The sequence below is a fragment of the Chryseobacterium sp. VAUSW3 genome, from assembly GCF_002205795.1.
Lineage (GTDB): Bacteria > Bacteroidota > Bacteroidia > Flavobacteriales > Weeksellaceae > Kaistella > Kaistella yananensis.
Genome location: NZ_NIUY01000001.1, coordinates 1 through 57671, shown reverse-complemented (window position 1 = coordinate 57671; position 57671 = coordinate 1). Strand labels below are relative to the sequence as shown.

The following is a 57671-nucleotide window of genomic DNA, read 5'->3' as shown; positions in this document are numbered from 1 at the left end:
TTAAGTAAAGAGTTCTGCGAGTGTTTTTCAGGAAAAATTATCAATATTCATCCGGCATTGCTGCCTAAATTTGGCGGAAAGGGAATGTGGGGGCATCATGTTCACGAAGCAGTTTTAAAAACCGGAGAAAAAGAAAGCGGAGCCACCGTACATTATGTGACATCAGGAATTGATGAAGGAAAAATTATCCTTCAAAAATCATTTGAAATTTCACCTGATGAAACGGTTGAAAGTTTGGCAGAAAAAGTTCATCAAATTGAATATAATATTTTCCCCGAAGCTATAAATCTGGCTTTGCAGAATACAGAAAAGTAAAAGAAAAGATCTAATAAAAAGTAAAAAAGAAAGAAAAATGTCAAAAAAAAGAGCACTGATCTCTGTTTCCGATAAATCCGGACTCATCGGTTTTGCAAAATTTTTAGAAGAAAAAAATTACGAACTGATTTCCACCGGCGGAACATTCAAACATCTGAAAGACGCCGGGTTGAACCCGATTCAGATTGATGAGGTTACACAATTTCCGGAAATGCTTGACGGAAGAGTAAAAACACTTCACCCAAAAGTTCACGGTGGCCTACTTGCGGTCCGCAACAGCGAAGAGCACATGAAAACCGTTAACGAACACGGTATTGGGCTTATCGATATGGTAATTGTTAATCTTTATCCATTTTTCGAAAATGCAAACGCCGATATTTCTCTCGATGAAAAAGTTGAGTTTATTGATATTGGCGGGCCTTCCATGTTGAGATCCGGCGCTAAGAATTTCAATGCTGTAACGGTGATTACCGATGTTGAAGATTATGAAAAAGTTCAGCAGGAAATTGCCGAAACCGGCGATACGACTTTAGAAACGCGTAAAAAACTGGCCGGGAAAGTGTTCAATCTTACTTCCGCATACGATGGAGCGATTTCTAAAATGCTGCTCGATGAAGATTATCCGCAATATCTCAATGCTTCCTATAAAAAAGTTTCAGACCTCAGATACGGTGAAAACCCGCACCAGTCTGCAGCATATTATGCCTCAACAACCGAGAACGGCGCGATGAAAGATTTTGAAATTCTCGGCGGCAAAGAACTATCTTTCAACAACCTTCGCGATATGGATTTATGTTGGAAGGTGGTGAATGAATTCAAAGAAGAAATGGCCTGTTGTGCGGTGAAACATTCCACACCATGTGGCGTTGCCGTGGGAAGTTCGGCACTCGAAACGTACACAAAAACATTCGAATGCGATCCGGTTTCCATCTTTGGCGGAATTATCGGGATGAATTTCAAGGTGGATGCTGCCACAGCAGAAGAACTCAACAGAACATTCCTTGAAATTGTGATGGCTCCGGATTTTGATGCTGATGCACTCGAAATTTTAAGAAAGAAAAAGAACCTGAGAATCATTAAAATTAAAAATCCGGTTTCCGATCAACAAACCTGGGTGAAAATTGATGGTGGAATTTTGGTTCAGGATAATGATAACCAGTTTTCTGATAAAATAGAAACGGTAACGGTTTTTAAACCTTCTGCAGAGCAGGAAAAAGCACTATTATTTGCCCAGCGCGTGGTAAAATATGTGAAATCTAACGCGATTGTAGTTTCCAACGGAATTCAGGCTCTGGGAATTGGTGGCGGACAGGTCAACAGAATCTGGGCAACGCAACATGCTGTAGAACGGGCAAAAGAGAAATTTTCCGGTGATCTGGTTTTAGCTTCTGATGCATTTTTTCCCTTCAGAGACGTGGTAGATTTCTGCGCGAAAGAAGGTATCAAAGCAATCATTCAGCCAGGCGGAAGTATGAGAGATGAAGAAAGCATTGAAGCTGCCAACGAACATGGCATTCCGATGATGTTTACAGGATTGCGCCACTTTTTGCATTAAGTAAAAAACAGGGTGCTTCCGCTCACTTAAAACCGCGGTTTTAACTGTTAATTAAGAAATTTTTCGCTCCGGTAAATTTGAAATTCATATTCAAATTAGTAATTTTGGAGAACACAAACATTAAGTAAACTCACATGAAAATATTAATCGTAGGAAATGGAGCCCGCGAATCGGCCCTCGCACTTAAGCTGAAAGACGACAGCAGAATATCTAAATTATACTTTGCCAAAGGCACGGTAACCACAGGCCAGCTCGGCCAGAATGTATATGACGAAAGTGTGGAAGGGTTAAGAGATTTTGCAATTAAAGAAAGAATTGATCTTACGATTGTTGGTCCCGAAGCTCCACTGGTAGAAGGAATTGTAGATGAATTCAAAAAACATGGCCTTAAAATTTTCGGTCCGGAAAAAAGAGCTGCCGAACTGGAAGGAAGTAAAGCTTTTTCTAAGAAATTCATGCAGACCAATAACATCAAAACGGCCAAAGCGGTTGTTTTTGATGCGTACCACGATGCGGTTGAATATGTAAGAAATCAGAAATTTCCGATTGTTATTAAAGCCAGCGGACTTGCAGGCGGAAAAGGAGTTGTGATCGCTGATAATTTAGCCGAAGCCGAGTCCACCATTCATAAATTTATGATCGAAAGAATTTATGGCGATGCCGGAATTCAGTTGGTGATCGAAGAATATCTGAAAGGTTTCGAAGCTTCGATTATTGCATTTTCAAACGGAAAAAAACTCTTTCCGTGTATCCCGGTGAAAGATTATAAGAAAGCAGGAAACGGAGATACCGGTCCCAACACTGGCGGAATGGGAAGTGTAGCCCCAAGCCCGGAATTTACTTCCGAACACTACAAAGATTTCGAAAAAAATATTCTTGAACCAACTTTGGCGGGTTTCAGCAGCGCAAATATTCATTTCAAAGGATTTATTTTCTTTGGTTTGATGGTTACTGCAGACGGAACGTTCCTTCTGGAATATAATATGAGAATGGGCGATCCGGAAACGCAGGTGATCCTGCCACTCATGGAAAACAAGCTGTTCGATGTGATTAATGACTGTCTTGAAGGAAAGGATATAGAACTGAAATTCAAAGACGAAAAAGCAGTGTGCCTCGTGATGTGTTCTGGCGGTTATCCAAGAAAAATTGAAACGGGTTTTGAAATAAGAAACCTGGATAAAGTTAAGAACAGCCAGGTTCTTTTCGCAGGCGCTAAAAAGGCAGGCGACAGAATTCTTACTTCCGGTGGACGTGTACTGAGTCTGGTGGCAACAGCAGATTCTTACGAAGAGGCTAGAAAATTGGTTTACGAAGATGCCAAAACCGTAAGCTTCGATTACGAAACCTACAGAGACGATATCGGTAAATTTTAATACAGAAAAAGGCGTGAAGAATCACGCTTTTTTTCTACCATTTCCTGGGGGTTTTTAAATAAATATCTGTTTGTCAGGATTTTCTGGAAAAATAATAAATCAAGTCATAAAAACGTTTTCTTTCCTTATACACGAAAAGGAAAACATAAAAAGTAAAAATCATACATGAATAACGGTATCATTATCCTCGACTTCGGGTCACAATATAACCAACTCATCGCCAGACGAATCCGCGAGCTTGGCGTTTATTCTGAAGTTCTTCCGTTCGACACTCCTTTATACGAAATTTTGTCGCGCAATCCCTCTGGAATTATTTTGTCTGGCGGACCAAGTTCGGTGAACGCTGAAAACGCACATTTGGTTGATAAAGCGCTGTTTGAAAAAGGAATTCCTGTGTTGGGAATCTGTTACGGAATGCAGCTTACCACCCATTTGTTAGGCGGTAAAGTAAAAAAAGGCGAGAAAGGCGAATACGGAAAAGCAAAACTTCAGATCCAAAAATCCAATGCGCTTCTTTCGGGAATTAGCAGGTTTTCAACCGTGTGGATGAGCCATTTCGACGAAGTGGAAACAGTTCCCGACGGTTTTAATATTAATGGAATGACCGATGTTATTTCCGCCATTTCAGATGAATCACGGAAAATATACTGCGTTCAGTTTCACCCGGAAGTATCCCACACGGAAGAAGGAGCAAGAATGATCGATAATTTCGTATTCAATATCTGTAAAGCTCCCAAAAACTGGAAACTCACCAATTATATCGATAAAACGGTTGCCGAAATCAAAGAAAAAGTTGGTGACCAAAAAGTGATTCTTGGACTTTCCGGTGGAGTAGATTCCTCTGTTGCTGCAGTTTTAATTAATAAAGCCATCGGCGATCAGTTGCAGTGTATTTTTGTGGATACCGGTCTTTTAAGAAAAGATGAAGCTGAAAAAGTGATGAAAAATTATGGGGAACATTTTCACTTGAACATCAAATTGATCGATGCGAAAGATCGGTTTATGGCCAAATTGAAAGGTGTTTCGGATCCGGAAGCAAAGCGAAAAATTATCGGGAACGAGTTCGTTAATGTTTTTGATGAAGAATCTCACAAAATAGAAGGTGCAAAATTTCTCGCTCAAGGTACCATCTATCCTGATGTTATTGAAAGCCAGTCGGTGAAAGGTCCTTCAGCAGTAATTAAATCGCATCACAATGTGGGCGGACTTCCCGAAGAAATGGATTTTGAATTGCTTGAACCTTTGAGAGAATTATTTAAAGATGAAGTAAGAAAAGTAGGCGAGGAGCTTGGTATACCGCATCATTTGGTTCATCGTCATCCTTTCCCGGGACCTGGATTAGGAATCAGGATTTTGGGTGAAGTAGATGAAGAAAAAGTGAAAATCCTTCAGGAAGCCGATGATATTTTTATTGAAGAACTCTACAAGAATAATTTGTACGAAACTGTTTCTCAGGCGTTTGTGGTTTTGCTTCCCGTAAAATCTGTCGGAGTGATGGGCGACGAAAGAACTTACGAATATACTGCAGTCGTTCGGTCTGCTAATACGACGGATTTCATGACAGCAACATTCAGTAAATTCCCTTGGGAATTCTTGGAAAACGTATCCAACAGAATCATTAACGAAGTGAAAGGTATCAACAGAATTGCCTATGATATTTCGAGCAAACCACCTGCAACCATCGAATGGGAATAAGAAAATAGAAACGCATCTAACCGGTGCGTTTTTTTATTCAGTTTTAATCCCGAATTTCTGCAGTCTTACTTTGGAATAAGGAATGTCGAATTTCAAAGTATCGGGATACTGTAAATTTTCAACGGTTTTCTTTTTGAAATTGTATTTCATCATAAAAGGTACTTTTTCGTAAGAGTTACCCAGAAGAACAGCAACAGAATCGCCTTTCCAGTAAGCTTCCTCGACAGAATAGGAAGGACCAAAAAATGCGATGCGCTGCGCCTTTTTATTTTTATAATCAACTAATGCAACTTCCTGATCGGCTTCGAAGCTTGCGCGTCCGTCCACAGCAATATTCCATTGGTAACTGTCGAAATCCAGATATTGGTTTTTACTTTCACTGAAAACGAAAAACGGCTTGTAGATTTCGTTAAAACCTTCTTCATTCATTACCTTCACGTTACTTGGGTAATAAGTGATTGGGGATGTAGTAGTAACAGCGAATTTTTCAGCACTGAAATCGGGATTGGTTTCTCTGTAATAGCTTATCCATGTAGTTAGTGCAGCATTTTCAGCCTGCGGAAGCGGTTCTGTGATTTCAGTAGTGTTAGATTCCGGAGTTAAAATTTCAGTACTTTTTTCCTTTTTATCAGAACACGAAAAAAGAAAAAATGAGAGTAAGAAAATATACTTTTTCATCCATCCAAATTACAAAATAATTTAATCCTCTAAAAAACATATCTTTGCAAAATGGAAAAAATCACTTTTGCCGATTTCGAATTGCCGGAAAAAATTCTTAATGTATTAGCAGATTCAAATTTATTTGAACCGACACCGATTCAGGAAAAGTCTCTAAAACCTATACTTTCAGGCCGCGATGTGATGGGTATTGCCCAAACCGGAACCGGAAAAACGCTGGCTTATTTACTGCCCGTTTTAAAAACCTGGAAATACAACAAAAACGGAAATCCAACCATAGTAATCCTTGTTCCTACCAGAGAACTGGTGGTGCAGGTAACTGAAATTACCAAAAATCTTACGCAAAATATAACTGCCCGGGTAATTGGAATTTATGGCGGTGTAAACATCAAAACCCAAAAACTTCTGTTCGATGGAGGGTGCGATATTTTAATCGGGACACCGGGCCGCATCATGGATTTGGCGATTGATAATGCCATCTCTCTGAAGGAAGTTCAGAAGCTTATCGTTGATGAATTTGATGAGATGCTGAATCTTGGTTTTAAATCTCAGCTGGCGAATATTTTTACGATGATGAGAGAAAAAAGACAGAATATTCTTTTTTCCGCGACAATGACGGAAGCGGTAGACGAAGTATTGGATGAATATTTTGCAAATCCTGTGGAAATTTCTCTTGCAAAATCCGGAACTCCGCTTGAAAAAATAGAACAGCTGGCCTATAAAGTGGAGAATTTCAATACGAAAATTAATCTTTTAGAACATTTACTTAATACTGACAAAGATTTTTCTAAAGTGTTGATTTTCTGTAACAATAAAAAACACGCCGATTATCTTTATACGAAGATTGAAGAACTTTTCCCTGATGAGTTTGATGTAATTCACTCCAATAAATCTCAGAATTATCGTCTCAACGCGATGAGAAGCTTCGAAAATCAGGAAATCCGTGGGTTAATTACTACTGATATTATGGCGAGAGGTCTTGATATTTCGGATATTACGCATGTGATTAATTTTGAAATTCCCGAAATTCCGGAACAGTATATTCATCGAATCGGGCGTACGGGTAGAGCGGATAAAAATGGAATTTCGGTATCATTTGTGACTAAAAAAGAAGAAACTCTTCTTCTTGACATCGAATTGCTGATGGATAAATCTGTTGTGGTTAAGGAATTTCCTTCAGAAGTGAAAATTAACCCCGTGAAAATTCCTTCGGAAAAAGATGAAATCGTGATGAAAAATGCACATACCGTAAAGATTGAACCAGGCGGCGGCGCATTCCACGAGAAAAAAGACAAAAACAAAAAAGAAAACTGGGGCGGACCTACGAAAAGAAATCCTCCTAAAACAAAAGGGGTAAACCGTGGCCAGCAAAAAGCGAAAGCTAAGGCAAAAAAGAAAAAATAAATGCTGTTTTCTGCAGATTTCTAAAGCAGACGCGTTTTTAATTTATGGCTTCCTGAGATAAGGAGCCATTTCTTTTTGCCAGATTTGGTAACCTTCGGCTTTCATGTGGAGCATGTCTTCCAGAAATAAATCTTCACGTACTTTTCCGTTGGGGCCGTTCATCGCTTTAGTGATATCAATATATTCAGCGTTAGGTTTTCGGTCCATAAACTTTTTAATCATTGCGTTGGTAGCAATAAATTTTGGCCAGAGATTTTTTCTGCTGGGTGATAATTTAATCGATACATAAGCCACCGGAATATTTGGATAATATTTGCGTATTTCTGAGTAGAAATTTTTGTATCGGTTGAAGACTTCTTTAGGTTTCAGGTTTTCGTTGCCTGCGAAATCGTTTTCTCCACAGTAAATTATAATTTGCCGGGGAGCGTAAGGTGCTAAAAGTTCATCTGAATAAAAATTTAAGTCATACAAACTCGAACCTCCAAAACCCCGGTTAATTAATATATGCTCGGGAAAATAGCGATCCACATCTTTCCACATGGTGAAAGAAGAACTGCCTAACAAGAGAATTGCATTTTTTGGTGGCGGCGCTTTTACGTTGAGTGTTTTAAATTCTTGTATTTCGTTCCAGAAAGCAGGTTTGTCCTGTGCGGAAACCGAGAGAAAAACGGTAATAAGAAATATTGAAAATAATTTTTTCATTGTGAGCGAATTGAGTTGATAAATCGATTGTTTAATCGATCCATTTACATACGAACAACAAATTTAGGTCATTTAATTTATAATAAAAACTCCTCAGGTCATTAACCTGAGGAGTAATAATTCGGAGCTTAATTTTCTTTCCAGCATTTGTGTTGTTGTTCAGTTGATAACTGTGATGCTCCGTATAAAGTATTGCAAATATATAAAGGTGAGCCTTTAAAGCATAAATTATAGGGGGGACAAATAGGGGACAAATAACATAATAATGTTTAATATATTGATTATGAGTTATTTGTTGAATGTATTTTCATCCAAAATTGATTTATTCTCTCTCTTCATTTTATTGAGTTACCTGTGCTGTGACAAAAATTCTTCCCATATCATTGTTGATATTTGAACAGTTGCTGGTGTTGCCCCCATATGTTATTGAGTTATATCCAGTTGTAATTGCTGGTAGATTTCTACCGTAAATCGATACAGTATGTGTTCCAATAGGCAAGTCATTAAATACGCCGGCAAGATTAAATTTTTTCCAGTCACAAACAAAATCTCTTCCCGATGAAGTGTATTTATTGGCTAGCTTTAGCTGGCCATTTACAAATACACCAACGGCAAACTGAAATTTTTGATTGGTGTCGCTCGCATTATTAATTTGAGCCATCCCCTCAGCAATAATAAGATTGGTATTTGTTGTTTTTGTGATGGTAATGGTAGTCGTAGCATTTAAATTTGTCCATCCAGTTGTATTGCTATTCAGCGAAAATAGCGGCATGGTAGAAGGGAAATTACTGATGGTAGTACTTGCTGTTGAGTTGCCGGAAGTGTTTTCGGTTTGCTTGATAATGGCCAAGCCATCTGCAATTTCAAAGGTTTTGTTCCACTTTCCCTGATCCCAGAAATTGAGTTTGTTGGTCGTGGTGTTTTGTACGAGTAAGCCTTGTACAGGGGTAGGTACTGTAACAATATCGCTACTGCTGCTAAGGGCAACAGCGGGAAAGAGAACTCCTCTTTTATCATCTGCAATATGTAGAACCGCGCTAGGATCCGGAGCATTTACAATTGAGGTATTTGTGGCAATGAGAACCTGTGCATTTATTTTTATAAAACTCATCAGGCAATAGGTAAATATGAGGGTTAAAATTTTCATAACTAAAAAGAATAAGGTTGATTGATTGTAATGGTACTGCTCATTGCTGATTCGAAACCGGTTAATGAACTGCATGAACTATTTGGCGCACCGTAGGTCACTGTTAGTCCGCTGATGTTAGGTGCTGAAATATTCCGTATCGCAAATTTCACCGTGTGATTACCTGGACTTAAATTTTTCGCAATACTATATATCATAAACTGTCTGTATGAACATGCTGACTGAAAATCAAGATAGAGGGGTTTAACATCTATAAGTTTATCATCAACAAAAAAGCCGATAGTCGAGGAAACCCCACCGGTATTGTTAGCGGAGGTATTGCTTGCCTGATACATACCATTAATATTAAGCAATAAATCATTTTGAGTTCTGTCAATCACAATAGACTTTGTAAGACCTGGTATAACGGTCCATTGGGCTGTATTTAATGTTTCACCTGGAACATGGGCCAGATGCCCTAAGAATTGATTAGGAGAAGTTCTGGTGAATGTAAAAGCCGTTGATGAATTAGATGAATAGTATTTCATTTGATTCATCAGGCTTTCCTGATTAATGTCGGTAAACAAATATTCCCATTTTGTTTGATTCCAATAATAAAATCCTTCTTTTCCACCGATTGCATTGTTGGTATTATAGATGATGAGTGATTCTTTAGGATTGGGTATTGTCGAGACGTCATTTCTGTTTTGTAATGAAACCTGAGGAAAAGAAACACCTTTATTGCTTGAACGAATGTCTAAACTTGCAGATGGATGTGGAGTTCTGGTATTAATTCCTACCTGTGCGAAAAACGTGTATGATGCCATGATCAGCATTAGTAAATATAGATTTTTCATAGTAAATTTTTACGGTTTTTCAGAAGTTTGTACGGTCATGATCGACTTGTCCATTAATGGACTAAGGTTGTTGCATGCGGAATGTTTAGATCCAAAGGTGATGCTTTGGGTTGCCACCTCAGTTACCCTTAATGTTTCTCTCAACTCAATCAGATGATTCCCAACGCCCAGATTGTTAATGTTAAAATAAACATTGAAATCATTGTACAAACAGTTTTCATTACCGTTAATAATAAAGTTTCGCACACCGGCTAACTGAGAATCCACAAAAAGTGCAATTGAATACGACATAAAGGTGTTCTCTGAGGCCGCCGAATTTACCTGTACAATACCACTTCCGGAAACCGAAATTGTATTTTGAGGAGAGTAAATCGAAATCGCCTTTGATAAACCAGGAATAAGTTGAAAATCATGAACAGAGGGTGCCTCACCCATAGTGTAGGATACGCCAGTTATCGGTGTACCGTCATTAACTCCACCTGTAGAAACTGCCGACTCGGAACGGACTATTCCTAAATATTTATAAATGTTTGCCGTATCCAAAGATGGGTTCCATTTATTGTCTTTCCAAAAGTAAAATCCTTTTCCCGTACTGGCGTTCGTATTGTACACCACAAGCGAATTAGCGGGATTCACTACGGGTGCGGCGCTGTTGAGATCAGGGATAAAGACATTTGGGAGAAGGACACCTTTATTGGCAGAAACAATTTTCAGAACTTCCGAATCATCGAAAGTGGTGACGTTCGAGCCGATGCCAATCTGCGCATAGCAGAATGCACAAGCGACCAGGAACCCTGGCACTAAATTTAATTTCATCATGTTGTGTTTTTGTGTTATTGCAAATATATTTATACTTTTTAATACTTATATGGTTAAAACACCCTAATTTTATTATGTAAAACGTAATAAGCGATTGAATTGTGACTTTTTTTTAATAGATTTATACGTTTATAAATCCTCAACCCTTACCAGTTGCTTATTTAGACTAACCTTTAACGATCACCGATATCCGCTGAATGAAAAACTTTTATCTCCTTTTTTTTCTTTTTTTTCTGAATAAGTTTTATTTTTTGGCGCAGCCGGTGGATCCCCGGTCTTTCGAAAATGACATAAAGCTGTGGCAAAGTAAAACTTCAGAAGCAATTTCACAGCGGGACACTGCAGCTTTTAGTAAGATACTTCAACCATTAAAGACAAGTAAATTCATGAAAGATCAAGTGCTTTACCAAGCATTGATGGGAAAAGCATATGCAGAGCTTTTTGATGGATTTACCCCTACGGCTGAAAAGCATTTTGAGAGTTCTATTAAAAAAGCAAATAAACTGAAAGATCCTGCATTGCTTATTTGGACTCAACTGTGTTATGCCGAATGTCTTTATAATTACCGTGAAATGACCAAAGCGCTGCCTGTTTATTTGAATGCAATAAGGCATATTGAGAGTATTTCGCCCGGCGAGATGATTTTTCCCGCCAGTTCTTTTAAGAGAATCGGTTATTATATGGGAACAATCGGTGATAACGCTGAGGCGATTATTTATCTCCGGAGAGCTTTGCAACATACAATAGGTAACACTTCAGAATTTGCCGAAATTTTAGACAACATCGGGCAATATTATTTTGCATCTAATGATTATAAAAATGCTGAAAAATATTTTGTACAGGCATCAGTTACTGCAAAAATTATTAAAGATGACATCCGCTACGCCAAAACACTCGGTAATATTGGCCGTATCCGGGAGACACAGGGAAATTTTAAAGAGGCGGTTCAGCTCTTGGAAAAAGACATTGCCATATCCGAAAAATTAGGAACTGACCAGAATACGATGTTTGCTTACACGGTGCTAGCAAAAGTTTTCTTAAAAGATCAACAATGGAAAAAAGCAGAGTCGGCTGCGGATAAGGCAGAAGCAATTGCCCAGACCAAACCGTATTATCAGAATAATGAACTTGAAATCATTAAGCTTAAACTTGATATTTACAGCAAGCAGAACAGAACTGGAGAAGAGCTTGCAGCCAGAAGAAAAATGAAAGTTCTGGAAGATTCACTTAAACTTACCGATGGTGCTTTGCCGCTTATTCACGCAAATCTTATGGCGCAAAAAGCAAAGTATCAGCTGCAGATGCAGAAAGTGGATGAAGACTTACAGAAGGAATCTCTCATTGCAAAAACAGCAGTACTTATAGCAGTTCTTGTCGCATTTCTACTGACTTTCAATTTTTTTCATTCGAAAAGAAAAGAGCGTAAAAGACAGCAAATTTACGATGCAAAAATAAAGGAACATGAACTGGAAAAAAACAGGTACGAAGAAAAACTTTTACAAGCGCAAAAAACGCTGCATGCACAAATTGAGTATCTCAAAACCAAAAATTATCATATCAAACAGCTAACTGCGGAAATCGAGGAGATAAAAAATTCTGCATCCTCTCACATTGAAGAAGAGAGCGGCAGGCTGCATGAGATCTTGGATTCGCATTTAATGACTGAAGAAAACTGGCAGATGTTCCGCCGCGAATTTCAGAAAGAATATCCCAATTTTTATCAAACGCTGAAAACCGAATTTCCAGAAATTACAAACGCAAATCTCAGGATTATTCTTCTCCAGAAAATGGGTTTCAGTTCGTCGGAAATATCCGCACTGCTGGGAATTACCCAGGATGCGGTGAAAAAGTCACGGCAGCGGTTGAAGCGAAAACTTGGTGATAAATACGACCAACTTTTCAGCATTGTTTTCTCAGAATCTTAAATAAAAAAACGCTTTGGAATGTCCAAAGCGTTTCTGTTTTTGCTGATCGCTAATTATTAATATCTGTAGTACTCAGGTTTGAATGGTCCTTCAACCGTTACCCCGATGTATTTTGCCTGTTCAGGAGTTAAAGTTTCAAGTTCAACACCTAATTTCTTCAGGTGTAAAGCCGCTACTTTTTCGTCTAGATGCTTCGGTAAAGTATAAACTTCGTTTCCGTAAGCCTCAGCATTAGTCCATAATTCGATTTGTGCCAAAGTCTGGTTACTGAATGAGTTACTCATCACAAAAGATGGGTGACCAGTTGCACAGCCCAGGTTTACCAAGCGGCCTTCTGCCAAAATGATGATTTCTTTGCCGTCGATATTATACACATCAACCTGTGGTTTTACTTCGTATTTTGTAGAACCATAGTTTTCGTTCAACCATGCCATATCAATTTCGTTATCGAAGTGGCCGATGTTACAAACGATGGTTTTATCTTTCATTTTAGCGAAATGTTCCGCACGTACGATGTTGAAGTTACCTGTAGTTGTGATGATAATGTCCGCATTGTCAACCACACTATCTAGTTTTTTAACTTCAAAACCTTCCATAGAAGCCTGAAGCGCACAGATCGGGTCGATTTCAGTAACCGTAACGATAGATCCTGCACCTCGGAAAGAAGCTGCAGTTCCTTTACCTACATCTCCGTAACCACAAACAACCACTCTTTTACCTGCAAGCATAATATCAGTAGCTCTTCTGATGGCATCTACCGCAGATTCTCTACATCCGTATTTGTTATCGAATTTAGATTTGGTTACAGAATCGTTAACGTTAATAGCTGGCATTACCAGTGTACCGTTCGCCATTCTCTCGTATAATCTATGAACACCTGTAGTGGTTTCTTCAGAAAGTCCTTTAATATCTTTCGTTAATTCAGGATATTTATCGAAAACAAGATTGGTTAAATCTCCGCCGTCATCAAGGATAAGGTTCAGGGGTTTTCTGTCTTCACCGAAAAATACGGTTTGCTCAATACACCACTCGAATTCTTCCTCATTCATACCTTTCCAGGCATATACAGGGATTCCTGCAGCAGCAATTGCAGCAGCAGCGTGATCCTGGGTTGAGAATATATTACATGAAGACCATGTAACTTCAGCTCCAAGCGCAACTAAAGTTTCGATAAGAACCGCCGTTTGGATGGTCATGTGAAGACAACCCGCAATTCTGGCACCTTTTAAAGGCTGAGACGGCCCGTATTCTTCACGGATGGCCATTAACCCGGGCATTTCAGCTTCCGCTAATTTAATTTCTTTTCTACCCCATTCTGCAAGGGAAATGTCCTTTACTTTGTAAGGCACGTATTGTGTAGTTGTTTCCATTTTAATTGAAAAAATTTTTGCGAAATTACGCAATTTTCTTCTGACTGTCAAACTTGGCTTGGGTTTGAGTGCGATTGAAAATTTCTATAATTTTTAACAGATCAGGAGCAACCGGTATTCTGCAGTGTTTTCTGTAGGCGCGCGGTGAATACACGGTAAAACTTGCTGAAAAGGATGATCTACTGCCAGCCTCCAGAGATTTCCGTTTCCTAAATTAATTGGTTTGGCATTGGGTTTCGGCTGGTAATGAAGATCAAAAAAATGTTCCTGCAAAAAAGTATCAAATGATTCTTCAGTTCCATCATGTAATTTCCTGAGTTTTGCCCTGATTTCCGGATCAAGAATTTTCTGTATGGCCTCGTGGTTGGGTAAAATATCGCTTGAAGCGCCATAATAAGTGCACAAAAAGGTATCTGCAGCAACGGGAGAACGGTCGACATGAAAGGAGTAAACATCGGTCGAAATAAAACTGAATTCGTCGTCCCGCTCGTAACATTTCAGTAGGTTAAGCGAAGGTAAAGCACCGAATTCAGTAAGTAATTCCAAATCATTAAGGATCGTTTCGCGGGCCAAACTTCCTTTCTCTGATAATTGAAGTGCGAGAAGATCCCGTGCAGAAATTTCAGTAATGTCCTCCTTTAAGCTTAATTTGGTAACAATTTCGCGAAAATCTCCTTCCAGATTCCTTTGCCAGCAGAACGCATTGGTATTCCTCTGAAATCGCGAATTTACAAGTTCTTCAAAAGTTGAAAATGTTCTGATGTTATCGTGGTAGCCGTATTTGTTCATTGCAGGGATTCTCGTCAAGCAAAATTACAAATTAAAGCAGATGCTTAAGCAGCTTAAGAAAAAAAACAGCGACTATTTTAGTCGCTGCTTCTTCTTTGAATTTTTAAACGGTCTTTTTTAAAGTAAAAAAAACGGTTTTATCTGTGCCTCACGCCCCGCTGGTGGAACTGAACGTTTTTATTCGCGCTCTGATAGTTCGGCGAAAACGTATCACTGTGTTTTGTGGCAGTAATGGGATCGGTAATAAAATGATTTTGGGGTTTTACATGGTCCTTGTCTTCGTTTCCTGATGTATGATCAGAATTTGCGTTCGCTGTTGCAAGCTCCTTTTGGGATTCATTTTTTCTTATTCTATTTAGGGCATAAGCCCCGGCTGCTGTGGCTGCAATGCCTAAAGCGATTTTCAGTGTGTTCATATCTTGTAATTTTGAAAAAAGCACGCAAAGTTCTTGCCAACACCGAAGAAAAATGCGGTTTTGTGAAGTTTTTAGAAGTTCCGGATTTAAATCGGACCAATAAAGCTTACCACATGAATTGCCTAAAATTAATTACTTTTGCAGAGGTAAACAAATTTGTTCTTCTTTCTACAATATGCCTTTATACCGTGATTTTTCAGATCATAATGCCACCATTCTTCTCTGGAAGTATGATGAAAAGGAAGAACTGGATCCTAAAACCCTGTTGGAAGAAGAAAATTACGAGAAGGTGAAGGATTACCACCCGACAAAACTGAAAGAACTGCTCTTGGTAAGGAAAATACTGAAATCTATTTTACCTGAACACAAAATCCTTTACAACGGTCGTGAACCTTATCTGGAGCCCCGTGATTTCGAAATTTCGATTACCCACTCGTTTCCGTTTGCGGCGCTGGCTGTTTCTAAGAATAAAGTAGGGATAGATATTGAACCTTTTCATGATAAAATCATCAGAATCAGGCACAAATTCCTGAATGATGACGAGGCAGGTTTTATCGAAGAAAGTAAAGAAACCGCTTATCTTACCGTAATCTGGTCGCTGAAAGAGAGTTTATACAAAATTCATCATTCCAACTATTGGTCGTTGAAAAAGCATTACGAAGTAAAACCATTCAGCCTCGATTTTCCGTATAATATTGTCTGCCGGGTACACGATGACAAGGTTTCCGATCTTTACAAAGCCCGCGTAGAATTTTTCGAAAATTACTGTTTAACCATTGTAGACTAAATTACAGGCTCTAATTTCTCAGCTACTTTGCGTTGTTCTTTAGCAACATCGTAAATAAGTTCCAGGATTTCCTGTAAATTTTTAAGTTCTGTTAAATGTGTGATTCTGTTAGGATCTCGGCGGTTCATGATTTCGCTTTCGGAAATTTCTTTTTTTCTTTTTTCCAGAAGTTGGTCCACAGAATCCTCTGGTTTCAGCCTGCTTTCTTCCACAATATCGACGTCGAATTTTTTCTGTTCCAAAATCAAACCTGTACGCAGCAATTCAGCAGATATTTTTCGGTTCCAGCTGTCGAAATCGATTTCTGGGTAATCTTTCGCGTTTTTTGAATATTGCGAAAACGAGGCAATATAAGCGGTAATTAAATGTGCGGTATTCACGAACTGATGGACCTGTTCCATTTTCTTCTGCTGGTTTTTCGGATCTGAAATCATGCGCTGAAAGTTGTCGGAAAGATTGGCCAAATCAATAATTGCATCTTTTCTTTTGAGTTTATACTCCTGAATGCCGATGTTTTCATCTTTAAAAAAATCCATTGCTGCTTTAAAATATTTCGCATTGCTTTTTGATGATTTCTTCATGAAATCCAGATTTTGGGTATGTTCCCAAACCGGTAAAACAAAGTAGGAAACTGCGAAAGCCACGGCTCCGGCAATGGCCGTATCGAGAATACGGTCGCGGAATATGTTATTGATGTTCCCCGGATTCAGGAAATTGAAAGTTAGGAAAATATAAATCGTCATAAAAAAAACCGCCCATGAATACTGGGCTTTCAGAAAACTGAAACAAAGGATCATGCTGAGCAAAAGGATGGTAAACAGCGCGGTATTATTATGAACTGTATGCAAAATTCCGTAAGCCACCACCGCGCCGGCGACCGTACCGTAAAGCCGCAGTAAATTACGGTGTTTGGTGGTAGAGTAGGCCGGCCTCATAATGGCGACAATAGTAATTAAAATCCAGTAGGAGTGACCGATGCCCAAAAACTCCATTTGTGAAATAATATAGCCGGTGAGCATCGCCAGGGTAATACGCACAGAATGGCGAAAGTGTGTAGACTTTAAAGAAATATTGTTAAGAAGTACTTTGAAATTAAGTTTTTCATCGTTGGTAATAAACTCTTTTAAATCCAGACCGGTAGAAAGGCTTTTGGCCAGTTTTTGATCCTGAGTGAATACTTTATAAATGGTGTTGATTTGTTCCGTAATATCACTTATTCTTAGTAGAATAATTCGCATGATCATAAAATTCTCCAAAGTATCAGGGTTCAGTTTCTTATTGCGTAAATCGAAATATTCATCGAAAACCTGATCCAGCTCATCGTCTAAATTTCTGAGGGATTTTGCCTTGGTACCGCTTTGCAGCGCAATGCCGATATTGCTGAGTTCTTCAGCCAGTTTTGATAAATAGTCGCTGATGGATTCCAGTAAACCTGTTTCTCCAAAACTTTCCTGAATTTTTCCGTAATCACTTTCCGAGGTCATCAGTTTTTCATGTAAGTCAATTGAATTGAGAAACATGAGCATCAAAAGCCGGCTTGTTGTGGTAGATTCGTTAACGATTTTTCTTGTTTTAAAGACGGTTTCGCGGGTTTCTTCCTGTAAATTTTTAATTTTAACCTGTTGCGAAATCACCTGCAGGTAAAGCGCATCGAAATCTGGATTTTGCAGATAAAATCTGGATTTTAATTTGAGGTAATCGCCCAGCTCCAGGTAATTTTCGCCAATCATTTGGCCTGCAAGTTTGTAAGGCTGAATTTTTGAAACGACAAGAAAAACCAGTAAATAACAAACCGATCCTGCTAAGAAAATCAGGGAATTTTTCACCAGGTTTCCCTGACTTAAATGCCCGTCGACAAAAATCGCCAGCACCACAAGCGAAAGAGATCCCACTGCCGCCAGCCTCTGCCCATATACGCCGATCATCGAAAAAAACATTCCGAACAGAATGATTTCGAGATAAATGATGGGCGGAAAATCCTTCAGTAAGGTGGCAATAACGGAGACTGCAAAAAAGCAGATAATGGCAAAGATCAGTGCATTTCTTCGGCGGATAAACGGGCCGGGCTGATCGGTAAGGCCTACAAAACTGGTGGCCAGTGGGAAAAGGAAATATTCTTTCAGCAGACCAAAATAGGCTAAAATGATACTGGGAGCTACAATAGCTAAAGTAATCCGTACCGCTGAAAAAATATATTGGCTGGTGGCAAATTTCCTGAGTTCTGTTGCGTAGTTCATTCTGCTAATTTAGGATTTAATCCACAAAAAAGCCTCAATTGCTGAGGCTTTAAAAAGATATTTTTGTGAACAGGATGTTAATAATCCGAATTCGAAGACTCTTCACCAATATTCCAGGTTAGTCCGAATCTCAATGTATTATCAAGTGCTGAATTTACTTTGGAGGTGTTAATGAGGTAAGACATATCCAACCCGAAAGACTGGTACTTTAAGCCTACACCCACCGTAGCATACTGCCTTGCGCCCTGTTCTTCGCTTTCGTGGAAATAACCGCCCCGTAAAGCAAAAGCGTTGTCGTATTCATACTCCACAGCACCACTGAACATCATGCTTTTTTCGTTGCTGAATGATTTTCCGATCCCTTCAATTACCCCTACATTCGGTACGTTTCCTGTGTTATCAGGTCCCGGAACAAGAAGTTTTGAAGCTTCGAAATTTAAGCCTACACGGTTTAAATCATCAATAAAAAGATCGTAACCAGCACCTAATCTAGCCATGGTTGGCAAATAGGATCTGGATTCTTCATCGCCGGTGTAATCTAATCTTGGTCCGATATTTTGGATCGCAAAACCTGCTCTGGCGCGGCCCTCGAAATCGTTTATACTTGTATGTTTTTCCGACTGAAAGTATCCCGATACATCAACTGCAAAAGAGTTTGCCGGTTTCAGGGTATTGTCGGAGTTAAAACCGCCGGACAAATCTGAACGGATAAATCTACCGGTAACCGCCATGGAATAATAATCACTAAGTTTTAAACCGTAGGCTACATCGATAGAGAATTCGTTTGGTTTCGCAGTGCCTTCCTGTACAACTTCATTACCTACAAGTTTCGTTAAATCTACTGCGCCCATATTGAAATAATATAAACTTGCAGAAATGGTTGATCTTTCTTCATCACCTAAAAACTGATGATAAGCACCATACAGGAGGAAAACATCGTTGGTGAGCTTGCTCATATAAGGCGTATAGTTGAGCCCGATGGCAGATGTTGTTTTGCTGAAAGGATATTTTGCAGCATTCCAGAACTGTGAGAATGCATCGGTAGTTGTGGCTACCCCCTGATCACCCATACCGCCTGCTCTGGCATCCGGAGAAATTCTTAGAAAAGGGGCTCCGGTAAGAACCGGCTGAACCTGGGCATACGTAAATGCGCCCAGTCCTAAGCCTAATCCTAAAAACAGTTTTTTAGTCAATTTCATAAAGTCGTTTTTTAATCGTTTATATTTTTATTTCAATAATACCATTTTTTCAACTGCGGTTGCGCTGCCTTTGCATTTATCCTGATTCTGGCTTTTTGCAAAGATCTTAAAAATATAGGTGCCTTTTCCAACTGCGTCCCCAAAATCATCGTTCCCGTCCCATTCGATGGCAGTTTTCTGTGTGCGGAAACCCTGAAAGAACGGCTCTGCAGTCACTGTTGTACTGATGGTTTTTACCAGTTTACCCGTGATGGTGTAAATCTGCACATTAACATCCAGCATATCGTCGCAATTGTGTTCAAACTGAACGTAAGTCTTATTGGTAAAGGGATTAGGCCAGTTTAAGAGTTTGTTAACAATTAAATTTTGGTTGGATTCATCCTTAACTACAAAGTTTAACGTTTCGGTCGTTGAATTATTGTTGATGTCCCAAACTTTAAAGGTCAGCTGATGCGGTCCAGGTGCTAAATTTCGGAAAGGGTAGGTCACATTCCCTTTTTGGTAATCTGCTAAAGAAGTATTCACACAGCCGTTTCCATCGCCTGAAAAATAGAAATCATTTAGAACAACGGTATCAATAATTTTTCCATCGAGGATTACGGTAATGTCGTGTCCGATTCCCGAGCCTGTCGAGTTAATTCCTTTGTCATCTGTTACACAGGCTAAAAGTGTTGGGTTTTGATCGGTGATTCCACCATCGGCAAAGTTTGTATTGTTCATATAGACTTTTACCTTGGGAGGCTCATTATCATTAATGCCATCGGGATTTATTCCGCCAATTTTCTGCGTCTGATTATTGAAAACATCGAAAACTTTATTGTCTGCATACGCTAAGATTCTACCGTTTCCTGTTTCGTAATTAATATCTTTTGGGACATAAAATTCTACTGTGAATACGCCGTTTACCGCCTGACCTGAAGATTTTACAATCGGTCCGTTTTCTTCGGTATACGTTAATACTGGATTCATTTTGGGCTCACCGTCGTTATTCAGCGTTTTTTTACTAAGTCTTTTGTCGAAGATGTTGATGGCGACTCTGCCGTTGAAGGAAGTATCTAAGGTTCCATCGGCTTTGTTGATGTGCCCTTTTACCTTTACGAAATCCAGTGCACGCAACTGTCCGGGAACGGGAGATTCAACTTCATCGATGTTCAGCAGTCTTTTGGGGCGGCTTAATTTTGTCGCCGGATCACCTAAAAGGTTTACTTTTAAATGGTCGCTATGGGTGCCTTTTTCGATTTTAGCTTTCAGGAAGGCGTCACCAAGCGAAATGAAATCATCATTCACGAGTTCAAAGAGATGGCGGGTAAAAATGGTCGTAAATTCTTCGCCATACCCCACACCAATCGCGCGGCTGGAGGTAAGCATCATCGAAGCACCGCCCTGTTTTGATTTGATGACCTGTTCACCCGCAGAGAAGGTTGCAGGATCGTCCCACAACGTAAATTCACAGGTAATAGTAGAAACAAGCGGAAGCCGCGAATATACTGCGTTATAATTGTTAAAATTCTGAATCATATCGATCGTCAGCACACGCTCCTGCGCCCAACCGTTGATCCCGCCATGCCCAAAGTAAAAGAGATAAAGGCTGTTCCCGACATCGTTGGAAATTGCCTGATTGACCTGCGGATACCGCTGTCCGCCGGCTGAAGTCTGCGCGGTAAATGAATCCAGATATAATTTCCGGATATTGTATTCCTTCCTGAGTGTTCCGTTTTCGAAAACGTTCACCAAAGAAGCATTCATGGTGTTGTGGAACGGGAGGAGGTTGTCGGCATCATCATCCACAACAAAATCCATTTTCATGCGCCATTCACCGAAAGGGGTCGACTGGCCCGGAAGTGCATTATTATAAGCCAGCGCTTTGTCGATCAGAAGTTTAGCTTCGGATACATTGCCGGCCGGCAACCTTCCGACCGGAAAATTGGGAAGGGTTGAAGATAAACGGATGGCGGTCATACTCTGCGGCGAGGTCATGGTAAAATAATCGTCTGATACGAAAGAATCTGCATAATTCCCGCTTTCCTCACTCTGAAATGAGGGTACAATATCGGCTCCGGGATGATTGATCCCGCGGAAATCATAAGAAGTATCGCCCAGAATGAAAAGATATTTCAATTTCCCAGTAGGGGTATTGAGCTTTGTCGCAAAATCCCTGATTGCTGTAATATCTTTGTTCCCGCTGCTGAATTCGTTGTAAATCTTATTCACATCAACCACGGCAACATTGAATTTATCCTGATAATAGTTCGCCAGTCTTTGTGCGTTGCCCAACATTTCAGGTGAAGAAATCATTAAATAATCAATATTCTGTAAGCCGGAAAGGTCCTGATTTTCAATTTTACCTACAAATGCCGGTGCAAAAGCTTCACTGCTTTTAAAGGCAACAAATTCGTTCACAAATGTATTGCTGCTGGCGATGTATCCAAAACTGAACGTGCTGTTGCCGCCGGCTTTGTTTACTTTTTTAGTCACATTGGTAATGTCTGAAACCTCCCAAACCTGCTCTAATGAACCGGCATCTGATATACTGAAAGTGTAGTTTGTTCCGCTGCCCTCCGCAATGGAGTAGCTGCGGAAATTCATCTGCGTATTATTGAATTTCAAGTCTTCTTTGTACTGCACTTCAGCATAATCGAAATAAAACTTCCCGTTCGGATTGCTGGAGGTATCGGGACTGTAATTGAAAGTAAGCTGACTGCCCTGTAAATTGGTAAGTGTTCCCGTATAGACAATCGGAATGTACTCTTTTTTGTCGGCAGGAGAAATAGTATAATTGTACGGACTCTGATTATTGAGATTTACAGTAATTTTATTTCCCGAAGATAGGTAACCGATATATCTGCTGCGGTATTTAATGATATCTGTGGGCTGTATGGGTGATCTGGTGGTGAATGTGACTACTTTGTTTTCGGTAATGGCATCGCCGGTCCAGATGCGGCCGATTTTCATTAAATTGAACTTTTCCTCATTAATAAACTGGTAATCATCATAACGGGTAATGGCATCAGCAGTTACGGGCGTATCTGTTTCCAGAATTCTTTTTCCGGGTCCCAAATCGAAATTGATAAAATAAAACGCAAAATCACTGTAGATATTGATGAAGTTTGCCGAAGTGTCAGTTCGGGTTTCAATACGCCTGTTGCCACTACCATCGGTATTCCCCTGTGTTTTATATACGTTGTATCCGTGTGGACCCTGGGCGTAGAAAAGGGCATAATCTTCCTCATTCCAGGTTCCATCGTCCTGGCCTACAACCTGTATGGCGTTTTCCTGTAACGCAGAATATCTAGAGTCAAGATTGTGCTCGGGCAGCATCAAACCACCATTACCATAAATCCTGAAGTTTTTCGGATTAATATTGGAAGGGTTGATGCCGTTGTCGCGCAAAAATTTCGAGGTAATTTTAAAAACGCCTGATTTATCAACCTTTATTTTATAAAATGTTCCGGTTTTCAAAGGATTTTCGGTGGTGCCCACTTTTCCTGAAAATAAAGGGTTGGGTTCCGGTGCGCTGCTGTTCACGATACTGAAAGACGAAAGTCTGTAAAGATTTCCGTTTTCGGTTTTTAGCGCAGCGACTCTGATATTTATTGTTTTTTCGTTGGTATACGGATTGGTAAAATCACTTATTTCAGTTTCTTCCCGGGCAGGAATGTCCGATGGACTGATTTCAAAAAGTTCTTTAGGGGTGATTTTTTCCCAGACAAAATTGGTAACTTTCTGATTCACGCCAGAATATTTCATGGTAGACCGAAAATAAACTGAACTTTCCTCAAAAGCAAAACCCTCATTCTTAAAAAAAGGAACCGTAACCTGATAATTTCCAAAATCGATCACTTTATTGCCTTCCCACTGTAGTTTCACAGTTTGAGAAAAACCAATTGAAAAAAATAGTATAAATAGTAGAATAAAAATGCGTTTCATCAGGTGTTAAGTTTCAGAATTACAAATTAAACGAAAAATAATAAATAACGATATATGCAATAAAATTAATTTGTTAACGTTTTCTAAAAAAAATCAATCTATAATTTGGGTTATTAAATAATTTCATTTTTCTTTGTACTTTGAAAATATCTATATCAACTATGAATAAACTAAAGTTGTTTACATTAATAGCGTTAAGCTCTACACTTTTTATGATCAGTTGCGGAGGAGGCGGTAACAGCAAAAAAGGCGGTGGTACAAAACGTTTTACCAGTAAAACAGGATGGAAGCCAAATGATCAGAAAGGATGGTTTTTCACCGGAAAACAACAAAAACAGAAAGGATGGCCGGGAATGGTATATGTAGAAGGCGGAACTTTTACCATGGGGTTGGTGAAAGATGATGTAATGCACGACTGGAACAATACGCCCAGAAGAATGCAGGTGAGCGCATTTTTTATCGGCGAAACAGAAATTACGAACTACGAATATAGAGAATATGTAACGTGGCTGAAATATGTTTTCCCACCATCAGATCCTAGTTTTAAAGAGATTTACAAGGGAGCTCTTCCCGATACTTTAGTTTGGAATAACGAACTTTCAAGAAACGATTTTGCTGAAACCTATTTCCGCAGCCCGGAATTTGATTACTATCCGGTAGTAGGAGTTTCATGGCTACAGGCTTCAAGATACTGTGACTGGCTTACCGACAGAGCGAACGAAAAAGCTTTGATGGAGCAAGGGGTAATCTCAAAAGATTTCTATACCAATGATGCTAACAACCAGGGAGCAAATGCCTTCAACCTCGATAAATTCAAAGGAAATGATCCTGAAATGGAAGCTTATATCAATAAGGAAAGATTAAAGCAAAAATCAGGTATCAGAACTTCTAACGAAAGAATTCTTGCGGCAAACCGTAATGCTACAGCAGGTGTAGTTGAAAAATTCCGTCTTCCTACAGAAGTGGAATGGGAATTCGCAGCACTGGGAATGCAGAAAGAAAGAGAATATAACCTGTATACCAACAAGCAGCCGGAAATTCAGCAGCTGAAAGGTAAAAAAGGCAGAGACAGAGGAATGTACCTGGAAAACTTCAAGCAGGGCAGAGGTGATTATTCAGGGGTAGCAGGTTGGAAAAACGACGGATCACCAACTACAGCAGATGTAAAACAGTATCCTTCCAATAATTTAGGAATCTACGGCATGTTCGGTAACGTTGCAGAATGGACTGCCGATGTTTACAGACCGATCATTGATGACGAAGCCAGCGATTTCAACTATTACAGAGGAAACGTTGCCAAAGAAGTGGTGAAAAATCAAGACGGAACTTTCAAAAAAGTAGAGGAAGCGAAGTATGATACCTTAGCTGACGGAAGACTTGTTTACAGAGGACTTCCAGGCCAGTACGAAAGAGAAGTGGTTGCCGATAACAGAAACTTCAGAGACGGGGACTTCCAGTCTTCACTCGATGCAGGTTACGGACGAGCGGAAGACAGTACTACTGCTGGTTATAACATGTACAACTCTAAGCAGAAAAGATTTATTGTTGACGGAAGAGGAAGAGTGGTTTTACAAAAAGATCCTGTTTCTAGAACGACAAGAGTATCCAATGAAGTGCGTGTGATCAAAGGTGGATCATGGCTCGACGGAGCTTACTGGCTTGATCCGGGACAGAGAAGATTCCGTGACGAAGCGAAAGCTTACGGTTGGGTTGGTTTCCGCGTTGCACAGGATGCCAAGTCCAGCGGAAAAGGCAGAACCAAAAGATAATTAATCTAAAATATTTAAAAATCCTTCTGTATTTGCAGAAGGATTTTTTATTTTTGGCAAATGAATGCAGCTTCTTTCTACCCGCTTTTCCTGAAGTTCGGAAAAGTAACCATCGACAGCCGTAAAGTCGAAAAAAATGATATCTTTTTTGCTTTCTCAGGCGAGAATTTCAACGCCGCCGTTTCAGCGGAAGATGCCATTAACAAAGGCGCGTTGGCTGTTATTGTTGAAGATAAAAATTTCGAAAATCAGGAAAGGAATATTTTCTTTGTTCATTCGACTTTAGCGTTTTTGCAGGAGCTTGCATCGTATCACCGCAATCATATCAAAATACCCGTCATCGCACTTACAGGCAGCAACGGCAAAACCACAACCAAAGAGATTATTCATGCGGTTCTGTCTCAGAAATATAAAGTTCAGTACACTTTCGGGAATCTCAATAATCACATCGGGGTGCCGCTTACCCTACTTTCCATAAAGCCGGAACATGAACTGGCAGTAGTAGAAATGGGAGCAAACCATCAGAAAGAGATTGAACTGCTGTGTAAAATTGCAAAACCCAATTACGGTTACATCACGAATTTCGGGAAAGCCCATCTCGAAGGCTTCGGTGGTTTTGAAGGAGTTATTAAAGGTAAATCGGAACTGTACGATTATCTAAAAACTGCTGAACAAACAATTCTGGTCAACGAAAACGATCCTATCCAGACGGAAAAAACTGCAGACTATTCTCCGAAAATAACTTTCGGTAAAGAAAATTCCGATTATTACTTTGAAGAATTTTCGAAGGATCATTTCGTTGGATTAAGTTTTAAAGAAGATAAAGCGCAATCGAAACTCACCGGAAGTTATAACTTTACCAATCTGTGCGCTGCTGCGAGTTTGGGATTTCATTTCGGGCTGAATTTTAGTCAGATTAAAACTGCAATCGAAAATTATACGCCAACCAATATGCGCTCGCAAATTCTGGAACGTAACGGCAAAACCTTCGTTCTCGATACGTATAACGCCAATCCGAGCTCGATGGCAGAATCGCTGCGGAATTTCAGCAGGTTTGAAGGTTCAAAAACGATTATTATCGGTGACATGCTGGAGCTGGGCGAAGAATCGGACGTGGAACACCAAAACATTCTCGATTTGGCTGAATCACTTGGTTTTGATGAAATTATTACAGTCGGAAAATACTTCAAAAAAGTAAATGAACATTTTACATCGTATGAAAATTCTGAAGAACTATCTCAGGTTTTAAAAGACAGAAAAATCGAATCGAAAAATATACTCCTGAAAGCTTCGCGTGGCATCGCCTTAGAAAAAGTGCTGGAATTTATAGATTAAATCTGCTCCCAGTAGTCATTCAGGATAAGTTTGATGTTATTGAAGGTTTTAGGAAAAACTTCATTCATAATTTCGTCCTTATTCTTCCATGAAACTGCGGTAATTCCTTCTTCTGTTTGTGGTATTGGAGTTTCATTACCTACATAATTCATTCTGAACCAATAAGTTGTCTTTAAAATTTTCTCGCCGTTTCGTTCGGTGTAAAGGTGAAATGTATTGTTGATGAATTCTTCAAGAATCAGTTCTTTTAGTCCGGTTTCTTCTTCGATTTCGCGCAGGGCAGCCTGTTCCAGCGATTCGCCTTTTTCAATTTTTCCTTTAGGCAAATCCCATCTTCCGATTCGGTGAATAAATAAAATTTCGCCGTTTTTGTTTCTTACAACGCCACCGGCCGCTTCAATCACCCGGAACATATGGGTGAAATCTTCCCAGATTTCTTCAAGATTTTCACCGTAAACATTCAGCTCAGGGCAGGAAGTGTTTTGAAGAAGATCTACGGCAATTTCCAGGGTTGCAAATCCTTCAAACCTAAGTTTTTTATCGATCTCTTCCGGATATTTACTTAAAGTTAATTTTTTTTCATTCACGAAAACTTTATACATTTGCAACGTTTTAATCATACAAAAATATAAAAATGAATTTAGAAGGACGTAAAATTGTAGTAAATAAATCGGTTAATACACTGGTTGAAATGCTAAATAAACCTGAAGATTATAAAAACCTGATGCCCGATTCACTACAAAACTTCGAAGTTCGTGATAATGGGTTTAAGTTCGGTTTAAAAGGAATGCCGGAAATCGCGTTGAAAATTGAAGAAGTGAGCGACAAGGCTGTAGTGCTGAAATCTGCAAGCTCAAGTCTGGATTTTGAACTGAAAGGTTTGATGAATGCTTTAAACGAAAGCCAAACTGAAGTTCAGTTGCTCTTTGAAGGAAAATTTAATCCTTTTATTAAAATGATGGTCGAAAAACCGCTGCAGAATTTTATCAACACCCTTTCCGATAATCTGGAAAAACTGTAAGGAAAAATATTATGGCTAAAAATCCCGCAATTTTAAGTTGCGGGATTTTTTATTCGTGGGTATAACTGGCGAAAGCTTCTTCCAGGCTGCCATATTTGCCCCTAAATTCATCGATATTGGTGTCCTGAATTACATTTCCTTGATGGATGAGAATCACTCGCGAACAAAGCGCTTCTACTTCCTGCATGATATGGGTGGAGAGTATCACGGTTTTTTCTTTACCTATTTCTTTAATTACATTACGTATTTCGATGATTTGGTTAGGATCCAGTCCATTGGTGGGCTCATCCAGAATTAAAAGATCAGGCGAGTGTAATATGGCCTGTGCAAGGCCAACTCGCTGTTTGTAACCTTTGGAAAGCTGAGCGATTTTTTTTGATTTTTCCGGAGTAATTCCTACGAGTTCAATCACTTCATCAATTCTTTCTTTTCGAATTTTATGGAGATCAGCAACAAAATTCAGATACTCTTTTACATACATTTCCGGATAAAGCGGATTGTTTTCCGGCAGAAAACCCATGTTTTTCTTTGATTCAGTTTCGTTTTGTGTAACATCCTTGCCGTTGAAAATTATCGCTCCTTGTTCAATTTTAAGCGCGCCGACAATTGATTTCATTAACGTTGATTTACCGGCACCATTTGGGCCCAGAAGCCCGATGATTTCGCTTTTTCCGATTTCGAGATTGATTCCGTTTAATGCGGTTTGGGAGCCAAATTTTTTACTTAAGTTTATAATTTGAAGTGACATGAATAGTATTGAATTGAGTGCAAATTTAAAGAAATAAATGCAGTGGAGATTAAAAGTATGTAAACAAAAAAACCTCACACAATATGTAAGGTTGTTTTGTGAGCGCGCCAGGATTCGAATGCCGAACATCGGCACAGGCTCTGGGACCGTCCCGATTAAAATCGGGATGCGCTATCCAAGCTGGGAATTAATGAGCTGAACGATTTTCTTTTTGCTTTTCCATGATTTTATCTGGAGTTCTCTCTGGCAAGCTGAGTCTTTGTCCTCAAAACTCTGAGAATACACGATAATCCAGTCTTTAGCTCTTGCAGTAAAACCGTGGTGATTTGAGAGGTGTCTGCGGAGTCTTTCCTGCAGGTCATCGCCCGTATGCCCGATGTAGAATTGATCCAGCGATTTGGAGTATAAAATGTAGCAGAAATACATTTCAAGTATTTTAAAAGCAAAAAAGACCGAGAAAAATCTCAGTCTTTTTAAAGTGAGCGCGCCAGGATTCGAACCTGGGACCGTCTGCTTAGAAGGCAGATGCTCTATCCAGCTGAGCTACGCACCCGTTTTTGTGTTTTTCCCAAACTTTAAGACCGTTCCGATTGAATCGGAATGCTCTATCCAGCTGAGCTACGCACCCTAATAGGGTAATAAATGTAAAAATTCCCGAAGGAATTTTTTAAAAAGTCGGGGCGGCAGGATTCGAACCTGCGACCTCCTGGTCCCAAACCAGGCGCGATGACCGGACTACGCTACGCCCCGAATAATTTTTTGTGGAAGTTGCGGAGAGTAAGGGATTCGAACCCTTGGTACAGTTTCCCGTACGCTTGTTTAGCAAACAAGTCCTTTCGGCCACTCAGGCAACTCTCCAGTGCAATATTTGTAAGAGCTTCTGTTCTGTAATTGCGAGTGCAAATATAGAATAGTTTTCGATATTAACCAAAACTTTTTGCTTAAATTTTTTTGTATTTTTGAAAGATAAATTTTAAAAAATAAGATTAAAATGCGTAATTCATTATATCTCATAGGATTAACTGTAGCTCTGGCTTCATGTGCTTCACAGCAACCCGTGAAAAAAAATTCAACAAAATCTAAAACTCCAGTACCACAGGTAACTTCACAGGTAAAACCGCCCACGCCAACGCTTCCAAAAACGCAAATTCAACATGAAGGCAATTACGACTTTTTTAAGGCAAACATTGGTGATATTTCTAAAAATGACAATACCATAAGTTACGGTTCTATCGTCTCTGCCAATCCAAAAGGGTATAAGGTGGTGAAAACCTTTTTCCCTTCAGTTGCTCAGAATTTCCGTCAGAAATATATTATTTTACACTATACCGCTTTGGATGATGACAAATCGGTAACCGTGCTTACCCAGCAGTCGGTGAGTGCGCATTATCTGGTGAATAACCTTGGAGATAAGGAAATTTATCAGTTGGTAGATGAAAATAAAAGATCATACCATGCAGGTATAAGTGCGTGGAGGAATGATAAAATGCTGAACGATACTTCCATCGGGATCGAAATTGTAAATCCAGGTTATGTTGCCGATGCTTCCGGAATTCGGATTTTCCCGGATTTTGATGACGCCCAGATGAAAAAAGTAGCAGCTTTGGTAAAAGATATTGCAGACCGTTACATGATACCACCAACCAATATTTTAGCCCACTCCGATATTGCTCCCACGAGAAAATCTGATCCGGGCCCGAAATTCCCCTGGAAAAAACTCTATGATGAATACCAAATAGGCATGTGGTATGATGAAGCGACCAAACAGGAATTCTATAACCAGATTATTCCCGAAAATTATGCAGTTGAAATGAGCACCGCACCATTTATTTTTAAATATCAGGCCGCGCTTAAAACACTGGGTTATGGATTAGAGCCTTCGGGAATGGTAGATAATGCCACAAAGAAAACCATAGAGGCTTTTCAGTTTCATTTCCGTCCGGAGAAGTATGATGGCGTAATGGATGCTGAAACCTGGTCAATTCTGCAGGCCTTGAACGTGAAATATCCTAACAAATAAGCCCGTTATCAGCCAATAAAAACTGTTCTGCAGTCATTAAATTCAGTAATCAAACTGTTTACTGAATTGACATTCACTTATATAAGATCGGGCGGTTTACATTCGCCCTTTTTTAATTGGGAAAATGGCTGAAACATTCGTTAAATACGAACAAATAATCTTATCTTTTCATCAAATTTATTATATGGAAAATTTCAGAAATGAAAGCGATTTGTTGGGAACACTGCAGGTTCCGGCGAACGCATATTATGGAGTTCAAACGCAGCGTGCTATTGAAAATTTTAAAATTTCGGGACAATATCTTTCATCATATCCCCACTTTATCAAAGCGTTGGCAATGGTAAAAAAAGCGGCCGCTAAAACGAACTACGAACTTGGCTTGCTTGACGGCGATCTGTATCAAACAATTGCCGAAGTATGCGACGAACTTCTCGCAGGTAATTTGCAAGACCAGTTCCCAATCGATATGATTCAGGGCGGTGCAGGAACTTCTGTAAACATGAATGCCAACGAAGTAATCGCCAACCGTGTTCTCGAAAAATTAGGAAAAGAAAAAGGAGATTATCAATTCTGTTCGCCTAATGATCATATCAATTTATCCCAGTCCACAAACGATGCATATCCCACAGCACTCAAAATGGCGCTTTTGCAGATGAATGAGGATTTGGTAGAAAAACTAAAAAAAACAATTTCGGCATTCCGTGAGAAAGGGAAAGAGTTTCACGATGTGATTAAAATGGGCCGTACACAGCTTCAGGATGCAGTTCCGATGACTTTGGGTCAGGAATTCGAAGCTTTCGCAGCTACTTTAGAAGAAGATATTTCTAAACTGAACGCCAACGCCAATCTTTTTGTAGAAATCAATATGGGAGCCACCGCTATCGGTACCGGACTTAATGCACCCATGGGTTATGCCAATTTGTGTGCAAAAAATCTGGCCATGATTTCAGGTTATCCGATTGTGTCTGCGCCAAATTTAGTTGAAGCTACGCCTGATACCGGGTCTTATGTAATTTATTCATCCGCCATGAAGAGGCTTGCAGTGAAGCTTTCAAAAATCTGTAATGATTTACGACTGTTGTCTTCCGGTCCGCGTGCAGGTTTATTTGAAATCAATCTTCCGCCAATGCAGCCCGGATCTTCAATTATGCCCGGTAAAGTAAATCCTGTAATTCCGGAAGTGGTAAATCAGGTGTGTTATAAGGTTATTGGTAATGATCTTACCGTGACTTTCGCCGCAGAAGCCGGCCAATTACAGCTGAATGTGATGGAACCTGTGCTTTCTCACGCTATTATGGAAAGTATTAATTTCCTGGGAAATGCGCTCGATACCTTAAGAGAGAAATGCATCACAGGAATTACTGCCAACAAAGAAGTTTGCCTTAACATGGTGAAACACAGTATCGGCATTGTAACCGCACTCAACCCATACATTGGCTACAAAAATTCAACTGAAATTGCCAAAGAAGCGCTGGAAACCGGCAAAAGTGTTTACAATCTAGTTCTTGAAAAAGGCATTCTTTCTCAGGAGAAACTAGATGAAATTCTGGATCCGGCAAATATGCTGAAGCCTCATCATCTTTAATATAAAAATTTAATTCCCCACAAAAATTACGTTGAACCAAAAATTAAGAATGAAGAAAATACTCACCACTTTAACTTTAATCGGAGCGCTAACAATGACGACAGCACAAAAATTTGAAACTAAAAAAATTACCGATAAAGCCGGATATACCTACGAAACAGTACTGAATGATAAAAACGGTGTTCGGATATATACTTTAAAAAACGGTTTGAAGGTTTACCTCGCTCAGAATTTTGATGCACCAAAAATCCAAACCTATATTCCGGTGAGAACCGGGAGCAACAATGATCCGGCAGATAATACCGGATTGGCGCATTATCTGGAGCACATGATGTTCAAAGGAACTTCTAAACTGGCCTCTGCAGACTGGGCAAAGGAGAAGCCGCTTTTAGATGAAATTTCTCGCCTTTACGAACAACATAAAGCAGAACAGAATCCTGAAAAAAAGAAAGAAATCTATAAAAAAATTGATGAAGTTTCTCAGGAAGCAAGCAAATATGCAATCGCCAACGAGTATGATAAAGCCATCTCGTCTTTGGGAGCATCAGGCACTAATGCCCACACCTGGCTCGATGAAACAGTGTACAAAAACAATATTCCCAACAACGAACTTGAAAAATGGCTGAAAGTTGAAAAAGAAAGATTTTCCGAACTGGTTTTAAGGCTTTTCCATACAGAACTGGAGGCAGTTTACGAAGAATTCAACCGGGCACAGGATAACGATTCGCGGTTGGTGAATTATGAACTGATGGATGCGCTTTTCCCTAAACATCCGAACGGTCAGCAAACCACCATCGGAAAATCTGAACATCTTAAAAATCCTTCCATGATTGCGATTCACAAATACTTTGATACGTATTATGTGCCGAACAATTATGCAATGGTGCTGGTTGGTGATCTTGATTTCGATAAAACCATAAAACTGGTTGATCAATATTTCGGAAGTTTCGAATATAAGGAACTGCCGATGAAGAAGATGATTACTGAGGAACCAATGACAAAAATCGTTGAAAGAACAGTGAAAAGCCCTTCTGCACCACGATTACAGCTGGCCTGGAGAACAGATTCTTACGGAACCCACGATGCGAGACTTGCTGAAATTGTAGCAAATCTTTTGACGAATTCAGGAGAAACCGGACTCATCGATTTGAATATTAACCAAAGCCAGAAGGCATTGCGGGCATTTGCCTACGATTCGCCGTTCAAAACTTACGGCAATTTTTCGATGGTGATTGTTCCCAAAAACAACCAGACTTTGGATGAAGCAAAACAGCTGCTGCTCAGCCAGATCGAACTCGTGAAAAAAGGCGAATTCGAAGAATGGCAAATTCCGGCAATCATCAATGATATGAAAATTAGGAGGATGAAAAGTTTTGAAACTGCTGACGGACTTGCAACTGCGCTTTACGGCAGCTATATCAACAACCAGGACTGGGATAAGGAACTGGGTGAAATTTCCGAGTACGAAAAGATCACCAAAGCTGATGTGGTGAAATTCGCCAACGAATTCTTCAAGGATAATTATGTGGTCATCAAAAAAGAAAAAGGTATAAACGATAAATTAGTTCGGGTAGAAAATCCGGGAATCACTCCGATCAAACTGAATAAAGAAGCCCAGTCGCCGTTTTTGAAAAGCATTTTAAACGAAAAGTCTTCAGAAATTAAACCGGAATTCATCGACTTTTCGAAAGCCATTAAAACAGATCAAATCGCAGGTAAGAAGGCAAGTTTTGTTGAAAACAAATACAACGATATTGCACAGACTTACTTCATTTTCCCGTTCGGAAGCGACCACGACAAAGAATTAGGTCTGGCGACGCAGGTTTTACAATATCTGGGAACAAACAAACTTTCTGCGGAAGCTTTGAAAGAGGAATTCTTCAAACTCGGGATTTCGCACGATTTCCGTACAGCGCCGGATCAACTGATGATTTCGCTGAGCGGTTTGGAAGAGAACATGCCGAAAGGTATTGAACTTCTGAAAAACTGGCTGCAAAATGCAAAACCGGATCAGAAAGTTTACGAAGAAAATGTAAAAACGATTTTAGAAAGCCGCGAAGTTGCCAAAAAAGACAAAGGAAGAATTATGGCAGCGCTTTCCAATTACGCTAAATTCGGAAAGGATTCGCGTTTTTCTGATGTGGTTTCGGAGCAGCGTCTGAAAAGCATCAAATCAGAGGAAATGACCAATAAGATTAAAGATTTATTGGCAATGCCTTATGAAATTTTCTTCTACGGAAACGATTTCAATAAATTTAAAAAGTATGCGAAATCCTTCGTAGAAAAGGAAACGGTAAAAATTCCGGCTAAGAAAATCTATCCGGAACCCGAAACTGAAGGAAAAGTATTCTTCACGAATTATGATATGGTGCAGACCGAAATGAGCAAAGTGGCAAAAGGAAAGCCTGTAAACCTTAAAAACTTTGGAAAAATTAATGTGTTCAACGAATATTTCGGTCGCGGACTGTCGTCAATCGTATTCCAGGAAATCCGTGAAAGTAAGAGTTTAGCTTATTCTGCGTATGTTTCTTACGCAAACAACAGCGAACTGAACCGTCCGGATTACATAACGACCTATATCGGAACCCAGGCGAACAAACTTCCGCAGGCAGTAAGCGCAATGGATGAACTGATGGCGAACCTTCCGCAGGTTCCGGCACAGTTTGAAAATGCTAAAAACGCGGCATTGAAGCAAATTGCATCGGGCAGAATCAACAGAACCAACATTTTCTTTAATCAGTTGAATCTTAAAAAACTTGGAATCGATTACGATTTAAGAAAAGATATATATGCTGAAATAGAAAAACTCACGTTGGCTGATGTTACCAATTTTTATAATGCTGAGGTAAAACCTTTAAAATATAATACGGCAATTATCGGCAAAAAAGAAAATCTGGATATGGCAGCAATGTCGAAAATGGGTACTTTTCATGAAGTAAGTCTTGAAGAAATCTTCGGATATTAATTCAGAATTTTTCCTGAAAGATAAAGGCGAGACTTAGGTTTCGCCTTTTTTTATCGTGGTGGCGGTTTTTAATGACTGAAAAAAAAGGTGAAATCACGCTGGTAAAATCAATTTTTATGTTGCATATTTGCAATGCAAAACATAACATTATTTTTTTTCATAAAACTTATTTCATTAACCATGAAAACCAAAAACTCCGGATGAAGATCCGGAGTTTTGTTTGTATTTATTTCAAGGCTCATCTTTCAAATATGCATGAAAAAGTCCCGTGAACCGTTCACGGGATTTTAAAATCCAATCGAAAATTAACGATTTTACATGTCTTACTTCACGATTTTCATTTCATTCAGCAGCCATTTTGCATCGGCGTATTTATCGACGATAAAGAGGATGTATTTGGTGTCTACCATAATATTTCTGCTGAAACGCGGGTCGAAGTTAATGTCACTCATCGTTCCTTCCCATTGTCTGTCGAAGTTTAAACCGATTAGGTTTCCGTTCGCATCCAGCGCAGGACTTCCGGAGTTACCGCCAGTCGTGTGATTTGTTGCTGTGAAGTTTACAGGCACATCACCGGTGCTGTTTTTATAGATTCCGTAATCTTTTTTGTTATAAAGATCGATGAGTTTTTTAGGAACATCAAATTCGTAATCTCCCGGAACATATTTTTCCATAACTCCTGATAAATGGGTCTGGTAACCGTAATACAGCGCATCTTTCGGGTTAGAACCTTTCACTTCACCGTAAGTTACCCGAAGGGTAGAGTTTGCGTCTGGATAAAACGTGCGGTTTTTGTCGGTTTCCATTTGCTGTGCCATGTATTTTTTCTGAAGCACATCAATCTGTTTCTGATACTCTGTGTATTTGCCATCAGTTTTGGTGAGGTACGATTCTCTCATGGAGGTGAACAGTTTCATCAATGGATCATTCTTTAGGTTTTGTACCAATGAATTCTGATCTTCGAAAACTTTGTCAATTCCGGAATACATTGTTGCGCCGTTCAGAGTTCCACGTCCTGTAATCACAGAATTTTTTGAAAGTTCTTCGATGGTCTGAAGATTTCGGTTCACGTCTTTATACTGCTCGAAACCGGAAGGCAGAAACTGTGGCTGAACACGGTTTGCATACAGTGCAAGTACTTTTGCAGTTACTTTTGCATCCAGTTCAGGATCATAATTCTTGTAGATTTCTTTCAGTCTGTTTTTGAAGTTTTCCAAAGTTTTTGCATCCATTTTTCCACTTTCTGCAGCATTGGCAAAATTGTAAAAATTATTAGCCAGGGAAAGAGTTTCTGCGTTTCGGATAACTTCACTATAATAAGCTCTGCTCAGGGCATAAGGCGATTGCTCGGTATAAAGACGGTTGAATTCATCCAGGGTAGTTTTCACTTCTGGATTTTTAGCGATTAGGGATTGCTCGTAACGCTGTTTTTTACCTACTGCATCAGATTTGGTAAGGCCTTCAACTTCGCCTTTCCATTTTTTCCAGTAGTTGGCAACACTGGCATATTTCGAGGCATACTTAATTTTGGTCGCCTGGTCTGCACGCATTTTCTCGTCGAGTGTCTTCAAAGCAACATCACGTACATCAATCATCGCAGGATCGATTTCTGTACGGATTTTTTCTACCGCAATCGACGGTAAATATTCAGTAGTTCTGCCCGGGAACCCAAATACAAAAGTAAAGTCGCCTTCTCTTTTATCTTTTATAGAAACCGGAAGGAAATGTTTTGGCTTGTACGGAACATTGTCTTTGCTGTATTCTGCAGGTTTGTTGTTTTTGTCGGCATAAATTCTGAACATCATAAAGTCTCCCGTATGTCTTGGAAACACCCAGTTATCGGTATCTGAACCGAATTTACCGATAGAGCTCGGCGGTGCGCCAACCATACGGATGTCTTTAAAGGTTTCAATGATGTAAGCGTAATATTTGTTGCCATAATACATTGGGCGGATGATTACTTTTTGGTGAGGCTCTGTTTTAAAGGATTTCGAAACCACATCAATATTGTTTTTAATCACCTGCTCGGCCTGTTTGGCATCAAGATTTTTAGTGTTCCCCAGAATTTGTCCGGTAACATCTTTAATGTCGAGAACAAAATCAACCGTTACTCCGGGATTCGGAAGTTCTTCGCCCATGTTTTTTGCCCAGAAACCGTTCGCAAGAAGGTCGTTTTCTACCGTAGAGTGTGACTGAATGTTATCGTAACCGCAATGGTGGTTGGTTAAAAGAAGTCCTTTTGGTGAAATAATTTCAGCGGTACATCCACCATCGAACTGCACTACTGCATCTTTAATGGAAGGTTTTGCCGGGTCGAAAATCTGCTTGGCAGAAATTTTCATACCCATCGCTTTCATTTCTTTTTCATTGAGTTCTGTAGGAATCCACATTCCGCCATATTGCTGGCCAAAGGCCATTACTGCAGGAAATATCACTGCCGCAAGCAATATATTTTTCTTGTTTATCATAAATCTATTATTATATCTGAGAATTGAAATCAGTATTCAAAATTTCGCCTAAAAATAAGGAATTTTTGCGAATCTGGAAAAATGAAGTCCAGAGGTTGAAGTTCCCCAAAAGTAGTGAATGTTTATGCCTACTTTTTAATGAAATCCATATTCTGAATACGCACGGCATTTAGGATAGCTAAAAGTGCCACGCCAACATCGGCAAAAACCGCTTCCCACATTGTTGCGAGTCCGCCGGCACCTAGAATCAGGACAACCGCTTTTACCCCAAACGCCAGAATAACGTTCTGCCAAACAATTTTTCGGGTTTCCCTACTGATCTTTATTGCCATCGGAATTTTTGAAGGCCTGTCGTCCTGAATTACCACATCGGCAGTTTCAATCGTGGCATCGCTGCCCAAGCCGCCCATGGCAATGCCTACATCGCTGAGTGCCACAACCGGCGCATCATTTACACCGTCGCCAATAAAAGCGACCGTCTCGTTTTGGGCTTTAATTTCTTTTACTTTATTCACCTTGTCTTCGGGCAGTAAATCTCCAAACGCGTTGGTTATACCGATTTTATCAGCGACTTCCTTTACCACCACCTGTTTGTCGCCACTCAGCATGGTCACTTTAATACCCATTTTTTGGAGTGTGGTAACTGCAGAAGATGAATCTTCTTTAATTTGATCTGATATGGTGATATAACCTGCAAATTGTCCGTCCACTGCGACAGCAATCAAGGTGTCTGAAACTTCTATATGGTTCACAGAATGTGGAATATCAAATTTTTCCATCAGTTTGAAGTTTCCTGCGAGCACTTCTTTGCCATCGATCGTACCTTTCAATCCGTGACCTGCGATTTCTTCAAAATCTTTGATCACAATATCATGGCTGATTTCGCCTGCATATTGATGAACCGCAGCGGCAATCGCGTGAGTCGATTTACTTTCGAGGATATTGAGCAAAACTAGAATTTCTTCTTTGTTGAATCCTTTTTCAATGTTAACCTGCTGAACTTTAAAAACACCTTCAGTCATGGTTCCGGTTTTATCCATCACCACATTTTTTACGCTGGCAAGAATATCAAGAAAGTTGCTGCCTTTAACGAGAATACCGTTGCGGCTTGCGGCACCAATTCCACCAAAATAACCCAGCGGAATAGAGATTACCAAAGCACAAGGGCATGAAATTACCAGAAAAACAAGTGCGCGGTAAAGCCAGTTTCGGAACTCGTATTCTTCGACAAAAAAGTAGGGCAGGAAAGTAATTACAATAGCAAGGGCCACCACGATAGGGGTATAAATTTTCGCAAACTTACGGATGAAAAGTTCGCTTTTTGCCTTCTGTGAACTGGCATTTTGTACCAATTCGAGAATCCGCGAAAGTTTGGAATCTTCGTAAGCGGTATTGATTTTTACCAAAGATAAAGTGTTGAGGTTGATCATTCCCGCCAACACGCTGTCTCCTGTTTTTTTTGTGTCGGGTTTGCTTTCGCCTGTTAATGCAGAGGTGTTGAATGAAGCTGTTTCAGAGAGCAGTTCACCATCCAGGGCCAGTTTTTCACCCGGTTTCAGTTGTATGATTTCTCCTATGGATGCATCTTTTGCTTTAATGGTTTTAGGAATATTGTTCTTCAGTATGGTTACTTCGTCCGGACGCTGATCAAGTAAAGTCTTAATGTTGAGTTTGGCTTTTTGCACTGCCAGCGTCTGAAAAACCTCACCTACAGAATAAAAAAGCATCACGGCCACGCCTTCGGGATATTCGCCAATGGCAAAAGCACCCCCTGTGGCAATAGTCATAAGCAGGAATTCAGAGAAAAAATCACCGTTTTTAATGCTCGAGAAAGCTTCTTTAATCACGGGAAATCCTACAGGAATATAAGCCAGCAGATAAAGTGCCAGCCGAATCCAATCTGTAAAGCAATCGGGTTTCAACCAATAATCAAGTAGGAGTCCTGCGGCAAGGAGGATGAAAGAAATTCCTGCAGGCAGAAAAAGTTGAAAAACCGTTTGGTCTGAGTGATCATGTGAATGATCGTGACCTTCATGATCATGTTGAAGATTATTTTGTGGAACTGGAGAGACTGGTTTTGTTTGTTCGCCTGTAGTACAGCATTCTTTCGACATAAATTTGGGATATTTCAGCTCAAATATACAAATTCAGCACCATAATTTGTGTGGCATTACTTTTGAAGTTTAGAAGAAAATTTCAGCATGAACTTTCTTTACGAACAGCTTTTATGGCTTTTAATTCTCGCCGTTCCGGTAGCATGTATTGCGTGGACGGTAACGCATGAAGAGATTTTCAGAGAGCCCAGAGAGTACTGTGTCAGGAAATCGAAGGAATGCAAAAAGCTCTATCAGCGAAAATTTTTCTATCTCTTTACTTGCGAATATTGTTTCAGTCACTATGTAACCGCATTTTTTATAATTATCACAAGCTACAAGCTTCTTTTTGATGACTGGCGGGGCTATCTGATTTCATTTTTTGCAGTCGTGTTTATCGCCAATGTATATATGAGTCTTTTCGCCTATCTAAGGCAAAGTCTTAAAGTCGAAAGAATAGAAGCCAATCTTAAAGACAACGAGTGGCACGAGGTAAAGGAAGAAATTACTGATAAAAAAGATCACTAACATTAAAAATTAAATAATTATGGACAAGAATGAAAGACTACAGCGCTACGAATATGATGAATATACCGTTGTAACCAATTTCGAAACGTATCAGGATATTCTGGATTATGCTGCGGAACACAACGGCGAACTTATTGAAGTAGGTTTTACCGATGGTTCAGATAATCCGATGCCGAATTCGGAAGCCAACCTTATTGCTGAAAAGAAAACCTTTAAAGTAGGTTTGGATCCGGAATATAAAGTACTGTATTCCTACGAGGAAGGTTTCCAGGAAATGGCGGAGGAAATTCTGGAAGAAATGAAAAAACTCGAAAATGATGTAGCTCCGGAAGACTGGCTTTCAGATCAGAATATCGCAACAGGAGACCGGATTATTGTGCTGAAAGACGGCGAAGTGAACACGGTTACTACCAGAGAAAGAATTAAATTCCTGATGCGTGGCAATGTGTACGAACTTGCCGTGAAAGTACCGAAAGTGAACGAAGCGTAAATTTCACTTTAATACCGTGTCGTTACAATGTTCTGGGATTTCTATATTGAGTGATGGTAATAAGGTTCAGTTGATATTTTCATGTATTTTTAGTGAAAATACTTAGTGTTTAAATCAGTTTTAACAGATTTTTCTAAGCTTTTTACCGTAAATTTGGATATATTTGATGGATTAAAGTAAAGTTGTTTCATACTTACCATTCAAAAACTGAAATCCCTGAAACCATGGAAAAAGTTATTCCTCATTCGTTGTTTACAGATCACGACATTTATCTTTTTCGAGAAGGCAAGCATTACAGACTTTACGATAAATTCGGCTCCCACAGTGTAGAAGTTAACGGAAAACGCGGCGTTTATTTTGCAGTCTGGGCACCGTTTGCGAAAGAAGTTTCTGTAATAGGAAACTTTAATAATTGGCATTCAGAAACACACAAACTGTTACCAAGATGGGATGAATCCGGTATTTGGGAAGGCTTTATTCCCGGCCTCAACTGGGGAAATCTCTATAAGTACGCCATCCGTTCAAACAAGGGAGTTCTTCTGGAAAAAGGTGACCCGTTTGCACTGAGCTGGGAGCAGAATGTTCAGGCCAGTTCCATCATTTCAACAACATGGTACGAATGGAATGACAAAAAATGGATGGCAAACCGCTGGAAAAAGAATAATCTTGAAGCACCACTTTCGGTTTACGAAATGCATTTAGGCTCATGGATGCGTGGTGTTGATGACCCCAACAGGTTTTTCAGTTACCGTGAAATTGCAGAACGGCTGGTGCCTTATTTAAAGGAAATGAATTTCACTCATGTGGAATTTATGCCAGTGATGGAATATCCGTATGATCCCAGCTGGGGCTATCAGGTGACCGGTTTTTTCGCGGCCACTTCACGTTTTGGTTCACCACAGGATCTCATGTTTTTAATTGACGAACTTCACAAAAACGGAATTGGCGTTATCCTCGACTGGGTTCCGTCACATTTCCCGGGCGATGCTAACGGACTGCATTTTTTTGACGGGACTTATCTCTACGAGCATGAAGATCCCAGAAAAGGGTTCCATCCCGAATGGAAATCGCATATCTTTAATTACGGCAGACCTGAAGTGAAATCTTTCCTTATTTCCAACGCGATGTTCTGGCTCGACAGGTATCATGCCGACGGGCTTCGCGTAGATGCAGTAACTTCGATGCTTTTTCTGGATTATGCCAGAAACGAAGGCGAATGGGAGCCGAATGCAGAAGGCGGAAACGTAAATCTCGAAGCGAAGCAGTTTTTGCAGGAATTCAACACTGCAGTTTACAAAGAGTTTCCCGATATCATGACCATTGCGGAAGAAAGTTCAGATTTTCCGATGCTTACAAAACCCGTGCATGATGGCGGAATCGGTTTCGGAATGAAATGGATGATGGGCTGGATGCATGATACCTTAAAATACTTCAAGGAAGACCCAATCAACAGAAAATACCAGCATAACAAGCTTACTTTCGCATCGATGTACATGTATAATGAAAATTATATGATGCCGCTTTCCCACGATGAGGTCGTACACGGTAAATCGAGTTTGATTTACAAAATGCCTGGAGACGAATGGCAGAAATTTGCGAATCTGCGGGCGTTGTACACTTATATGTACACCCATCCGGGAGCCAAACTTCTCTTTATGGGTAATGAATTTGCCCAAACCGCGGAATGGAATTATACCCAAAGTCTCGACTGGCATTTACTGCAATATCCTGTTCACCAAGGCATGCAGAATTATGTAAAAGATCTGAATGCCATTTATACCACCGAAACTTCACTGTACCAAAACCAGTTTAAACCCGAAGGTTTCGAATGGGTTGAAGCCAATGATGGTGATAATTCAATCTTTATTTATCTGAGAAAAGGGAAGAAAGAGGATGATGTTACCATGACGGTTTTGAATCTTACTCCCAGAGTTTTCGATTATAAAATAGGCGTGAATGAAGGGACGAACTGGGAGGTAATTCTGAATTCTGATGATGAGAAATATGGTGGTAGCGGCGTAAAAGCTGAAGTTGTAGATGAAGAAGACGACGAGTGGATGTATCGCCCCAATGCCATCGTGCTGACATTGCCACCGCTTGCCGGAGTGGTTTTAAAGCAGAAAAAATCTGTTCAGAATCTAAAAAAAGCAAAATCTGCCTCTAAAAAGTAGATAAAGAACTATTTAAATTCTAAATCTGCACTTACAACTTTCGTCTGAAAATCTTATATGAAAATCTTTAATCTTTCCATGGAATGTTACCCGGTTGCAAAAGTTGGCGGTCTGGGAGACGTGGTGGGTGCATTGCCTAAATATCTCAACAGAATTCAGGGAATTGAAGCCAGCGTAGTGATGCCATGGTATAACAAAATTTTTGTTCACGAACACGAGTTTGAAATTGTTTTCGATGGCTGGATTCATCAGAGCCACCACACTTTTCAGGTACAGGTGATGAAGGAAAAATCGAAAGTTTTGGGATTTGATCTTTATCTGGTGAAGATCCCCGGACTTCTGGACCGTGATAATCCTTACGGATACTGGGACGAGAGCCAGCAATTTCTTGCTTTCCAGCACGGCGTTCTTCACTGGCTTACCGCAATGAAAATTCGCCCCGATATTCTACATTGCCACGATTACCATACCGGTCTCGTTCCATTCATGATTGAAAACTGTCCCGAATTCCGGTTTCTGAAAGGCGTAAAAACGATCGGCACGATTCACAATGGCGAATACCAGGGACAGATGAACTGGGAAATGTCGGGTTATTTTCCGTGGTTTTATGGCGAAGAGTGGGGACTGCTCGACTGGAATGGGTTCATCAATCCTTTGGCGGCGATGATTAAGTGCTGCCACGCCTTCAATGCGGTCTCCGAAGGTTACCTGCACGAACTTTTCGAAAGTTTCCGAGGTCTTGAAGGGCTCGTGCGTCAGGAACATGCAAAAGCTTATGGAATCATCAACGGAATTGATGTGGAGGTGTGGAGTCCCGCCACTGATTCGTTTTTAGATTTTAATTTTTCAGAAGAAAATGTGGTGATCGGTAAACAGAAGAATAAAATTGCCCTCTGTAAAGAATATAATCTGGATCCGGATCTGCCTCTGTTTGGTTTTATCGGAAGATTTGCCGGAGAAAAAGGTGCAGATTTGCTGCCGGATATCGTCTGGAGAAGCATACAGGAGACCTATGGCGCACTGAATATCATTATTCTAGGTTCCGGTGACAAAAATATCGAATATCACTTAAACGAACTTACCCAATCCTACTCAAATTTTGCGCTTGATTTGGGGTATAAAGAATATCTCTCTCATAAAATTTATGCTTCATCTGATTTCTTGCTGATGCCTTCGCGTGTAGAGCCCTGTGGGTTGAACCAAATGTATGCAATGCGTTACGGAACTGTGCCGATCGTGCGTTATACCGGTGGTCTACGCGATACCGTAGAAGATGTTTCAAGTGGCGGCAGCGGAATTAATTTCGGTGCGGCTACGGCCAAAGATGCGGTACATGCTATTCATCGTGCGCTTCATATTTATCACAATAAAGAACTGATGCAGAGCCTTGTACAATCGAACATGAATTATGATTTTTCCTGGGAGAAGTCTGCGGAGCGGTATCTGGAGATGTACAAAAGATAAAAACAGATCGCTCTTCTTTGCCTTAAGTGTTCTATGATATTTCAAGAAATCCTTTGTTCTTGGTACTGTTCTTGCAAAGTTTACCTGAAACCGATAAATTATGCCTGCAGACCTTATGAAGCACTTCAGATTTTTAAATTTATTTTTTGCAATAATTATTCTTGCAGTTCTTGTACAGTGTAAAAAAGACAATCACATTTCAGGGAATGTGAAGAATCCTTCTTCCGAAACCATTAAAAATGACACCGTAAAGAAGGTTGAAGAAATTAAACCTCAAATTACCTATAGCGCTTTCATTTTTCCCACAAAAAAGAAAGATTCCGCCATGGCGGCTTTCAATAAAGAGTTTTCAGAGGAGGAACGCTATACGATTCTGGCCTTAAACCGGCTGGACTCCAAAAATAAATGGCGTGCCGATACGCTTGCAGTTCCTGATATATTCGACCATACTTTAATGGCTTATTCGCCATTTCCGAAAAATATCGAAACCCTGAAAGAGGTGAAGAAAATGGTGTTTTTTTCTTATCCCATTCAGGCTTATGCATTGTATGAAAGCGGTAAGCTGATTAAATGGGGACCCACCAGTATGGGAAAGAAATCTGCGCAAACCAAACGTGGGCTTATGTTTGCAAACTGGAAAAAAGAACTGGCGATTTCTACTGTTGACAGTGACTGGAAACTCCCGTTTAATGTAAATGTGCACAACACGCTTGGGATTGGGTGGCACCAGTATGACCTGCCCGGTTTCCCGGCATCGCATTCCTGTCTCAGGCTGCTGATGAATGATGCAAAATACCTCTACAATTGGGTGGACACGTGGATTCTGAACAAAGGCGGTGCAACGCTGAAAGCAAACGGAACGCCGGTAATCGTTTTTGGTGATTATCAATGGGGCGGCAAAAAACCGTGGAAAAATCTCATCAATGATCCAGCGTCAAATGACATTTCTCTCGAAGAAATGCAGGAAATAATAGAACCCCATCTCGCCAAAATTCTCAGAGAACAGAAAAACAGGGAAGAAGTGGAAGCCCGTTCGTCAGTGGAAGAATAGCCCGTTACTTTTCGAATTCCGTAATTGATTCTTCGGCAAATTTTCTGAGTTTCTGCATTTCGGTTTTGGCTTTCTGCTGGCCGAGTCTTGTAGCCAGGTATGTTCCCAGGAGCAAGAAAAGCATGATAAAGGAAACGGGCAGCGCCCAAGGAAAATCGTTGCTTTTAATCTGTTTTTCCACAAACCAAATCGTGATAAAAACCATCCACAAAATCGCAAAAATAAAATAAAGAAACATAAAGAAAGTCCACACTGCAGAACTTGGCCCGAAAACACCGCGGATCACTGTTTTATTTTCTTCGGTTTCTGTACGCAGCGCCAGGCAGGGTTTCCAATAATCGTCTTGGCCGGTTTTTACGGTAATCACGGCAGTTTCCGGATTGATATTTCCGGAAAATTCATCGGATCTGGAAGCCAGAAAATGTTTAAGAAATGTGGTGTAATTTTCTCTGCTTATTTCAGTAAAAATTTTAAATCTCGGTCTTGCCCGGATATGGTCGATGGCGGTTTCTTCAATTTTCATCTTGATACGGAATTGGATCTTTTAATATGATTTGAAAATTCAGGATCTGGCTGTTTCTTTCCACTTCAAAATTTACCTTGGTGCCGTCTTCATTTCTCAGCAAATTATTAATGCGCTGCAATGTGAAACTTCCAGCATTTTTTCTGTTGATGCTGATGATTTTGTCGTTTTTTCTCAGGCCTGCCACAAAACATGGGGAATCGGGCCTGCAACCGGCGACGGAATATTTCGGTTTGAGTACGAAACTGTACTGGAAGCCTTCTTTCGCATCATAAACGTTTATTCCATCGCTACTACTGTAACTTTTTTGTGTTTCCACCTTTACCAACTTACTTTCCCAGGTCATGCCGTCGTGCTGAATATCAAGGCCGCTTTTATTAAAGAGAAACGGATCTTTGAAGTTGGCATTTTTTCTGAAATAAATCCTTTTCTCTGGATAATTGAAAAGTACAGTAAACCTCCGCAAAACATCGCTCCCGATAGAACCTTTCCGATCAGGAACCAACTTTAAATTCTGAATAGAATATTCGTCTGGCATTGCGGTTAAAGGTTTTTCGAAAACGAAATCGCCGATATACAAACGGTGAATCCGGCTTCGTTTCCCAAAAATGTCGCCGTTAAAACCCTGTCCCAAGTAATCATCAATATTCGGGCGGTTGTACACAAAATCTTTAATCAGTTTCGGGAAAAGCCAGATCGCGTCGCTGTTTCCCAAATCTACAAGAAGTTTAGAATCAACTTTCTGACTTGTCATTTCTACGCCGGCGATGAGGTAGGGTTTGTTACCTTCAATGGTAATGGGAAATGGTGTGAATTTTTTATTTCTTTTTCTGAAGGTTTCATCATCGCTGTAAACTGTAATTTTTTTGCGGATGTAATCAATTTCAACCGGATGATTTTTAAAAAAATGATAACCGATAATCCCATTGACCGGAATCCCAACATGCGAAGAAAAATTAATGCTTTCATCCAGAATTATAAAAACGGTGTGCTTGAAATCTTTATAATTCTTGCCGATATTCACAATATTGTTGTCGGATCGTAAACCTTCGATGTCCTTACTTTCGCCAAGGCCCGAAAATTTTATTTTTTCAATGTCATTAAAGTTTACATCCTTGTTTTCTAAACTGAAAAGAATGGTTTCGTTAACCCCGGAATCGAGCAGAAAGGTAAGGTCAGCACCATTGATGTTGAGCGGAACAAAAATTAAATTGTTGATGAGCTGGAAGGGAATAACTGTTTTCTTGTGGTCTGAAATTTCAAATCCCTTCTGCGCTGTGATAAACGAGAATACAAAAAGTAATAAAACAGCTGTAAATTTCATAACATGAAGATACGGTTTTTCCGTTGTGATTTGTTTAATTTAATGAATCTTAAGGCAAATAAATTTCAAAAAGAACTAAATTTGTTTATGCAAAACGAAGAAAAAACCGAAAAATTCCGACAGCTCGTCGAAAACAAGTTTCAGATTTATAACTCACTTTTCATGAGTTTGCCGTACGACAAAATGACCAATATAGGCATGTTGCTGCCTTTTCTTTATGAAGAAAGCAAAATTGGTTATGAAAAGGGGAAAAGTCCTGAAGAAATTGTAGAAGAGTTTTTTGCCAAACACACCGAACTCGAAACCGAAGAGCAGAAGACTGAACTTCTCTTCAAAATCATTCAGTATATCGAAAGACAGGTAGTGCTTTTCGACAGTATTGAAGATGCGGCTTTCTGCGAACTCCATCCTCCGAGCGAAACGGGAACACTTCATCAGCTTCACGAGCGGGCATTGCAGGAACATCTTGTAACGGCTACCCGCGATAAAATGAGGGATTTTGCGGTACGGGTTGTGTTTACGGCGCATCCAACCCAGTTTTATCCCAATTCCGTACAGCGGATTCTGCATGATCTGCGGTCAGCCATTATGAAAGATTCGGTGACGGAAATCGATATGCTTTTGCAGCAGCTTGGTAAAACACCATTCCTGAACCGCGAAAAACCCACGCCGCTCGACGAAGCGATGAGTATTATTTTTTACCTGCGGTACGTGTATTATGATTCTCTTGGTGAATTGTACAGAAAGATTAAAAATTCCTTTGGAACTCAAGATTTCAAGCTGCCTCACGATATTTTCCAGTTAGGCTTCTGGCCCGGCGGCGACCGCGACGGAAATCCTTTCGTTACTGCGAAGATCACCCAGAAAGTCGCACAGGAACTGCATTTCTCAATCCTTAAATCCTATTACGAACACCTGAAAAATTTAAGAAGAAGATTAAGCTTCAGAGGAGTTTCCGAGGTGTTGGAACAATTGAGCCATGAACTTTATGATGCGATTTTCAAGAACCAAAACATTACAACCAGGCATATTTTGAGCAGAATCAGTGAAGCTGAAAAAATTCTTACAGAACAGCATAACGGACTTTTCCATAATCTGCTGGAGGATTACAAAGACCGTGTACAGATATTCGGCACCCACTTCGCAACGCTGGATGTGCGCCAGGACAGCAGGATCCATCAGCAGGTGATCGACGAAATCATCGGTGAAAAGTCCGGTCTTGATCTGAAAAATATCACCACAGAAGATAAACTGAAATGGCTGCTGGAAACGGAAACTGTTTTAAATCCCGATGATTTCAGCGGAATTACAAAAGACACACTTCAGAATATTTGCAATATCAGAAGTATTCAGGAAAAAAACGGAGAAAGAGGTTTAAACCGGTACATTATTTCAAATTCTGATGAGGTGAAAGATGTGCTGAATGTGTTTGGAATGTTCAGGCTTTGCGGGTACAGCGAGGAGGAAATCAATATCGATATTGTTCCGCTTTTTGAAACCATGGAAGGTCTGGATGCGGGCGAAAAGGTGATGAAGGAACTTTACGAACTTCCGGCGTACAGAAAACATCTGGAAAGACGAGGGAATGCACAGACGATTATGCTCGGTTTTTCCGACGGAACAAAAGACGGCGGATATCTGAAGGCCAACTGGGAAATTTATGAAACCAAAGAACAGCTCACCAGAATTTCAGATGAGAATAATATTAAAGTCATTTTCTTCGACGGACGCGGTGGCCCGCCGGCACGTGGTGGCGGAAAAACCCACGATTTTTATGCTTCCCAAGGAAAAACAATTGCCAATAATAAAATTGAACTTACCATTCAGGGACAAACGATAACGAGTGTTTTCGGGAACAAAGACCAGGCAAAATACAACTTCGAACAGCTTTTAACTGCCGGAATTGAAAATGATGTCTTTAAAAATTCTAAAAAAGATTTAACGGTAAAAGAAAGGCAGCTCATCGAGGAACTGGCGGATATCAGTTTTAAAAAATATTCGGATTTAAAGGCGCACCCCATGTTTGTGCCGTATCTGCAGGAAATGAGCACGCTGGAATATTACGGACGTACCAATATCGGAAGCCGGCCAAGCAAAAGAGGCGGTAGCAACGAGCTGAAGTTTGAGGATTTGCGCGCCATTCCGTTTGTAGGTTCGTGGAGTCAGCTGAAACAGAATGTTCCCGGGTTTTTCGGATTCGGTTTTGCGCTGAATGAACTCAAAAATCAGGGAAGATTCGCAGAGGTGAAATCGCTTTACAAAGGATCAGATTTCTTTAAAACTTTAGTGCTGAATTCCATGATGAGCATGAATAAGTCTTATTTTCCGCTTACGTATTACATGAAAAATAACAGAAAGTTCGGCAGTTTCTGGAATATTCTTTTTGATGAATTTGAACTTTCGAAGTCCATGATGCTTGAGCTGACGGGATTTAGAATGCTGATGGAAGAGGAGCCACTTTCGAGAAAATCGGTGAAAATCCGCGAGAAAATTGTGTTGCCGCTGCTCAGTATCCAGCAATATGCGCTGATGAAAATCCAGAAGGATGAGGGCAACCGGGAAGCTTACGAAAAACTCGTAATGCGCTCGCTGTTTGGGAATATTAATGCAAGCCGAAATTCAGCGTAACTCAATAATAAAAGACCATCGTGTGAAGGTCTTTTTTATTTACTGTTTGATGAGTTTTTCGATGTACTCGTTCTTTTCGGTTTTTATTTTAACAAAGTAAATACCTTTCCCAAATTTTGCAATATTGTTGGTTTTGGTATTCTGCAGTTGCTGAACTTTTCTTCCTAAAACATCATACATTTCCACCGAAAGTATTTTTTCCGAAGTCTCAATGCTAAAATCAGTAATCACAGGATTCGGATAGATTTTAATTTTAGATTTCAGATTGTTTTCTGCAGTGGCCAGCACTGCATCAGCAAGGGTTTCGTTAAAATTCAGGATGCCGTAACCCATCTGTGGAGTAGTGTTGGGATAAAGCGACGCATTTTCACGAAGCAAATCCTTTAAAACAGGCAAAGATTTGGAAGGAACTGCCTGAATCAGACATGCAACACCACCCGCGGCAAGCGGAGTTGCAAAGGAAGTTCCGCTTCCCGAAGTCGCTCCGTTATTATATCCCATCGCAGTGCCGGTTCCCCGGGCGCTGGCATCAGGTTTTATCACGCCTGCAGCATTGGGCCCGTGCGACGAAAAAGACGAACTTGCACCTGTTGACGTTACTCCTCCTATGGTGAAAACTTTTTCATTGTCTGCGGGAGTAATGATATATTTCCAGGGTTTCTGAGCTTCATTTCCTGCCGCCGCCAAAACAAAAATTCCTTTTTCTGAAGCAATCTGCGCGGCTCTTGCAATAAAGGAAGTGGTACCGTTCATATCTGAATACAGGAGATTATACCGGCTATCGTCAAAATCATAATATCCCAGTGATGTCGAAATAACATCTACCCCTTTTCTGTCGGCTTCTTCGGCGGCTTCTGTCCAGTAAATCATTTCCTCGGGAATTTCATTATACGCATCTTCGGTGGCATAAAGGTAGAAATCTGCATCGGGCGCTGAACCTACATACTGGTTCTGAACGTATCCTGCAATTACACCAAGACAGTAAGAGCCATGATTGTTCAAAGAAGTGCTGTAGATATCGTTGTTTTTGCTGATGAAATTGTAGCCGCCTTTTATTTGCCCATTGTTTCGGATTCTTGCGTAGGCGGTTCCTGTATTTACGGTCGGAAATCCGGTGTCAATTACCGCGATGGTTACTCCGGTTCCGGTGTATCCCGCCACATGAAGCGGCCTTAGATTAATTTGGTTAATCTGGGCAAGCCCGGCGCCGTAATTAAAATCTGTTTTACCGATCGTATTATTGAATATTTCAAACTTATTCACCTTTTTAATATCGGTTTTGCCACCGTCTGTAGGATGTTTAATGAAACGTTCCACCGACTGAACATAGGGCTGTGCCTGCAGTGTGGTAATCTGTGCGCTAGTTGCATTTACTGCTACGCCGTTCATCCATTTCGAGTAATCGGTTACCGTAAAGCCTAGATTCCTGATGTATTGAACATAAGACTGTTCTAATGGTGCATCCTGATCATTCAGTGCGATGCCGTATCTTGCTCTTCTGTCCAGGGATTTCTGTGAGAGCTCGCTCAGCGGATTTGCGTAAAACGCCGCTTTGTTCGGTTTGTCTTTAAAGAAAACAAAAACCAGTTCGGTCTGCCCGCTGGCAAAAGTAAAAACGATAAGAACAAGAACCGATAGTATTTTTTTAATCATTTTCTAGCTTATTAAATTCAGACAAAATTAATAAAAATGATGAAAATTTCTTCTTTATTGTTGATTTAAATTTTAATTGACGTAATTTTTTAAGGTTTTCTTAATGAATGATGTTTTTTAACGAAATCTTTACTGAAAACATATTGACTTTTCCTTCGGTCCAAAATTTAATTTTCTTAAATTTGAGCAAATATTCTGTTGGTAATATTCTTTTCGCAACTGCCTTAAATCTGAATTTTTAACAGTTGCTAAATCAGAACGTTGAAACAGGAAAAAAATATAGTATATATGAAAAAAATTCAAATGGTTGACCTTCAAAGTCAGTATTACAAGATAAAATCTGATGTAGATAATGCGGTGCTTAATGTGTTGGATTCTGCCGCATTCATCAATGGGCCCGAAGTAAAATCTTTTCAAACTGAGCTTGAAACTTATTTGGATGTAAAACACGTAATTCCGTGTGCAAACGGGACCGACGCGCTGCAGATCGCGCTTATGGCGCTGGATTTACAGGAAGGCGACGAAGTGATTACCGCCGATTTTACCTTTGCAGCTACTGTAGAAGTAATTCATTTATTGAAACTGAAATCTGTTTTGGTTGATGTAGATTACGAAACCTTCACGATGGATGTGGAAAAACTGAAAGCAGCCATCACGCCGAAAACCAAGGCCATAATTCCTGTGCATCTTTTCGGGCAGTGTGCGAACATGGAAGAAATTTTAAAGGTAGCGAAACAGCACAACCTTGCTGTAATTGAAGATAACGCACAGGCCATTGGCGCAGATTTTACTTTTTCAGACGGAACGGTAAAGAAATCCGGAACCATGGGAATCCTCGGAACGACTTCATTTTTCCCTTCAAAAAATCTCGGTTGTTATGGTGATGGTGGTGCAATTTTCACCAATGATGATGAACTGGCGCACAAAATCCGCGGGATTGTAAACCACGGCATGTACGAAAGATATTACCATGATGAGGTGGGAGTGAATTCGCGCTTAGACAGTATTCAGGCGACCGTTTTAAGAAAAAAACTTCCGCTTTTGGACACGTATAACGAAGCCAGAAGAAAAGCTGCAGATTATTACGATGAAGCTTTCGCCGGAAACCCGAATATTTTAACCCCGAAAAGAGCGGAAAATTCAACCCATGTTTTTCACCAGTACACCTTAAGAATCCTGAACGGTAAACGAAACGAACTTCAGCAGTTTTTAGCCGAAAAAGAAATCCCGGCTATGATTTATTATCCGGTGGCTTTAAGAAAACAGAAAGCTTATTTCCAGGATAGTGATGACAAAGATTTTGCAAATACTGACAGACTTTTAAATGAAGTAATATCGCTTCCGATGCATACGGAACTTGATGAAGAACAGCTTAAATATATTACCGACGCAGTTCTGGAATTTATGAGTGCTGAATCTTAATACCCACTTTAATCAAATTCAATGACAATACTCGTTACCGGCGGACTAGGTTATATCGGTTCACACACTGTTGTAGAACTTTTAAAAAATAATTTTCAGGTCATCATTGTTGATGACCTATCGAACTCAGAAAAGTTTATCTTAGACAATATCGAGAAAGTAGCCGGCAAAAGACCGGTGTTTTTTCCCTTTGATCTGAAAAGAAAAGAACTGCTTACCCAGGTTTTTGATGCTTATGAAATCGATGGCTGCATTAACTTTGCTGCGTACAAAGCAGTGGGCGAAAGCCAGGAAAAACCGCTTGATTATTACGAAAACAATCTGTTCTCGTTGATCAATATTCTGCAGGAATTCAAGGCCAGAAATATTTCGAACTTTATCTTCAGCTCTTCTTGTACAGTGTACGGACAGGCAGACCAGCAGCCGATTGATGAAAATACGCCGCTGAAAACTCCGGAATCCTCTTACGGCAAGACCAAACAGATGGGTGAAGAGGTTCTGAAGGATTTCGCTACGGCTTATCACAGAAAAGTGTCGCTTTTAAGGTATTTCAATCCGATCGGAGCGCATCCTACCGCACTGCTGGGTGAACTGCCGATTGGGGTGCCGAATAATCTGGTGCCTTATGTTACCCAAACCGCCTCCGGAATCCGGGAAAAACTGAATATCTGGGGCAATGATTATCCCACCGCAGACGGCACCGCCATCCGAGATTATATTTATGTGGTAGATTTAGCGAAAGCCCATGTGAAAGCCTTGCAGAAACTTATCGCTTCAAACGACGATACCGTAATTGATATTTACAATCTGGGAACCGGTAAAGGATCATCGGTACTTGAAGTGGTGCAGGCCTTTGAAAACGCAAATCAGGTTGAAGTTCCTTACCAGATCTGTGAAAGAAGGGCAGGAGACATTACCATTGCTTATGCCAACGCCGATAAAGCGGAAAAAGAACTTGGCTGGAAAGCTGATACAAGTTTAGAGGAAGCTTTGCGCACCACCTGGGAATGGCAGAAGTACTTGGAATCACGCCTTTAACTACGGGGTTTTTTTACGTACTTAGTATCATGGGTACAACATAGGTACAACATTTTAAAAATTTTCAGTAAACAGGTAGATTCCCTGCTCGTGTTGTTTTGCCTCGAAATTTAAAGATTGATATTCAGTAAGCATCGAACAATAATAAGAATGGCTGGCTTTTGCCCAGCCATTTTCCATTAGAAGCTCGTTCAGGCATTTGCCGGAAGGCAGAATGACATAGGCCAACTGGCGCAGCCAGAAGTCCAGCTGATGTTTCGCTTCAGTCAGGAGTGTGATTCGGGTTCCAGGTGGACACACCTGGAGCACGTAATCTAAACTCTGCAGTCCGAGCTCCAGCAGTAAAGCTGCTGGCAGGTGGCTTTTCGCTTCATCCTCGCGCATTTTCCGGCTCATGTGCACTTCCGGTGCATCGAGGCCGTAAAGTCGGATTTCTTTGCTTTCCTGACCGAATTCTTCTTTTGCGATAATGGTATCTCCATCCAGAACTCTTTCCACAATCCAGTGGGTTTCGGTAATTATCCCCGGAATCTGGAAATACTTTGCTGACGGATTTACTGTTTTGCTGACGTTCATGGTAGTGTATTTTGGGTTAATTTCATTGTAATACGTTGATTTACTGTATTTTAACTATTGGTTTTGTAAAGATAATTCAAGAAATTTATAACTGTCTAGACAACAGTGTTTTTCTTCAAATTATCAATTACAAAATTTAATATCATGGCAAGACAAAAAGGTCTCATGAAATACGTCGGAACCATAGGCGACGTTAGACATTTCAAAATCAAAGGGCAAAAAGGATTTTTTGCCGGCATGGTGGGCGGACCCACCGCAGAACAGGTTAAAACTGCTCCGGAGTTTGAGCGTACCCGCGAAAACATGAACGAGTTCGGTGGGTGTGCCATCGCCGGGAAAGCAGTGCGAACCGCTCTTTCCCAGCTGATGGGGAAATTTACTGATACTCAAGTAACAGGCAGATTAACTTCAATCATGAAAAAGATCAACCTGGAGGACGGAACGGAAGCCAGAGGTTACCGAAAGGTAGAGATTTCCACTCAGAGAAATTATCTGAATGGGTTTGAGTTCAACAAGAACCAATCGATCAACGGTGTTTTCAATGCTCCATATCAGGTGAATCATGATCCTGCAAGAAATACTGCAGATTTCATTGTAGAAGAGTTCATACCAATCGAATTGATCGCTGCTCCTGCAGGTGCTTCGCACTTCCGTTTGCTCCATGCTTTGGCAGTTATCGCAGACTTTTCGTATAACCCGATAACCGGAACTTATGAACCGGACGACGCGGTGAACAATGAGCTGAGTGTAGTTGCCAGATCACCTTTTATCCCGCTTAATGAAAGTTATTCCGGTGATACCATTACGGCAGATTTGCCAGGTTTACCAACTCTGGACAATACCGTTTCTGTACTTCAGTGTATCGGAATCGAGTTTTTCCAGGAAGTAAACGGAGTTTATTACCCCTTCGCGACCGGTAACTGTCTCAAAATTGAGGAAGTGTTTTAGGATGTGATCATGAAAGGGCTTCCAGAAAATGGAAGCCTTTTTTTTATCACTCATTTCAAAAATCCAAATTCAGCAAAATATGAAAACTAAAATAATAAGAGTAGCCCAGGGAAAAGAAAGCACCCTTTCCCATCTTTATATTGACGGCATTTTTCAATGCTTCCTCCTGGAAGATAAGATTCGCCAGGTTAAGATCAAAGGCAGGACTGCGATTCCCGAAGGGAAATTTCAGCTTAAAATCAACACCACCGGTGGAATGAACAGAACGTATTCCCAGAAGTACGGACAAATGCATCAGGGCATGATTGAAATTGATGATCTGCCGACTTTCGACCTGGTGTATATCCATACAGGAAACACGATCCAACACACAGCCGGTTGTCCGCTCGTCGGGTTAAGTTACATCATGAAGGACGGAGATTATCAGGTTCTGCAGAGCCGGGATGCGTACCGGCAGGTTTACCCCAAACTTTTGGCGGCAGCCAAAAGCAAGGATAATCAGATTGAGATTCAGAACAATTTTCAATTTTAAAACCGGAAAATTATGGCTAATGAATTAACACTAAGTGTTCTCTTCGGTTTTATCAGCAGTGTTCTGTTGGGGATTGTGGCCTACTTTATTAAGCAGCTGCACACCGATTTCAAGAGTATGGAAAGAGATATGTCGGAAGTCAAGACCATGGCTCTAATTATCAAAACAGAATTCAGAACTTCTTATGATATCCTCACTAAGAAAGTCGAATATCTGGAACAACGGATGAACAAATTAGAAATTAACCAAACAAAAAATCAGGATCATGAAAAATAGAAATCTGAATTTAGTCAGCCGAATGGCTGCACCCACACCAAAGTGGTTTCGAATTGCACGGAATATCGGACTGGGTCTGTCGGCGGTCGGTGGTGCCCTGGTGGCTGCGCCGGTGGTTCTTCCTGCAGCAGTTATTACCATCGGAGGATATTTGCTTTTAGGCGGCACAATCATCAGCGCGGTGAGCCAGACGGCAGTCAGCTCAGAAGAGTACGGCGAAAAATCCGGAAAAATTCCCGGAAAAGCCCTGGAAGATCCAGCTGAAGAAGCTGTGAAATAGCACTTAAGTCCCCTAAGTAGAATTTTATTGGTTAACCGGCCTGTTGTCATGACAGGCTTTTTTTATGGCTTAGATTTTTTCTGCGTCCGTTTTCGCTCGTTTGTTAAAAGGGGTGAAATAAGTATGACTTAGGGCGCTCTTAGGTGGGAAATATAGATTAATGAAGTGCCAGACTATTTTATTTGAGTCAAGGCGTTTTCTATTCTGTTTCTTGACCAATTACTATATCTGCTTTCTCGACCTTTGGTTTTTACATATTCCAATCCCAGCATTTGCAAATCACCCAATGAAAAACCATAATTCAAAAGAATATATTTTGCCTGCCTTAGATCAGACAGTTCGTCTGCACGTTTCAACCAGGAGTTATATTTATAATTTACATCAAAACCATAGTAATAAAAATCTTCATTATTCTTGAATGACATAAGTTCTTCATATAAAAACTTTGTTTCATAGAGGATCAGCAGTACTTCTTCTGCAGTTATTTCCGAATCAGTATTAATAGTTTTATCGGTAACTGTCTCGGTATTAGAGGCGTATTTTTCTACTTTAAAATCCTGTGAATCAGTATCACTTTCAGGTAGTAAATAATACAGTCCGATCAAGGTTGCAACAACTATCAAAGCTATGATGGCGATTTTATCATACTCGTAATATTCCTTGCCAGCAGAGGTGAGTGCAGTAGATTTTTCTTTAACATGAAAACCTGAAGGTTTCTGCATTTTATTTTTAACTGGACGCAATTCCTGAGCATCATTAAAGGTTTTCGCAGCATCTACATTTTTTGAGAGGAAAATTCGCCACTGTTTTGGAGTAGTTTCGGTTTGAATTGAATTTGAAAGAATCCCGCTTTCCAACAATTTTTTTAAATCAATATTTAATAAATCTTTGTCATTGCTGTTCTTGATCAAATGATTAGCTTGTCTTAATGATATAAAGCTTTTATTATTTTGAATTAAGTAATTATCAAAAAGTAAATTAAGCTTATCAAGTTTCATTTGTAATAGTTTTTTATTGTGGTGTTTCTCAAAGTTATGAAAAGGGTATCAAATTAGACAGAAAAAATTCCCCGGAGGGAATTTTCTGTTTTCAGATGCTGTAGTAGTATTTCTGAATGAGTGCAGCTCGGAGCTGGATGAGCAACCTGGACTGTTCTACTTGCTTCTGTTCCAGGTCGTGGATGGATTTGATTTTGTGGACCATTTCGGGGTTGCGGATGGCTTTTTCGATGCCAGGCTGGATGAAGTTCTGCAGCAGCTTCTTCAGCTCGAATAGCCGGAGCATTTCGATGACGCTGCCGCAGAGATAAGGATGAAAGAATCCGTTTTTCCAGAGGGCATAAAAGGTCCAGTAAACGGTTTCGAGTTCTTCCTGGTTGCCGCAGTAGATGATGAAGCAGTTCGGGCAAGGTTCACGCACAGGTTTTCCGGCATTGTGGCCACGATTCAGAATAATAACAGCCGTTTCCGGGGCTGGGCGGTGGACTGAGTACGTCCGTACTTTGTTGGTAAGCATAACTTTTGTTTCAAATAATTTGATCTTCTGAATACTATTCAAAAGAACAAAAGAAAAAAAAGAATGTGCTCTAC

The 57671-nt window shown here is 40.2% G+C and carries 47 protein-coding genes and 3 tRNA genes (1 of these 50 running past the window's edge); 25 read left to right on the top strand and 25 right to left on the bottom strand.

What is annotated here, in order from left to right; all coding sequences use genetic code 11:
* The 4 genes from purN to guaA all read left to right on the top strand — a co-directional run.
* Positions 1 to 315, top strand: the 3' portion of a protein-coding gene (purN, locus tag CDW55_RS00255; protein WP_088467746.1) for a phosphoribosylglycinamide formyltransferase. The gene continues 258 nt to the left of window position 1, outside the view; only the last 315 of its 573 coding nucleotides appear in the window; its start codon lies off the left edge, out of view; it ends in the stop codon at positions 313 to 315.
* Between the two features lie 37 nt (positions 316 to 352).
* Complete coding sequence (gene purH, locus CDW55_RS00250; protein ID WP_088467745.1) at positions 353 to 1870, top strand: bifunctional phosphoribosylaminoimidazolecarboxamide formyltransferase/IMP cyclohydrolase; 1518 nt, start codon at positions 353 to 355, stop codon at positions 1868 to 1870.
* Between the two features lie 134 nt (positions 1871 to 2004).
* Entirely contained in the window at positions 2005 to 3243 is a 1239-nt protein-coding gene (gene purD / locus CDW55_RS00245) for a phosphoribosylamine--glycine ligase (RefSeq protein WP_088467744.1), read from the top strand.
* Between the two features lie 165 nt (positions 3244 to 3408).
* A complete protein-coding gene (guaA, locus tag CDW55_RS00240; RefSeq protein WP_088467743.1) occupies positions 3409 to 4938 on the top strand; it encodes a glutamine-hydrolyzing GMP synthase in 1530 nt (509 codons plus the stop codon).
* A 33-nt stretch (positions 4939 to 4971) separates the two neighbouring features.
* On the opposite strand, the gene CDW55_RS00235 is transcribed toward guaA, so the two are convergent.
* Entirely contained in the window at positions 4972 to 5616 is a 645-nt protein-coding gene (locus CDW55_RS00235; RefSeq protein ID WP_088467742.1) for a hypothetical protein, read from the bottom strand.
* A gap of 51 nt (positions 5617 to 5667) precedes the next feature.
* Between CDW55_RS00235 and CDW55_RS00230 the strand changes: the two genes are divergently transcribed.
* A complete protein-coding gene (locus tag CDW55_RS00230; RefSeq protein WP_088467741.1) occupies positions 5668 to 7020 on the top strand; it encodes a DEAD/DEAH box helicase in 1353 nt (450 codons plus the stop codon).
* 42 nt (positions 7021 to 7062) lie between these two features.
* On the opposite strand, the gene CDW55_RS00225 is transcribed toward CDW55_RS00230, so the two are convergent.
* From CDW55_RS00225 to CDW55_RS00210, 4 genes are all read right to left on the bottom strand, one after another.
* The gene (locus tag CDW55_RS00225) at positions 7063 to 7722 is read right to left on the bottom strand and encodes a GDSL-type esterase/lipase family protein (RefSeq protein ID WP_088467740.1); all 660 of its coding nucleotides are present in this window, start codon (positions 7720 to 7722) and stop codon (positions 7063 to 7065) included.
* A 340-nt stretch (positions 7723 to 8062) separates the two neighbouring features.
* A complete protein-coding gene (locus tag CDW55_RS00220; protein ID WP_088467739.1) occupies positions 8063 to 8869 on the bottom strand; it encodes a hypothetical protein in 807 nt (268 codons plus the stop codon).
* A 2-nt stretch (positions 8870 to 8871) separates the two neighbouring features.
* Positions 8872 to 9705, bottom strand: a complete 834-nt coding sequence (locus tag CDW55_RS00215) for a hypothetical protein (protein ID WP_143332904.1) — start codon at positions 9703 to 9705, stop codon at positions 8872 to 8874.
* Positions 9706 to 9714: 9 nt separating this feature from the next.
* Positions 9715 to 10524 (bottom strand): hypothetical protein, encoded by an 810-nt coding sequence (locus CDW55_RS00210; protein WP_088467737.1) that lies wholly within the window; start codon positions 10522 to 10524, stop codon positions 9715 to 9717.
* Positions 10525 to 10910: 386 nt separating this feature from the next.
* Here CDW55_RS00210 and CDW55_RS00205 point away from each other — a divergent pair, with 386 nt between their 5' ends.
* The gene (locus tag CDW55_RS00205) at positions 10911 to 12449 is read left to right on the top strand and encodes a tetratricopeptide repeat protein (RefSeq protein WP_179285880.1); all 1539 of its coding nucleotides are present in this window, start codon (positions 10911 to 10913) and stop codon (positions 12447 to 12449) included.
* Positions 12450 to 12505: 56 nt separating this feature from the next.
* On the opposite strand, the gene ahcY is transcribed toward CDW55_RS00205, so the two are convergent.
* From ahcY to CDW55_RS00190, 3 genes are all read right to left on the bottom strand, one after another.
* Positions 12506 to 13819, bottom strand: coding sequence for an adenosylhomocysteinase (ahcY, locus tag CDW55_RS00200; protein WP_088468642.1), 1314 nt, complete (start codon positions 13817 to 13819; stop codon positions 12506 to 12508).
* A gap of 93 nt (positions 13820 to 13912) precedes the next feature.
* Complete coding sequence (locus tag CDW55_RS00195) at positions 13913 to 14608, bottom strand: DUF1826 domain-containing protein (RefSeq protein WP_088467735.1); 696 nt, start codon at positions 14606 to 14608, stop codon at positions 13913 to 13915.
* Between the two features lie 137 nt (positions 14609 to 14745).
* Entirely contained in the window at positions 14746 to 15024 is a 279-nt protein-coding gene (locus tag CDW55_RS00190) for a hypothetical protein (protein ID WP_088467734.1), read from the bottom strand.
* A gap of 175 nt (positions 15025 to 15199) precedes the next feature.
* Between CDW55_RS00190 and CDW55_RS00185 the strand changes: the two genes are divergently transcribed.
* Positions 15200 to 15811: a 4'-phosphopantetheinyl transferase family protein gene (locus CDW55_RS00185; RefSeq protein ID WP_088467733.1), complete on the top strand. Its 612-nt coding sequence runs from the start codon at positions 15200 to 15202 to the stop codon at positions 15809 to 15811.
* Here the strand turns inward: CDW55_RS00185 and CDW55_RS00180 are convergent.
* From CDW55_RS00180 to porU, 3 genes are all read right to left on the bottom strand, one after another.
* Entirely contained in the window at positions 15808 to 18048 is a 2241-nt protein-coding gene (locus tag CDW55_RS00180) for an FUSC family protein (RefSeq protein WP_088467732.1), read from the bottom strand. The two genes, CDW55_RS00185 and CDW55_RS00180, sit on opposite strands and share 4 nt — an antisense overlap.
* Positions 18049 to 18125: 77 nt before the next feature.
* Positions 18126 to 19247 (bottom strand): type IX secretion system outer membrane channel protein PorV, encoded by a 1122-nt coding sequence (gene porV / locus CDW55_RS00175; RefSeq protein ID WP_088467731.1) that lies wholly within the window; start codon positions 19245 to 19247, stop codon positions 18126 to 18128.
* Positions 19248 to 19274: 27 nt separating this feature from the next.
* Entirely contained in the window at positions 19275 to 23114 is a 3840-nt protein-coding gene (gene porU / locus CDW55_RS00170; protein ID WP_228399583.1) for a type IX secretion system sortase PorU, read from the bottom strand.
* 221 nt (positions 23115 to 23335) lie between these two features.
* On the opposite strand from porU, the gene gldJ reads away from it, so the two are divergent.
* On the top strand, positions 23336 to 24943 hold the full coding sequence (gene gldJ, locus CDW55_RS00165) for a gliding motility lipoprotein GldJ (protein WP_088467729.1): 1608 nt from the start codon (positions 23336 to 23338) through the stop codon (positions 24941 to 24943).
* 60 nt (positions 24944 to 25003) lie between these two features.
* Complete coding sequence (locus CDW55_RS00160) at positions 25004 to 26278, top strand: UDP-N-acetylmuramoyl-tripeptide--D-alanyl-D-alanine ligase (RefSeq protein WP_088467728.1); 1275 nt, start codon at positions 25004 to 25006, stop codon at positions 26276 to 26278.
* Here the strand turns inward: CDW55_RS00160 and CDW55_RS00155 are convergent.
* Positions 26275 to 26880 (bottom strand): NUDIX hydrolase, encoded by a 606-nt coding sequence (locus tag CDW55_RS00155; RefSeq protein WP_088467727.1) that lies wholly within the window; start codon positions 26878 to 26880, stop codon positions 26275 to 26277. The two genes, CDW55_RS00160 and CDW55_RS00155, sit on opposite strands and share 4 nt — an antisense overlap.
* Before the next feature lie 32 nt (positions 26881 to 26912).
* On the opposite strand from CDW55_RS00155, the gene CDW55_RS00150 reads away from it, so the two are divergent.
* Complete coding sequence (locus CDW55_RS00150; RefSeq protein ID WP_088467726.1) at positions 26913 to 27299, top strand: orotate phosphoribosyltransferase; 387 nt, start codon at positions 26913 to 26915, stop codon at positions 27297 to 27299.
* Between the two features lie 49 nt (positions 27300 to 27348).
* Here CDW55_RS00150 and CDW55_RS00145 read toward each other — a convergent pair whose 3' ends face one another.
* The 5 genes from CDW55_RS00145 to CDW55_RS00125 form a co-directional block, all read right to left on the bottom strand.
* Positions 27349 to 28047 carry an ABC transporter ATP-binding protein gene (locus CDW55_RS00145; protein ID WP_088467725.1) on the bottom strand — a complete coding sequence of 233 codons (699 nt, stop codon included), beginning with the start codon at positions 28045 to 28047 and terminating at the stop codon, positions 27349 to 27351.
* A 171-nt stretch (positions 28048 to 28218) separates the two neighbouring features.
* Positions 28219 to 28473, bottom strand: a complete 255-nt coding sequence (locus CDW55_RS00140; RefSeq protein ID WP_088467724.1) for a GIY-YIG nuclease family protein — start codon at positions 28471 to 28473, stop codon at positions 28219 to 28221.
* Between the two features lie 53 nt (positions 28474 to 28526).
* Positions 28527 to 28600: transfer RNA gene (locus CDW55_RS00135), tRNA-Arg, on the bottom strand.
* A 122-nt stretch (positions 28601 to 28722) separates the two neighbouring features.
* Positions 28723 to 28797 (bottom strand) — tRNA-Pro (locus tag CDW55_RS00130).
* A gap of 21 nt (positions 28798 to 28818) precedes the next feature.
* Positions 28819 to 28905, bottom strand: a tRNA-Ser gene (locus CDW55_RS00125).
* A 133-nt stretch (positions 28906 to 29038) separates the two neighbouring features.
* Here CDW55_RS00125 and CDW55_RS00120 point away from each other — a divergent pair.
* The 3 genes from CDW55_RS00120 to CDW55_RS00110 all read left to right on the top strand — a co-directional run bounded on the left by CDW55_RS00120 (position 29039) and on the right by CDW55_RS00110 (position 34617).
* Positions 29039 to 30067, top strand: a complete 1029-nt coding sequence (locus CDW55_RS00120; RefSeq protein WP_088467723.1) for an N-acetylmuramoyl-L-alanine amidase — start codon at positions 29039 to 29041, stop codon at positions 30065 to 30067.
* Positions 30068 to 30251: 184 nt separating this feature from the next.
* Positions 30252 to 31652, top strand: coding sequence for an aspartate ammonia-lyase (aspA, locus tag CDW55_RS00115; protein WP_088468641.1), 1401 nt, complete (start codon positions 30252 to 30254; stop codon positions 31650 to 31652).
* 49 nt (positions 31653 to 31701) lie between these two features.
* The gene (locus tag CDW55_RS00110; RefSeq protein ID WP_088467722.1) at positions 31702 to 34617 is read left to right on the top strand and encodes a M16 family metallopeptidase; all 2916 of its coding nucleotides are present in this window, start codon (positions 31702 to 31704) and stop codon (positions 34615 to 34617) included.
* Positions 34618 to 34940: 323 nt separating this feature from the next.
* Here CDW55_RS00110 and CDW55_RS00100 read toward each other — a convergent pair whose 3' ends face one another.
* Positions 34941 to 37082, bottom strand: coding sequence for a S46 family peptidase (locus CDW55_RS00100; protein ID WP_088468640.1), 2142 nt, complete (start codon positions 37080 to 37082; stop codon positions 34941 to 34943).
* A gap of 131 nt (positions 37083 to 37213) precedes the next feature.
* Positions 37214 to 39199, bottom strand: coding sequence for a heavy metal translocating P-type ATPase (locus tag CDW55_RS00095; protein ID WP_088467720.1), 1986 nt, complete (start codon positions 39197 to 39199; stop codon positions 37214 to 37216).
* Between the two features lie 87 nt (positions 39200 to 39286).
* Here CDW55_RS00095 and CDW55_RS00090 point away from each other — a divergent pair, with 87 nt between their 5' ends.
* From CDW55_RS00090 to CDW55_RS00070, 5 genes are all read left to right on the top strand, one after another.
* Positions 39287 to 39706: a hypothetical protein gene (locus tag CDW55_RS00090; protein ID WP_088467719.1), complete on the top strand. Its 420-nt coding sequence runs from the start codon at positions 39287 to 39289 to the stop codon at positions 39704 to 39706.
* 19 nt (positions 39707 to 39725) lie between these two features.
* Entirely contained in the window at positions 39726 to 40196 is a 471-nt protein-coding gene (locus tag CDW55_RS00085) for a hypothetical protein (protein WP_088467718.1), read from the top strand.
* Positions 40197 to 40420: 224 nt separating this feature from the next.
* Positions 40421 to 42367, top strand: a complete 1947-nt coding sequence (gene glgB, locus CDW55_RS00080; RefSeq protein ID WP_088468639.1) for a 1,4-alpha-glucan branching protein GlgB — start codon at positions 40421 to 40423, stop codon at positions 42365 to 42367.
* Between the two features lie 57 nt (positions 42368 to 42424).
* Positions 42425 to 43831: a glycogen synthase gene (locus tag CDW55_RS00075; RefSeq protein ID WP_088467717.1), complete on the top strand. Its 1407-nt coding sequence runs from the start codon at positions 42425 to 42427 to the stop codon at positions 43829 to 43831.
* A gap of 100 nt (positions 43832 to 43931) precedes the next feature.
* Positions 43932 to 44882 carry a L,D-transpeptidase gene (locus CDW55_RS00070; protein ID WP_228399582.1) on the top strand — a complete coding sequence of 317 codons (951 nt, stop codon included), beginning with the start codon at positions 43932 to 43934 and terminating at the stop codon, positions 44880 to 44882.
* 4 nt (positions 44883 to 44886) lie between these two features.
* Here the strand turns inward: CDW55_RS00070 and CDW55_RS00065 are convergent, their stop codons facing one another.
* Positions 44887 to 45405 (bottom strand): hypothetical protein, encoded by a 519-nt coding sequence (locus CDW55_RS00065; protein WP_088467716.1) that lies wholly within the window; start codon positions 45403 to 45405, stop codon positions 44887 to 44889.
* Entirely contained in the window at positions 45395 to 46729 is a 1335-nt protein-coding gene (locus tag CDW55_RS00060) for a PDZ domain-containing protein (RefSeq protein ID WP_088467715.1), read from the bottom strand. Before CDW55_RS00060 ends, CDW55_RS00065 begins: the two co-directional genes overlap by 11 nt.
* 87 nt (positions 46730 to 46816) lie before the next feature.
* Between CDW55_RS00060 and CDW55_RS00055 the strand changes: the two genes are divergently transcribed.
* The gene (locus tag CDW55_RS00055) at positions 46817 to 49357 is read left to right on the top strand and encodes a phosphoenolpyruvate carboxylase (protein ID WP_088468637.1); all 2541 of its coding nucleotides are present in this window, start codon (positions 46817 to 46819) and stop codon (positions 49355 to 49357) included.
* Positions 49358 to 49396: 39 nt separating this feature from the next.
* Here CDW55_RS00055 and CDW55_RS00050 read toward each other — a convergent pair whose 3' ends face one another.
* Positions 49397 to 51010 carry a S8 family peptidase gene (locus tag CDW55_RS00050; protein WP_228399581.1) on the bottom strand — a complete coding sequence of 538 codons (1614 nt, stop codon included), beginning with the start codon at positions 51008 to 51010 and terminating at the stop codon, positions 49397 to 49399.
* Between the two features lie 288 nt (positions 51011 to 51298).
* On the opposite strand from CDW55_RS00050, the gene CDW55_RS00045 reads away from it, so the two are divergent.
* A complete protein-coding gene (locus CDW55_RS00045) occupies positions 51299 to 52432 on the top strand; it encodes a DegT/DnrJ/EryC1/StrS family aminotransferase (RefSeq protein ID WP_088468635.1) in 1134 nt (377 codons plus the stop codon).
* Between the two features lie 21 nt (positions 52433 to 52453).
* Positions 52454 to 53470, top strand: coding sequence for a UDP-glucose 4-epimerase GalE (galE, locus tag CDW55_RS00040; RefSeq protein WP_088467714.1), 1017 nt, complete (start codon positions 52454 to 52456; stop codon positions 53468 to 53470).
* Between the two features lie 54 nt (positions 53471 to 53524).
* Here galE and CDW55_RS00035 read toward each other — a convergent pair whose 3' ends face one another.
* Entirely contained in the window at positions 53525 to 54046 is a 522-nt protein-coding gene (locus CDW55_RS00035; RefSeq protein WP_088467713.1) for a thermonuclease family protein, read from the bottom strand.
* A gap of 144 nt (positions 54047 to 54190) precedes the next feature.
* Here CDW55_RS00035 and CDW55_RS00030 point away from each other — a divergent pair, with 144 nt between their 5' ends.
* The 4 genes from CDW55_RS00030 to CDW55_RS00015 all read left to right on the top strand — a co-directional run bounded on the left by CDW55_RS00030 (position 54191) and on the right by CDW55_RS00015 (position 56082).
* On the top strand, positions 54191 to 54994 hold the full coding sequence (locus tag CDW55_RS00030; protein WP_088467712.1) for a hypothetical protein: 804 nt from the start codon (positions 54191 to 54193) through the stop codon (positions 54992 to 54994).
* A gap of 79 nt (positions 54995 to 55073) precedes the next feature.
* A complete protein-coding gene (locus CDW55_RS00025; protein WP_088468634.1) occupies positions 55074 to 55526 on the top strand; it encodes a DUF5675 family protein in 453 nt (150 codons plus the stop codon).
* A gap of 12 nt (positions 55527 to 55538) precedes the next feature.
* Positions 55539 to 55802 carry a hypothetical protein gene (locus CDW55_RS00020; protein WP_088467711.1) on the top strand — a complete coding sequence of 88 codons (264 nt, stop codon included), beginning with the start codon at positions 55539 to 55541 and terminating at the stop codon, positions 55800 to 55802.
* Positions 55792 to 56082 (top strand): hypothetical protein, encoded by a 291-nt coding sequence (locus CDW55_RS00015; RefSeq protein ID WP_179285878.1) that lies wholly within the window; start codon positions 55792 to 55794, stop codon positions 56080 to 56082. The genes CDW55_RS00020 and CDW55_RS00015 overlap by 11 nt, the downstream gene beginning before the upstream one ends.
* Before the next feature lie 173 nt (positions 56083 to 56255).
* On the opposite strand, the gene CDW55_RS00010 is transcribed toward CDW55_RS00015, so the two are convergent.
* On the bottom strand, positions 56256 to 57080 hold the full coding sequence (locus tag CDW55_RS00010) for a hypothetical protein (RefSeq protein WP_088467710.1): 825 nt from the start codon (positions 57078 to 57080) through the stop codon (positions 56256 to 56258).
* A 91-nt stretch (positions 57081 to 57171) separates the two neighbouring features.
* Positions 57172 to 57671: DUF6943 family protein (locus CDW55_RS00005; protein ID WP_088467709.1), on the bottom strand; the 500-nt coding region annotated here is incomplete at its 5' end.

Excerpts from the sequence above, each read along its gene's own strand:
- CDW55_RS00160 (WP_088467728.1), top strand. The coding sequence starts at position 25,004 with ATGAATGCAGCTTCTTTCTACCCGCTTTTCCTGAAGTTCGGAAAAGTA.
- CDW55_RS00020 (WP_088467711.1), top strand. The coding sequence starts at position 55,539 with ATGGCTAATGAATTAACACTAAGTGTTCTCTTCGGTTTTATCAGCAGT.
- CDW55_RS00070 (WP_228399582.1), top strand. The coding sequence starts at position 43,932 with ATGCCTGCAGACCTTATGAAGCACTTCAGATTTTTAAATTTATTTTTT.
- CDW55_RS00185 (WP_088467733.1), top strand. The coding sequence starts at position 15,200 with ATGCCTTTATACCGTGATTTTTCAGATCATAATGCCACCATTCTTCTC.
- CDW55_RS00210 (WP_088467737.1), bottom strand. The coding sequence starts at position 10,524 with ATGATGAAATTAAATTTAGTGCCAGGGTTCCTGGTCGCTTGTGCATTC.
- CDW55_RS00055 (WP_088468637.1), top strand. The coding sequence starts at position 46,817 with ATGCAAAACGAAGAAAAAACCGAAAAATTCCGACAGCTCGTCGAAAAC.
- gldJ (WP_088467729.1), top strand. The coding sequence starts at position 23,336 with ATGAATAAACTAAAGTTGTTTACATTAATAGCGTTAAGCTCTACACTT.
- CDW55_RS00180 (WP_088467732.1), bottom strand. The coding sequence starts at position 18,048 with ATGAACTACGCAACAGAACTCAGGAAATTTGCCACCAGCCAATATATT.
- porV (WP_088467731.1), bottom strand. The coding sequence starts at position 19,247 with ATGAAATTGACTAAAAAACTGTTTTTAGGATTAGGCTTAGGACTGGGC.
- CDW55_RS00190 (WP_088467734.1), bottom strand. The coding sequence starts at position 15,024 with ATGAACACACTGAAAATCGCTTTAGGCATTGCAGCCACAGCAGCCGGG.
- CDW55_RS00060 (WP_088467715.1), bottom strand. The coding sequence starts at position 46,729 with ATGAAATTTACAGCTGTTTTATTACTTTTTGTATTCTCGTTTATCACA.
- CDW55_RS00095 (WP_088467720.1), bottom strand. The coding sequence starts at position 39,199 with ATGTCGAAAGAATGCTGTACTACAGGCGAACAAACAAAACCAGTCTCT.
- CDW55_RS00155 (WP_088467727.1), bottom strand. The coding sequence starts at position 26,880 with ATGTATAAAGTTTTCGTGAATGAAAAAAAATTAACTTTAAGTAAATAT.
- CDW55_RS00025 (WP_088468634.1), top strand. The coding sequence starts at position 55,074 with ATGAAAACTAAAATAATAAGAGTAGCCCAGGGAAAAGAAAGCACCCTT.
- CDW55_RS00215 (WP_143332904.1), bottom strand. The coding sequence starts at position 9,705 with ATGAAAAATCTATATTTACTAATGCTGATCATGGCATCATACACGTTT.
- CDW55_RS00140 (WP_088467724.1), bottom strand. The coding sequence starts at position 28,473 with ATGTATTTCTGCTACATTTTATACTCCAAATCGCTGGATCAATTCTAC.
- CDW55_RS00205 (WP_179285880.1), top strand. The coding sequence starts at position 10,911 with ATGAAAGATCAAGTGCTTTACCAAGCATTGATGGGAAAAGCATATGCA.
- CDW55_RS00220 (WP_088467739.1), bottom strand. The coding sequence starts at position 8,869 with ATGAAAATTTTAACCCTCATATTTACCTATTGCCTGATGAGTTTTATA.
- glgB (WP_088468639.1), top strand. The coding sequence starts at position 40,421 with ATGGAAAAAGTTATTCCTCATTCGTTGTTTACAGATCACGACATTTAT.
- CDW55_RS00150 (WP_088467726.1), top strand. The coding sequence starts at position 26,913 with ATGAATTTAGAAGGACGTAAAATTGTAGTAAATAAATCGGTTAATACA.
- aspA (WP_088468641.1), top strand. The coding sequence starts at position 30,252 with ATGGAAAATTTCAGAAATGAAAGCGATTTGTTGGGAACACTGCAGGTT.
- CDW55_RS00045 (WP_088468635.1), top strand. The coding sequence starts at position 51,299 with ATGAAAAAAATTCAAATGGTTGACCTTCAAAGTCAGTATTACAAGATA.
- CDW55_RS00225 (WP_088467740.1), bottom strand. The coding sequence starts at position 7,722 with ATGAAAAAATTATTTTCAATATTTCTTATTACCGTTTTTCTCTCGGTT.
- CDW55_RS00085 (WP_088467718.1), top strand. The coding sequence starts at position 39,726 with ATGGACAAGAATGAAAGACTACAGCGCTACGAATATGATGAATATACC.
- purH (WP_088467745.1), top strand. The coding sequence starts at position 353 with ATGTCAAAAAAAAGAGCACTGATCTCTGTTTCCGATAAATCCGGACTC.
- CDW55_RS00010 (WP_088467710.1), bottom strand. The coding sequence starts at position 57,080 with ATGAAACTTGATAAGCTTAATTTACTTTTTGATAATTACTTAATTCAA.
- CDW55_RS00235 (WP_088467742.1), bottom strand. The coding sequence starts at position 5,616 with ATGAAAAAGTATATTTTCTTACTCTCATTTTTTCTTTTTTCGTGTTCT.
- CDW55_RS00035 (WP_088467713.1), bottom strand. The coding sequence starts at position 54,046 with ATGAACGTCAGCAAAACAGTAAATCCGTCAGCAAAGTATTTCCAGATT.
- CDW55_RS00145 (WP_088467725.1), bottom strand. The coding sequence starts at position 28,047 with ATGTCACTTCAAATTATAAACTTAAGTAAAAAATTTGGCTCCCAAACC.
- CDW55_RS00050 (WP_228399581.1), bottom strand. The coding sequence starts at position 51,010 with ATGATTAAAAAAATACTATCGGTTCTTGTTCTTATCGTTTTTACTTTT.
- CDW55_RS00090 (WP_088467719.1), top strand. The coding sequence starts at position 39,287 with ATGAACTTTCTTTACGAACAGCTTTTATGGCTTTTAATTCTCGCCGTT.
- CDW55_RS00015 (WP_179285878.1), top strand. The coding sequence starts at position 55,792 with ATGAAAAATAGAAATCTGAATTTAGTCAGCCGAATGGCTGCACCCACA.
- CDW55_RS00120 (WP_088467723.1), top strand. The coding sequence starts at position 29,039 with ATGCGTAATTCATTATATCTCATAGGATTAACTGTAGCTCTGGCTTCA.
- purD (WP_088467744.1), top strand. The coding sequence starts at position 2,005 with ATGAAAATATTAATCGTAGGAAATGGAGCCCGCGAATCGGCCCTCGCA.
- CDW55_RS00030 (WP_088467712.1), top strand. The coding sequence starts at position 54,191 with ATGGCAAGACAAAAAGGTCTCATGAAATACGTCGGAACCATAGGCGAC.
- CDW55_RS00110 (WP_088467722.1), top strand. The coding sequence starts at position 31,702 with ATGAAGAAAATACTCACCACTTTAACTTTAATCGGAGCGCTAACAATG.
- guaA (WP_088467743.1), top strand. The coding sequence starts at position 3,409 with ATGAATAACGGTATCATTATCCTCGACTTCGGGTCACAATATAACCAA.
- CDW55_RS00075 (WP_088467717.1), top strand. The coding sequence starts at position 42,425 with ATGAAAATCTTTAATCTTTCCATGGAATGTTACCCGGTTGCAAAAGTT.
- ahcY (WP_088468642.1), bottom strand. The coding sequence starts at position 13,819 with ATGGAAACAACTACACAATACGTGCCTTACAAAGTAAAGGACATTTCC.
- galE (WP_088467714.1), top strand. The coding sequence starts at position 52,454 with ATGACAATACTCGTTACCGGCGGACTAGGTTATATCGGTTCACACACT.
- CDW55_RS00230 (WP_088467741.1), top strand. The coding sequence starts at position 5,668 with ATGGAAAAAATCACTTTTGCCGATTTCGAATTGCCGGAAAAAATTCTT.
- CDW55_RS00195 (WP_088467735.1), bottom strand. The coding sequence starts at position 14,608 with ATGAACAAATACGGCTACCACGATAACATCAGAACATTTTCAACTTTT.
- CDW55_RS00065 (WP_088467716.1), bottom strand. The coding sequence starts at position 45,405 with ATGAAAATTGAAGAAACCGCCATCGACCATATCCGGGCAAGACCGAGA.